Annotated in this window: 60 protein-coding genes (1 of these 60 running past the window's edge); 30 read left to right on the forward strand and 30 right to left on the reverse strand. The window is 70.9% G+C overall.

All coding sequences use genetic code 11. The features are described from left to right. Positions 1–284: IS5/IS1182 family transposase (locus H537_RS42165; RefSeq protein WP_043458508.1), on the reverse strand; the 284-nt coding region annotated here is incomplete at its 3' end. On the opposite strand from H537_RS42165, the gene H537_RS52535 reads away from it, so the two are divergent. Then, positions 283–543, forward strand: coding sequence for a hypothetical protein (locus H537_RS52535; protein ID WP_156901590.1), 261 nt, complete (start codon positions 283–285; stop codon positions 541–543). The two genes, H537_RS42165 and H537_RS52535, sit on opposite strands and share 2 nt — an antisense overlap. Positions 544–553: 10 nt before the next feature. On the opposite strand, the gene H537_RS0110045 is transcribed toward H537_RS52535, so the two are convergent. Further along, complete coding sequence (locus H537_RS0110045) at positions 554–1,432, reverse strand: DNA alkylation repair protein (RefSeq protein ID WP_028997812.1); 879 nt, start codon at positions 1,430–1,432, stop codon at positions 554–556. 88 nt (positions 1,433–1,520) lie between these two features. On the opposite strand from H537_RS0110045, the gene H537_RS0110050 reads away from it, so the two are divergent. Beyond that, positions 1,521–2,684 (forward strand): M20 family metallopeptidase, encoded by a 1,164-nt coding sequence (locus H537_RS0110050; RefSeq protein WP_169516983.1) that lies wholly within the window; start codon positions 1,521–1,523, stop codon positions 2,682–2,684. A 19-nt stretch (positions 2,685–2,703) separates the two neighbouring features. Here H537_RS0110050 and H537_RS0110055 read toward each other — a convergent pair whose 3' ends face one another. Both H537_RS0110055 and H537_RS0110060 read right to left on the reverse strand, forming a co-directional pair. Further along, complete coding sequence (locus H537_RS0110055) at positions 2,704–3,042, reverse strand: hypothetical protein (protein WP_028997814.1); 339 nt, start codon at positions 3,040–3,042, stop codon at positions 2,704–2,706. A 142-nt stretch (positions 3,043–3,184) separates the two neighbouring features. Then, positions 3,185–4,261: a choice-of-anchor A family protein gene (locus H537_RS0110060; protein WP_064735940.1), complete on the reverse strand. Its 1,077-nt coding sequence runs from the start codon at positions 4,259–4,261 to the stop codon at positions 3,185–3,187. A 287-nt stretch (positions 4,262–4,548) separates the two neighbouring features. Between H537_RS0110060 and H537_RS0110065 the strand changes: the two genes are divergently transcribed. After that, complete coding sequence (locus H537_RS0110065; protein ID WP_028997816.1) at positions 4,549–4,818, forward strand: hypothetical protein; 270 nt, start codon at positions 4,549–4,551, stop codon at positions 4,816–4,818. A 27-nt stretch (positions 4,819–4,845) separates the two neighbouring features. Here H537_RS0110065 and H537_RS0110070 read toward each other — a convergent pair whose 3' ends face one another. Both H537_RS0110070 and H537_RS42170 read right to left on the reverse strand, forming a co-directional pair. Next, positions 4,846–5,550 carry a response regulator gene (locus tag H537_RS0110070; RefSeq protein ID WP_043458509.1) on the reverse strand — a complete coding sequence of 235 codons (705 nt, stop codon included), beginning with the start codon at positions 5,548–5,550 and terminating at the stop codon, positions 4,846–4,848. Positions 5,551–5,558: 8 nt separating this feature from the next. Then, entirely contained in the window at positions 5,559–7,448 is a 1,890-nt protein-coding gene (locus H537_RS42170) for a type IV pili methyl-accepting chemotaxis transducer N-terminal domain-containing protein (protein ID WP_043458510.1), read from the reverse strand. 185 nt (positions 7,449–7,633) lie between these two features. Between H537_RS42170 and H537_RS42175 the strand changes: the two genes are divergently transcribed. Next, a complete protein-coding gene (locus tag H537_RS42175; protein ID WP_051242317.1) occupies positions 7,634–8,203 on the forward strand; it encodes a hypothetical protein in 570 nt (189 codons plus the stop codon). A 63-nt stretch (positions 8,204–8,266) separates the two neighbouring features. On the opposite strand, the gene H537_RS0110085 is transcribed toward H537_RS42175, so the two are convergent. Next, positions 8,267–9,967 (reverse strand): MFS transporter, encoded by a 1,701-nt coding sequence (locus H537_RS0110085; protein ID WP_028997818.1) that lies wholly within the window; start codon positions 9,965–9,967, stop codon positions 8,267–8,269. A 314-nt stretch (positions 9,968–10,281) separates the two neighbouring features. Between H537_RS0110085 and H537_RS0110090 the strand changes: the two genes are divergently transcribed. Continuing rightward, complete coding sequence (locus H537_RS0110090; RefSeq protein WP_028997819.1) at positions 10,282–10,590, forward strand: DUF485 domain-containing protein; 309 nt, start codon at positions 10,282–10,284, stop codon at positions 10,588–10,590. After that, entirely contained in the window at positions 10,587–12,317 is a 1,731-nt protein-coding gene (locus tag H537_RS0110095; protein WP_028997820.1) for a cation acetate symporter, read from the forward strand. The genes H537_RS0110090 and H537_RS0110095 overlap by 4 nt, the downstream gene beginning before the upstream one ends. An 87-nt stretch (positions 12,318–12,404) precedes the next feature. On the opposite strand, the gene H537_RS42180 is transcribed toward H537_RS0110095, so the two are convergent. From H537_RS42180 to H537_RS0110115, 4 genes are read right to left on the reverse strand one after another with little or no spacing between them, the layout of a single operon-like run. Continuing rightward, positions 12,405–12,806, reverse strand: coding sequence for a GtrA family protein (locus H537_RS42180; RefSeq protein ID WP_051242318.1), 402 nt, complete (start codon positions 12,804–12,806; stop codon positions 12,405–12,407). Further along, positions 12,799–13,512, reverse strand: coding sequence for a class I SAM-dependent methyltransferase (locus tag H537_RS0110105; RefSeq protein WP_028997821.1), 714 nt, complete (start codon positions 13,510–13,512; stop codon positions 12,799–12,801). Before H537_RS0110105 ends, H537_RS42180 begins: the two co-directional genes overlap by 8 nt. Positions 13,513–13,526: 14 nt before the next feature. Then, entirely contained in the window at positions 13,527–14,615 is a 1,089-nt protein-coding gene (locus H537_RS0110110) for a glycosyltransferase family 2 protein (RefSeq protein WP_084150573.1), read from the reverse strand. Positions 14,616–14,646: 31 nt separating this feature from the next. After that, the gene (locus H537_RS0110115; RefSeq protein ID WP_051242323.1) at positions 14,647–16,167 is read right to left on the reverse strand and encodes a hypothetical protein; all 1,521 of its coding nucleotides are present in this window, start codon (positions 16,165–16,167) and stop codon (positions 14,647–14,649) included. Between the two features lie 695 nt (positions 16,168–16,862). Between H537_RS0110115 and H537_RS0110120 the strand changes: the two genes are divergently transcribed. The 20 genes from H537_RS0110120 (at position 16,863) to H537_RS0110215 (ending at position 33,460) form a co-directional block, all read left to right on the forward strand. Continuing rightward, the gene (locus H537_RS0110120; RefSeq protein WP_156901591.1) at positions 16,863–18,530 is read left to right on the forward strand and encodes a sensor histidine kinase; all 1,668 of its coding nucleotides are present in this window, start codon (positions 16,863–16,865) and stop codon (positions 18,528–18,530) included. 5 nt (positions 18,531–18,535) lie between these two features. Next, complete coding sequence (locus tag H537_RS42185) at positions 18,536–19,270, forward strand: response regulator transcription factor (RefSeq protein ID WP_043458516.1); 735 nt, start codon at positions 18,536–18,538, stop codon at positions 19,268–19,270. Positions 19,271–19,457: 187 nt separating this feature from the next. Beyond that, positions 19,458–19,928: a response regulator gene (locus tag H537_RS49045; protein ID WP_084150574.1), complete on the forward strand. Its 471-nt coding sequence runs from the start codon at positions 19,458–19,460 to the stop codon at positions 19,926–19,928. A 223-nt stretch (positions 19,929–20,151) separates the two neighbouring features. Then, entirely contained in the window at positions 20,152–20,328 is a 177-nt protein-coding gene (locus H537_RS50825) for a Flp family type IVb pilin (RefSeq protein ID WP_084150575.1), read from the forward strand. Positions 20,329–20,442: 114 nt separating this feature from the next. Then, positions 20,443–20,619, forward strand: coding sequence for a Flp family type IVb pilin (locus H537_RS50315; protein ID WP_064735942.1), 177 nt, complete (start codon positions 20,443–20,445; stop codon positions 20,617–20,619). Positions 20,620–20,763: 144 nt separating this feature from the next. Next, a complete protein-coding gene (locus H537_RS50830; RefSeq protein ID WP_084150576.1) occupies positions 20,764–20,940 on the forward strand; it encodes a Flp family type IVb pilin in 177 nt (58 codons plus the stop codon). Between the two features lie 53 nt (positions 20,941–20,993). Continuing rightward, positions 20,994–21,554, forward strand: a complete 561-nt coding sequence (locus H537_RS0110150) for an A24 family peptidase (RefSeq protein ID WP_043458511.1) — start codon at positions 20,994–20,996, stop codon at positions 21,552–21,554. Between the two features lie 23 nt (positions 21,555–21,577). Then, entirely contained in the window at positions 21,578–22,879 is a 1,302-nt protein-coding gene (locus tag H537_RS0110155) for a DUF8689 domain-containing protein (protein WP_028997827.1), read from the forward strand. A gap of 44 nt (positions 22,880–22,923) precedes the next feature. Further along, on the forward strand, positions 22,924–23,799 hold the full coding sequence (gene cpaB / locus H537_RS0110160; RefSeq protein WP_211234987.1) for a Flp pilus assembly protein CpaB: 876 nt from the start codon (positions 22,924–22,926) through the stop codon (positions 23,797–23,799). A 20-nt stretch (positions 23,800–23,819) separates the two neighbouring features. Continuing rightward, on the forward strand, positions 23,820–25,577 hold the full coding sequence (locus H537_RS0110165; RefSeq protein WP_238446646.1) for a type II and III secretion system protein family protein: 1,758 nt from the start codon (positions 23,820–23,822) through the stop codon (positions 25,575–25,577). Positions 25,578–25,589: 12 nt separating this feature from the next. Next, positions 25,590–25,862, forward strand: coding sequence for a hypothetical protein (locus tag H537_RS42195; RefSeq protein WP_051242327.1), 273 nt, complete (start codon positions 25,590–25,592; stop codon positions 25,860–25,862). Positions 25,863–25,877: 15 nt separating this feature from the next. Next, entirely contained in the window at positions 25,878–26,423 is a 546-nt protein-coding gene (locus H537_RS0110175) for a pilus assembly protein TadG-related protein (RefSeq protein WP_028997830.1), read from the forward strand. Positions 26,424–26,434: 11 nt separating this feature from the next. Continuing rightward, the gene (locus H537_RS0110180; protein WP_028997831.1) at positions 26,435–26,929 is read left to right on the forward strand and encodes a TadE/TadG family type IV pilus assembly protein; all 495 of its coding nucleotides are present in this window, start codon (positions 26,435–26,437) and stop codon (positions 26,927–26,929) included. After that, positions 26,926–27,366: a TadE/TadG family type IV pilus assembly protein gene (locus tag H537_RS0110185; RefSeq protein ID WP_028997832.1), complete on the forward strand. Its 441-nt coding sequence runs from the start codon at positions 26,926–26,928 to the stop codon at positions 27,364–27,366. Before H537_RS0110180 ends, H537_RS0110185 begins: the two co-directional genes overlap by 4 nt. Before the next feature lie 22 nt (positions 27,367–27,388). Beyond that, positions 27,389–28,561 carry a CpaE/TadZ family protein gene (locus tag H537_RS42200; protein WP_051242331.1) on the forward strand — a complete coding sequence of 391 codons (1,173 nt, stop codon included), beginning with the start codon at positions 27,389–27,391 and terminating at the stop codon, positions 28,559–28,561. An 11-nt stretch (positions 28,562–28,572) separates the two neighbouring features. Next, positions 28,573–29,934: a TadA family conjugal transfer-associated ATPase gene (locus tag H537_RS0110195; protein ID WP_028997833.1), complete on the forward strand. Its 1,362-nt coding sequence runs from the start codon at positions 28,573–28,575 to the stop codon at positions 29,932–29,934. Between the two features lie 7 nt (positions 29,935–29,941). Beyond that, positions 29,942–30,916: a type II secretion system F family protein gene (locus H537_RS0110200; protein ID WP_028997834.1), complete on the forward strand. Its 975-nt coding sequence runs from the start codon at positions 29,942–29,944 to the stop codon at positions 30,914–30,916. 12 nt (positions 30,917–30,928) lie between these two features. After that, positions 30,929–31,879: a type II secretion system F family protein gene (locus H537_RS0110205; protein WP_028997835.1), complete on the forward strand. Its 951-nt coding sequence runs from the start codon at positions 30,929–30,931 to the stop codon at positions 31,877–31,879. A gap of 4 nt (positions 31,880–31,883) precedes the next feature. Further along, positions 31,884–33,014: a LytR C-terminal domain-containing protein gene (locus H537_RS0110210; RefSeq protein WP_028997836.1), complete on the forward strand. Its 1,131-nt coding sequence runs from the start codon at positions 31,884–31,886 to the stop codon at positions 33,012–33,014. A 59-nt stretch (positions 33,015–33,073) separates the two neighbouring features. Next, complete coding sequence (locus H537_RS0110215) at positions 33,074–33,460, forward strand: COG4315 family predicted lipoprotein (RefSeq protein WP_028997837.1); 387 nt, start codon at positions 33,074–33,076, stop codon at positions 33,458–33,460. Between the two features lie 62 nt (positions 33,461–33,522). On the opposite strand, the gene H537_RS42205 is transcribed toward H537_RS0110215, so the two are convergent. Beyond that, positions 33,523–34,818 carry an extracellular catalytic domain type 1 short-chain-length polyhydroxyalkanoate depolymerase gene (locus tag H537_RS42205; RefSeq protein WP_043458512.1) on the reverse strand — a complete coding sequence of 432 codons (1,296 nt, stop codon included), beginning with the start codon at positions 34,816–34,818 and terminating at the stop codon, positions 33,523–33,525. 77 nt (positions 34,819–34,895) lie between these two features. Continuing rightward, positions 34,896–35,078, reverse strand: a complete 183-nt coding sequence (locus H537_RS52540) for a hypothetical protein (RefSeq protein WP_156901592.1) — start codon at positions 35,076–35,078, stop codon at positions 34,896–34,898. A gap of 36 nt (positions 35,079–35,114) precedes the next feature. On the opposite strand from H537_RS52540, the gene ahpC reads away from it, so the two are divergent. Together ahpC and ahpF are read left to right on the forward strand one after the other, a co-directional pair. Next, entirely contained in the window at positions 35,115–35,678 is a 564-nt protein-coding gene (ahpC, locus tag H537_RS0110225) for an alkyl hydroperoxide reductase subunit C (RefSeq protein ID WP_028997838.1), read from the forward strand. 216 nt (positions 35,679–35,894) lie between these two features. After that, positions 35,895–37,466: an alkyl hydroperoxide reductase subunit F gene (gene ahpF / locus H537_RS0110230; RefSeq protein WP_028997839.1), complete on the forward strand. Its 1,572-nt coding sequence runs from the start codon at positions 35,895–35,897 to the stop codon at positions 37,464–37,466. A 70-nt stretch (positions 37,467–37,536) separates the two neighbouring features. Here the strand turns inward: ahpF and H537_RS0110235 are convergent, their stop codons facing one another. The 7 genes from H537_RS0110235 to H537_RS0110265 form a co-directional block, all read right to left on the reverse strand. Beyond that, complete coding sequence (locus H537_RS0110235) at positions 37,537–38,208, reverse strand: 3'-5' exonuclease (RefSeq protein ID WP_051242332.1); 672 nt, start codon at positions 38,206–38,208, stop codon at positions 37,537–37,539. Further along, positions 38,205–40,040 (reverse strand): DUF294 nucleotidyltransferase-like domain-containing protein, encoded by a 1,836-nt coding sequence (locus H537_RS0110240; protein WP_028997841.1) that lies wholly within the window; start codon positions 40,038–40,040, stop codon positions 38,205–38,207. Before H537_RS0110240 ends, H537_RS0110235 begins: the two co-directional genes overlap by 4 nt. A gap of 135 nt (positions 40,041–40,175) precedes the next feature. Further along, a complete protein-coding gene (locus H537_RS0110245; RefSeq protein ID WP_028997842.1) occupies positions 40,176–40,817 on the reverse strand; it encodes a 2-hydroxychromene-2-carboxylate isomerase in 642 nt (213 codons plus the stop codon). Then, positions 40,814–41,056: a DUF1289 domain-containing protein gene (locus H537_RS0110250; protein ID WP_028997843.1), complete on the reverse strand. Its 243-nt coding sequence runs from the start codon at positions 41,054–41,056 to the stop codon at positions 40,814–40,816. The genes H537_RS0110245 and H537_RS0110250 overlap by 4 nt, the downstream gene beginning before the upstream one ends. Beyond that, on the reverse strand, positions 41,053–41,547 hold the full coding sequence (locus H537_RS0110255) for a YbaK/EbsC family protein (RefSeq protein WP_028997844.1): 495 nt from the start codon (positions 41,545–41,547) through the stop codon (positions 41,053–41,055). Before H537_RS0110255 ends, H537_RS0110250 begins: the two co-directional genes overlap by 4 nt. Before the next feature lie 66 nt (positions 41,548–41,613). Beyond that, complete coding sequence (locus tag H537_RS0110260) at positions 41,614–42,015, reverse strand: rhodanese-like domain-containing protein (protein WP_028997845.1); 402 nt, start codon at positions 42,013–42,015, stop codon at positions 41,614–41,616. 30 nt (positions 42,016–42,045) lie between these two features. Then, positions 42,046–42,642, reverse strand: a complete 597-nt coding sequence (locus H537_RS0110265; protein WP_028997846.1) for a 2-hydroxychromene-2-carboxylate isomerase — start codon at positions 42,640–42,642, stop codon at positions 42,046–42,048. 101 nt (positions 42,643–42,743) lie between these two features. On the opposite strand from H537_RS0110265, the gene H537_RS0110270 reads away from it, so the two are divergent. Then, on the forward strand, positions 42,744–43,373 hold the full coding sequence (locus H537_RS0110270) for a hypothetical protein (protein ID WP_028997847.1): 630 nt from the start codon (positions 42,744–42,746) through the stop codon (positions 43,371–43,373). Positions 43,374–43,433: 60 nt separating this feature from the next. Here H537_RS0110270 and H537_RS0110275 read toward each other — a convergent pair whose 3' ends face one another. The 5 genes from H537_RS0110275 to H537_RS0110295 form a co-directional block, all read right to left on the reverse strand. Then, entirely contained in the window at positions 43,434–44,099 is a 666-nt protein-coding gene (locus tag H537_RS0110275) for an SDR family oxidoreductase (RefSeq protein ID WP_028997848.1), read from the reverse strand. Positions 44,100–44,225: 126 nt separating this feature from the next. Beyond that, on the reverse strand, positions 44,226–45,404 hold the full coding sequence (locus H537_RS0110280; protein WP_028997849.1) for an acetyl-CoA C-acyltransferase: 1,179 nt from the start codon (positions 45,402–45,404) through the stop codon (positions 44,226–44,228). 80 nt (positions 45,405–45,484) lie between these two features. Further along, positions 45,485–47,308: a bifunctional isocitrate dehydrogenase kinase/phosphatase gene (gene aceK, locus H537_RS0110285; protein WP_028997850.1), complete on the reverse strand. Its 1,824-nt coding sequence runs from the start codon at positions 47,306–47,308 to the stop codon at positions 45,485–45,487. A gap of 65 nt (positions 47,309–47,373) precedes the next feature. Continuing rightward, a complete protein-coding gene (gene can, locus H537_RS42210) occupies positions 47,374–48,210 on the reverse strand; it encodes a carbonate dehydratase (protein WP_084150578.1) in 837 nt (278 codons plus the stop codon). Positions 48,211–48,289: 79 nt separating this feature from the next. Then, on the reverse strand, positions 48,290–48,745 hold the full coding sequence (locus H537_RS0110295) for a PaaI family thioesterase (protein WP_028997851.1): 456 nt from the start codon (positions 48,743–48,745) through the stop codon (positions 48,290–48,292). A gap of 62 nt (positions 48,746–48,807) precedes the next feature. On the opposite strand from H537_RS0110295, the gene H537_RS0110300 reads away from it, so the two are divergent. Further along, the gene (locus H537_RS0110300; RefSeq protein ID WP_028997852.1) at positions 48,808–49,866 is read left to right on the forward strand and encodes an MBL fold metallo-hydrolase; all 1,059 of its coding nucleotides are present in this window, start codon (positions 48,808–48,810) and stop codon (positions 49,864–49,866) included. 246 nt (positions 49,867–50,112) lie between these two features. On the opposite strand, the gene H537_RS42215 is transcribed toward H537_RS0110300, so the two are convergent. The 5 genes in view from H537_RS42215 to glyQ are tightly spaced (at most 14 nt apart) and all read right to left on the reverse strand, a layout consistent with a single transcriptional unit that may run on beyond the window. Beyond that, on the reverse strand, positions 50,113–50,913 hold the full coding sequence (locus tag H537_RS42215; protein ID WP_156901593.1) for a M48 family metallopeptidase: 801 nt from the start codon (positions 50,911–50,913) through the stop codon (positions 50,113–50,115). Between the two features lie 13 nt (positions 50,914–50,926). Then, the gene (locus H537_RS0110310; RefSeq protein ID WP_043458513.1) at positions 50,927–51,709 is read right to left on the reverse strand and encodes a lysophospholipid acyltransferase family protein; all 783 of its coding nucleotides are present in this window, start codon (positions 51,707–51,709) and stop codon (positions 50,927–50,929) included. Further along, positions 51,709–52,311 (reverse strand): D-glycero-beta-D-manno-heptose 1,7-bisphosphate 7-phosphatase, encoded by a 603-nt coding sequence (gmhB, locus tag H537_RS0110315; protein ID WP_028997854.1) that lies wholly within the window; start codon positions 52,309–52,311, stop codon positions 51,709–51,711. The genes H537_RS0110310 and gmhB overlap by 1 nt, the downstream gene beginning before the upstream one ends. Then, positions 52,308–54,449, reverse strand: coding sequence for a glycine--tRNA ligase subunit beta (gene glyS, locus H537_RS0110320; RefSeq protein WP_028997855.1), 2,142 nt, complete (start codon positions 54,447–54,449; stop codon positions 52,308–52,310). The genes gmhB and glyS overlap by 4 nt, the downstream gene beginning before the upstream one ends. A 14-nt stretch (positions 54,450–54,463) precedes the next feature. Then, positions 54,464–54,503: the final stretch of a glycine--tRNA ligase subunit alpha gene (gene glyQ / locus H537_RS0110325; RefSeq protein ID WP_028997856.1), read on the reverse strand. Its footprint extends 890 nt past the window's final position; only the last 40 of its 930 coding nucleotides appear in the window; its start codon lies beyond the right edge, outside the window; it ends in the stop codon at positions 54,464–54,466.

The following is a 54,503-nucleotide window of genomic DNA, read 5'->3' on the forward strand; positions in this document are numbered from 1 at the left end:
CGCATCGATTGGCTGTCGTAGATGGCGTCTTCGACTGCCTCATCAGACAAACCAAACCACTGCTGCAGGCAGTACATGCGCAGCATCCGCACGATCCCTATCGGCTGCCGCCCTACACGACCGGTGCTCGGATACTTGGGCTCGATGAGCGCCTCCAGGCGCGCCCATGGCACCACCTGCTCCATCTCAGCCAGAAACTTCTCGCGGCGTGTCACACGCTTCTTCTGCGCGTACTCGTAGCTGGCGAAGCTCAATTGCTTGGGTGGTTTGGAGGGCTGCGTCATGGTGGTTCATCCATGCAAGATTCGAGCCGAATTGATCAGCGTCTCCATAGGTATTGCCGCAAATGTCATTTTTGTGGCGCCATTGGCAATGCTCGTCGCGGTTGCATCGCTCAACATCGGCGGCATAGCACCTCTGGCGGTCTTCCTGCTACCACCAACATTGATCACGATACTGAATATTTTCGTACTGATCAAAACCTTCAAAGCTTATCGAGCCATTGAACCCCAAGAAAATCAAATCTCAAACCCAAAAGCATAAAGACCAGTAATTAGGCCTTGCTTTGCCCCTTCCCCTTTGCTCCACCCCTCAACCGCAACGCATCCTGGTCCATCTTCTTCGCCGGATGCCGCAGCGCATGCCGGATCACCCAGCGCAAATCGTCATCCGCCTCCGCCAGCCAGCGCTCGCATATCTCGAACACCAGCGCCGGATGGTCCTTGGCGATGTCGCCCAAGTGGTTGGCCACGCTGCGGCGCACGTAAAGGCTGGGATCGTTCTTGAGCTTTTCCAGGATCGGCAGCACCGGCGCCGGGTCGGCCTGGAAGGCGGGAATGCGCACCGCCCAGGGCAGCCGGGGCCGCGTGCCTTCGGAACACAGGCGGCGCACGTGCGGGTCGGGGTCGTCGGTCCATGACAGCAGGCGCTGCAGCGTGCGCGCCGGCTCGTGGATCAAGAAGGGGCGGATGCAGAACTCCGCGCTGAAGCGCCGCGTCAATTCGTACTGCGCGCGCATCGAGGCCTCGAAAGGGTCGCGCCCGCCGTTGCCTTCCCGATTTAATCCATATTGCGCCACGAAGCTCACGTGGGGCAGGTAGAAAAACACCGCCAAGCCCATATCGGAGGTTTGATCCAGCGGCGGCGTCAGTGAATCCACCAGGATGCCGACGGCGGATTCATAGTCCATCGGCAGGCAGTGGCGCAGCGCCCGCGCCAGGTGCTTGCCGCGATCCAGGATGCCCAGTGGCTCCAGGCCGTCCATGGCCATGGTCTCGAAAGCCGCGGCATCGAAATCCGGAAAAGCCAGCCGCACGTTGTGCGCCAGGCATTCCACCGCCTCGGCACCGAGCAGGAATTTCAGCGGGGCGCCCTTCTGAATGGAGCGCGGGGCTATGGGCAGGCGCAATGGGTCAAACGAGACGGAGGCCATGAAACTCGATATTCAGACGAGATCATGAGATTATCCTCCACTCCTTCAGCGGCAAACCGGGATGGCAAGGCGCCCCGTCAAGAACAGCATGGTCGAATTTCTGAGGCAGCTCATTGCCATTCCCAGCCCAACCGGCAGCGACGATGCATCAGCCATCGTGCGCACCGTTGGTGACTGGCTGGCTGAAAACGGCGTGCACCATCAACGGCTGGGCTCCCGGGACAAACCCAAGGCGATCGTCGTCAATCCGCCGACCGGCCCAGGCGACGAGGTTTTGCTGCTCAACGCCTGCCTTGATACCGCCCCCGTCGGTGACCCGGCCCAGTGGCAATACCCGCCCTTCGGTGCTGTCGAGCACGAGGGTTGGCTTTACGGCCGAGGCAGCGCCGATTCCAAGGCGGCGGTGGCGATCCTTTCGGAAATTGCCAGGACCACTCCCCTCACCGCCCGCGAACCGCTCAACGGCCGCTTGCGTCGCGTCACGCTCGTCTTCGACGGCGACGAGCATTCCGGCCGCTTCGGCGGCATCAAGGCTTACACGGCGAAATTCGGGTTTCCGGCGTTCTGCGCCATTGGCTATCCCGGGCCCAGGCACATCGTGGTGGGCTCGCGTGGTTTCTACCGGACCGTCCTCACGCTGCGCGGCGCGCTGGGGCATTCGGGCAGCGGCAGCGTGCCGGCCGAATTGGCGATGGCAAAACTCCAGCGCCTGCTGGCCGGGCTGGAAAGGGTACCGGAGCAAGGCGCCCCGGCGGATGAATGCTTTGCGCTGCGTCCCCGGGCGTCCGTGACGTGGCTGCGCACCGGCGCCCGCACCTACGCTCTCACGCCCGCGAAGATCGAATGCGGACTCGACATCCGCCTCACGCCCGGTTTCGGCCGCGAAGCCGCCGGCCGTTTCCTGGATGCATTGCTGGCGGACATCGCCCGGGAAACCGGCGACGCTCACGCCAGCTCGCTCGGCCCGGTGAACTGCTGGCCAGCCTTCCGCACGCCCGCTGGCGCCCTGCTGCCCCGGCTGTTGCAGTCCTGCGCGCGGGAAACGCTGGGCCACGCGCCTGAATTCAGCATCTCGGGTCCCAGCAACATCGGCAATTACCTGGCGATGCATGGCACGCAGGTGGTCGCGGGCTTCGGCGTGGAATACCAGCGCCTCCACGGGCCGGACGAAGGCGTGAAGCTGGAGTCCATCCCGGGCGTTCATGCCGCCTATGCGCTGGCGGTGCGGCGCTTCCTGGACGGGTACGCCTGAAAAGGCCGCGCGGCCGGGCTCAGGACTTCAGGTAGCGCTCGATCGCCTGCACCGACTCCGGCGGAATCCGGGTGAAGCGCAGTTCCGTCAGGAAGCCTCCATGCCGGCCGTCGAACACGCTGGGCCGCGTGCGGGCATGGGCGATCACGGTATGGGAGCGCTCCCGGCCGGCCGGGATGGCTACGCGCACCAGGCAGTCCAGCCGCTCTGGCAGGTTCTCCGGCGCCACGATCTTGACGCTGTCCGCGCCGATGTCCACGGTGCGCACCGCCAGCAACCGGTGCTCGGGCAACATCACGTTGGCCGTGCAGGCGAAAAGCTTGCGAAGGTGCTGCTGATACTGCGAAAAACGGTCCATGCATCTCGCTCCCGCTGCCGTGGCAGGCCGGGGGCGCGGTCAATCCCTACAGCGGCCCATTCTGCGACCCGCCTGCAGGACGGCCCCTGATGCACGGCACGGGCCGTGACGGCCCTCCAGTGCTGCGTGCATCACCCGCGCCTCAGGCGCCGACGGCCGTGCCGACCGTGCGGCGCCGGCGCGACGAAAAGGCCAGCCAGCCCAGGGCCGGCAGCAGCAGGGCCAGGGTGCCCGGCTCCGGCACGTCATGCGAGGGCATGCCGATCGGTTCGTACGTGGAGCCGGTGTCGGGGCCGGTCGTGGGCGCCGGCGCGGGTTCCGCCTGCGGCAGCGCCACCTCGGCCGTGGTGAACAGGTGGTTGTTGTTGATCTGGATGTTCGAATTCCAGTTCTTCACCACCACGTTGCCGTTGATCTGGCCGTCCCAGCCGCCGCTGATCGTGGCGTTAGGCGCCAGGATGCTGCCGAACACGCCCACGCTCTTGAGCACCAGGTCGGTGGCATCGACGAAGTTGAACAGCACGTTGTAGTCGCGGAAGCCGTCCAGGCCCACGTTGCGAAAACCGGCCTGCTCGCCGTAGATGTTGAAGATCAGCGTCTGGCCCCGGCTCAGGTTGAGCAGCGAGATGCTGTTGCGCGACAGCAGGTCCGCACCATCGATCTCGAAGATCTGCGTGGCTGAGCTGCCGTCGCCAGTGAAGCTCACGCCGCCCCAGGGATTCATGTCCACCTTGCCGGAAGCCGCCACGCCGGCCAGGTCCTGCGACAGCGTGCCCAGTTGCTGCGCCGCGGCGGCGAAGGAGAACGGGGCCGCGCCACCGTTCTGCAGGGTGCCGCCGAAGCCCAGGTTCGACGTGCTGGCCGTGCCGCCCACGTAGGCATTGCCGTGGTCGATGGAGCCGCCGCTGAAGCTCAGGTTGCCGCCCACCACCAGCGACTGGCCCGCGTAGCCGGCCTGGTTGTGCAGGTTCACGCTGTAGCCCGTCAGCGTCGCGTTGCCCTGCACGGCCACGGCGCCTTCGGTGTCGCTGTACATGCTGGTGAAATTGCCCAGCGCAAAGACGTTGAAGTTGCCGGCCACGCCAAGGCTCACCGCCGCCGCCTGCGCCGAGGCGGGCACCGCCAGCACGCCCGCCACCGCCAGCGCCGCGGCGCATGCCGGCGCCTTGAGCCAACTGCCGAGGGTGGGAACGAAGCGCGACGTGGAGGTGAAGCTCATGCGGGAAAAGCTGGCGGGGGGGTGGAAAAGAGGCGCGATTGTTGAGGCAGCGCAATCTCACATCGTGGCGCGTTCGTGAACAGCGCTGTCCCACGGCAAAAACACGACATCCGCCAGGATCGAGAGGCCTGCCGCGTGCGCACTTCACGCCGCGGGGCGCGGCGCGCGTGCCGGGCCCGAGGAGTGCGGCGCCGGTGCGAAATCCTGCCTTGGCAGGCGCGGCACCCGTGCGCGACATAAGCGGCTTCGCTCCCTCCTCATGCCGCTCACGCCCACGGACGCCCGCCATGCCTGTCTACTGCGTCTCCTACGACCTGACCCAACTGGGCCGCAACTACGCCGGTCTGCACGACGAGCTCAAGCGCTCGGGCGCCTGGTGGCACCACCTGGGCACCACCTGGCTGGTGCACACCAGCGAGGCCGCGGAGCAGCTTTCCATGCGGCTGCGCCGCAGCCTCGACGACAACGATAGCCTGCTCGTCATCAAGGTCGGCCGCGACTACGCCGGCTGGCTGCCGCAGAAGGCGTGGGAGTGGATCGAGAAGCAGCTGCAGTAGCGCTTCGCCGGCCAAGCGCGATGCGGCTCAGCCCAGCCCGCGCTCGGCCGCGTACACCGCCGCCTGCACGCGCGAGCTCAGGTTGAGCTTGCGCAGGATGTGCTGCACGTGGATCTTCACCGTGGTCTCGGCGATGTCCAGCGCGCGGGCGATTTCCTTGTTGCTGGCGCCGCGCGCGATGTGGCGCAGGATCTCCCGCTCCCGCGGCGACAGCGTCACGATCGGGTCGGCCGGCTCCGCCGCGGCCGGGGCTGCCGGCGCGGGCGGCGCCGCGCTCAGCGACTGGAAAGCGGCCACCAACTTGGCCGTCATCTCCGGGCTTACCACCGAGTCACCGCGCATGCAGCGCACGATGGAGACCGCCAGCGCCTCGCTGTCGATGGTCTTGAGCAGGTAGCCCTGCGCGCCGTTGCGCAACGCCGCCGCCAGGTCGCGCTCGTCCTCGCTCACGGTGAGCATGAGCACGCGCGCCTTCGGCGCGGCTTCCTTCAGGCCGCGCAGCGCGTCCACGCCGTTGACGCCGGGCAGGTGGTTGTCCAGCAGCACCAGGTCCGGCTGCAGCGCCTGCGCATGGCGTTGCGCTTCGCCTGCGTCGCCCGCCTCGGCCACCACCGCGAAGCGCGCATCGGCCCCCAGCAGCGCGATCAGGCCGCGCCTGAACAGCGTGTGGTCGTCCACCACCAGCAGGCGGATCGGCGCGTCCGCGCCGGCGTTGTTTGGGTTCGTGCTCATCCCGCGAATCATGCCGCCGCCGAGGTGGCCGCCGTGGCCGTGGCCGAAGGCGGCAGCGTCAGCGTCACGCAGCTGCCCGCGCCGGGCACGGCGTCCACGCGCACCTGCGCGCCGATGCGCGCCGCGCGCTCGCGCATGATGCGCAGCCCCACGTGCGTCTCGGCCCGGTCGGCCTCGGGCTCGAAGCCCTGGCCGTCGTCGCGCACCTCGAAGCGCCAGCCCGCGCTGTCGGCCGCCACCTCCACCCACACCTGCGAAGCGTGCGCATGCTTGCGCACGTTGGACAGCGCCTCCTGCACCACGTGCAGCACCTGCACCTGCACGTCCGGGTCCAGCGGCAGGCCGTGGCCGTCGATCTCCAGGTGCGTCTTCAGCCCCGTCTGGTGCTCGAACTTCTGCAGCGTGGTGCGCAGCGCGGGCTCGATGTGCTCGGTGTTGGTACGGGTGCGGAAGTGCACCAGCAGCTCGCGCACGTCGCCCATGCACTCGTTCACGCCCGTGTCGAGCTCGCCCAGCGTGCGCTCCACGCCCGCCTCGTCGCCGCGGCCGCGCGACGCGCGCAGCAGCTGCACCTGGATCTTCAGGAAGGCCAGCGACTGCGCGATGGAGTCGTGCAGCTCGCGCGCGATGAAGCTGCGCTCCTCGGCCACCGCCGTCTCGCGCTCCAGCGCCGCGGCGCGCAGGCCCTCCATGGCGCCGGCCAAGTGGCTGGCCAGCGCGTCGAGCAGGCTGCGCTCCTCCGCGCCCAGCGCGACGTCCTCCCGGAAGAACAGGTCCACCTCGCCCAGCAGCCGCTGCTGCAGCCGCACCGGCACGCTCACCAGCGTCCTGAACCCTTCGCGCGCGCAGTGGCCCAGGGTGCGGTCGGCCGAGACGATGGGGATGACGCGCGTGCGCGCGTCCGCCGCCGACTGTCCGCACAGGCACTCGCCCGTGACCACGCAGTGCTCGCCCTCGCTCAGCGCCTTGGGCAGTCCCGCGCCGGCCAGCAGCAGGTAGCGCTGGTTGGCCTCGTCGGACCAGCGGATGGCCACCGCGTCGGCGTGCGCCAGGCGCCGCACCTTGGTGGCGAAGCCCTGCGCCATGCCGTCGAGGGTGTCGGCCCGCGCCAGCAGCGCGCTGACCTCGTACAGCGCCGCCAGCCGCCCGCGCTCCAGCTCCAGCGAGGCGGTCTTCTCGCGCACCTTGTCCTCCAGCGAGCGGTAGAGCGACTGCAGCGTCTGCGCCATGCGGTTGAAGCCCGCGGCCAGGCGGCCGAACTCGTCCATGCGCTGCACCTCCACGCGCGCGGCGAAGTCGGCCTGCTCCATGCTCTGCAGGCCGCGCTGCAGCCGCGCCAGCGGCTCCAGCACGAACAGGTAGCCGGTGTAGAGCAGTACCACCGCCGCGGCCAGCGCCAGGCCCAGCATGGCCAGCTGGTACAGGTGCAGGATGCTGGTGAAGCGCGCGAGCTGCTGCTCAATGGCGCCCACGAACACGTCCACCGAGCGCACGAAGCTCTCGGCATCGGCGCGCACCGCAGCGGCTTCGGGCAGCGGCCCCTGCGTCCAGCGCGCATGCAGCGCCTGCCACTGCTGCACCACGTCATGGAAGGCGGCCTTGGCCGCGTCGTTCCAGGGCACCAGCAGCGGACGCGACGGATCGCCCTGGGCCAGCAGGTCCAGGCTGTCCTGGAAGCGGTCGATCTGCGTCTGCACCTGCGCCGGCGGCACGTCGTGCAGCGAGGCCGCGAGGCGCCAGGTCTGCATGCGCATGCGCCCGGCCTCGTTGACGGCGGCGGCACCGCCTTCGAGCTGCCAGCTCACCCACAGCGTCAGCCCGATGGAGCCCAGGGCCAGCACCAGTACCGCGCTGCCGATGGCCAGGAGCTTGCGCGCGAGGGTCCAGGGAGTTTTCATGCGCGCACTCTAGGCGCGCAGGCACCGCGACGTCTGCCTTTTCGTCAAGAGACCCCGTACCCCGCGAACACGCGAGGCACGGCCCCCAATCTCGGGATGCCGGCCAGGGAACTCGCGCCTACGGTAGCCGCCCGGCCCGTGCCGCGGCCGCTGCACAAGCCGGACCCGAGCGAAAGGATCGATCCATGAAACACACGACCTTTTCCCTGTCCTGTACGGCGCTGCTGTGCGCCCTGGCTGCCGGCGCGGGGCCGGCGCTGGCCGCCGAGCCCGAGGGCGCGCCGGCCAACGACCGCGTCGCCCAGGGCTTTCGCATCGTGCCCAAGGGGGTGCACCTGAACATGGCCGGGCGCGACCGCAACCTCGTGGGGCTGGGCAGCTACCTCGTCAACGCCGCAGGGGCGTGCGTGGACTGCCACACCCACCCGACCTACCTGCCCGGCGGCGACCCCTTCCAGGGCCAGGACGAGCAGATCAACTTCCAGCAGTACCTCACCGGCGGACGCCAGTTCGGGCCCGTCATCGTCTCGGCCAACCTGCGCCCGGACGGGCGCGGCCGGCCCGCGGGGCTGACGCTGTGGCAGTTCATCAAGACCATGAACACCGGCCACAACCCCAACGACCCGCCGGGCGAGATCCTGCAGGTCATGCCCTGGCCGGTGTACGGCAAGCTGGTCCAGCAGGACCTGCGCGCCATCTACGAGTTCCTGAGCGCCCTGCCCTCGGCGCCGGACAACCCCAACCCGGGGCCGTGAGCCTGAAGGGCATGAAGCAGAAAGCGCGGCCCCGCCGCGCTTTTTTCATGGGGGCTGCGGCGCTCAGTCGGCCGCGTAGATGTCGCGGTCCTTGGTCTCGCGGATGAAGAGCATGCCGATCACGAAGGTGGCGCCCGCAACCACGATGGGGTACCACAGGCCGTTGTAGATGTTGCCCGTCTGCGCCACGATGGCGAAGGCCGTGGTGGGCAGCAGCCCGCCGAACCAGCCGTTGCCGATGTGGTAGGGCAGGCTCATCGATGTGTAGCGGATGCGCGTGGGGAACAGCTCCACCAGCGCCGCCGCGATGGGGCCGTAGACCATGGTGACGTAGATCACCAGCAGCGTCAGGATCCCCACCACCAGCGGCTTGTTGATGCGCTCGGGGTCGGCCTTGGCCGGGTAGCCCGCAGCGCGCACGGCGTCGGTGAGCTCCTTCTTGAAGGCCTCCACGCGCGCCTTGCTCGGGGCGTCGAAGGCATGGCCGCCGGGGGCCAGCGTGGCGGTGGGCGCGGCGATGGTCTTGTCGCCGACCTTCACCGTCGCGGCGGTGCCGGCGGGGCCCTTCTCCACCGCGTAGTTCACGGCGCCCTGCGCCAGCGTGCGCTTGGCCAGGTCGCAGTCGCTGCGGAAGTCCACCTCGCGCGCGATGGGGCTGCCCTGGAAGCTGCAGCGCGCGGGGTCCACCGTGACGGTGATGGGCACGGCGCTTTGCGCCTGCGCCAGCGCCGGGTTGGCGGCCACGGTGAGCGCCTTGAACAGCGGGAAGTAGGTCAGCGCCGCCACCAGGCAGCCGGCCATGATGATGGGCTTGCGCCCGATGCGGTCCGACAGCCAGCCGAAGAAGAGGAAGAAGGGGGTGCCCAGCAGCAGCGACACCGCGATCAGGATGTTGGCCGTCTGCGCGTCCACCCTGAGCGCCTGCGTGAGGAAGAACAGCGCGTAGAACTGGCCCGTGTACCACACCACCGCCTGGCCCGCCGTGAGGCCCACCAGCGCCAGGATCACGATCTTGAGGTTCTTCCAGCGCCCGAAGCTCTCCGACAGCGGCGCCTTGGAGCTGCGCCCCTCCTCCTTGATCTTCTTGAACGCGGGCGACTCGTTCATCGACAGCCGGATCCACACGCTCACGGCCAGCAGCACGATGGACAGCAGGAAGGGCACGCGCCAGCCCCAGTCGGCGAACACCTCCTCGCCCATGGCCGTGCGCGCGCCCAGGATCACCACCAGGCTCAGGAACAGCCCCAGCGTGGCGGTGGTCTGGATCCAGGAGGTGTAGGCGCCGCGCTTGCCGTGCGGCGCGTGCTCGGCCACGTAGGTGGCCGCGCCGCCGTACTCGCCGCCCAGCGCCAGGCCCTGCAGCAGCCGCAGCGCGATGAGCATCACCGGTGCGGCCACGCCCACGCTGGCGTAGCTGGGCAGCACGCCCACGATGAAGGTGGACAGGCCCATGAGCAGGATCGTCACCAGGAAGGTGTACTTGCGCCCGATCATGTCGCCCAGCCGCCCGAACACCAGCGCGCCGAAGGGCCGCACGATGAAGCCCGCGGCGAAGGCCAGCAGCGCGAAGATGAAAGCTGCGCCCGCATCCAGTCCGGAGAAGAACTGCTTGGCGATGATGGGTGCCAGCGCACCGTAGAGGTAGAAGTCGTACCACTCGAAGACGGTGCCCAGGCTGGAGGCGAAGATGACCCGGCGCTCCTCGCGGCTCATCGGCGCCATCGAGCGCGACGGGCTCAGCGCGCGCACGGAATTGGTGGCCATGATGCTTGTCTCCTTGTGGTCTCGTGGGCTCGCTGACGGGGTGAGCGCTCCCCCGCGATGGCTCTTGCGGCGCATGCTGGGCGCCCTTTCTGACGGCTTGCTGACCCATGCCTGACGCCTCGCTGACGCCTAAGGATCAACCCGCAGGGGGTGGCTTTTGTAAGAAGTTGGTCAGACGCGCTGCCGAAACTGGTCTCACGAGGTGCCGCGCTCGTTGCTGCTGGCATCCCTGACACCCTTGCACCGGAGACAAAGCAATGAGTGCATCCGCCGTGGGCCGCACGCCAGCCCAGCCGAGAACCGAGGAGACAAGCATGGTCGACCCCGTGGTCGCCCGCATCCAATCCAACCCGAAGTACCAGGAGCTGCGCAGCAAGCGCAGCAGCTTCGGCTGGATGCTAACCATCCTGATGATGGTCGTGTACTACGGCTACATCGCGCTGATCGCCTTCAACAAGCCCTTCCTGGCCACGCCGCTGGGCCAGGGCGTCACGACGCTGGGCATCCCGCTGGGCATGGGCGTGATCATCTTCACGATCGTCATCACCGGTATCTACGTGCGCCGCGCCAACAGCGAGTTCGACGCGCTGACGGCCCAGATCCTCAAGGAGGCCGCCAAGTGAGCGCCAAGCATCTCAAGACCCTGGCCGCGCTGGCGGCCCTGACCGGAGCCGGCGCCGCGCTGGCCGCCGGCGGCGACCTGGGCACGGCCGCCAAGCAGGCGACCAACTGGACCGCCATCGCCATGTTCGCCATCTTCGTGATGGCCACGCTGTGGATCACGAAGTGGGCCGCGGCCAAGACGCGCTCGGCCGCCGACTTCTACACCGCCGGCGGCGGCATCACCGGCTTCCAGAACGGCCTGGCCATCGCGGGCGACTACATGTCCGCCGCCTCGTTCCTGGGCATCTCCGCGGCCGTGATGGCCACCGGCTACGACGGCCTGATCTACTCGATCGGCTTCCTCGTGGGCTGGCCCGTCATCACCTTCCTGATGGCCGAGCGGCTGCGCAACCTGGGCAAGTTCACCTTCGCCGACGTCGCGGGCTACCGCTTCAAGCAGACCCCCATCCGCGCCTTCGCCGCCTCCGGCACGCTGGTGGTGGTGGCCTTCTACCTGATCGCGCAGATGGTCGGCGCCGGCCAGCTCATCAAGCTGCTGTTCGGCCTGGAGTACTGGATCGCCGTGGTGATCGTGGGCGCGCTGATGATGGTCTACGTGCTCTTCGGCGGCATGACGGCCACCACCTGGGTGCAGATCATCAAGGCGGTGCTGCTGCTCTCCGGCGTGAGCTTCATGGCCTTCATGGTGCTGGCGAAGTTCAACTTCAGCCCCGAGGCGCTGTTCGCCAAGGGCGTGGACGTGAAAACCGCCATCGCCATCGCCGCGGGCAAGACGCCTGAGGAAGCCAAGGCCACCGGCATCTCGCTCATGGGCCCGGGCGGCTTCATCAAGGACCCCATCTCCGCCATCAGCTTCGGCATGGCGCTGATGTTCGGCACCGCCGGCCTGCCCCACATCCTGATGCGCTTCTTCACCGTGCCTGACGCGAAGGAAGCTCGCAAGTCGGTGTTCTGGGCCACGACCTGGATCGGCTACTTCTACGTCCTGATCTTCATCATCGGCTTCGGCGCCATCACCCTGGTGCTGACCAACCCCGACCTGGCCGACACGGCCAAGGGCGTGATCAAGGGCGGCGCCGGCACGGCCAACATGGCCGCGGTGCTGGTGGCCAAGACGGTGGGCGGCGACGTGTTCTTCGGCTTCATCTCCGCCGTGGCCTTCGCCACCATCCTGGCGGTGGTTGCCGGCCTGACGCTGTCGGGTGCCTCGGCCGTGTCGCACGACCTCTACGCCACGGTGTTCAAGAAGGGCAAGGCCGACAGCGCCTCGGAACTGCGGGTCTCGCGCATCACCACCCTGGTGCTGGGCATCGTCGCCGTGGTGCTGGGCATCGCCTTCGAGAAGCAGAACATCGCCTTCATGGTGAGCCTGGCCTTCGCCATCGCCGCCTCGGCCAACTTCCCCGTGCTCTTCATGAGCGTGCTGTGGAAGGACTGCACCACCAAGGGCGCCGTGATCGGCGGCTTCCTGGGCCTGATCAGCTCGGTGGCCTTGACGGTGGTGTCGCCCTCGGTGTGGGAAGCCACGCTGGGCAACCCCAAGGGCTCGGCGCTGTTCCCCTACACCTCGCCGGCGCTGTTCTCCATGACCATCGGCTTCGTGGGCATCTGGCTGTTCTCGATCATGGACCGCAGCGCGCAAGCCGCCAAGGAACGCGCCGCCTTCCCGACGCAGCAAGTGCGCTCCGAGACGGGCCTCGGCGCCGCCGGTGCCTCGGGCCACTGATCGGCTCCACCCACACGCCGCGCCCAGCGCGGCGCCTCGAAAAGGCCGGGCTTGCCCGGCCTTTTTTCGTTGGAACGGGAGACAGCATCAGCCCGCGGCCGCGCGGAACACCGCATGCCGCTGCAGCAGGCAGGCACAGCCGGTGTACGCGGCCAGCGCCGCCGCCTGCGCCCACGGCGCCGGCACACCCGCCCACAGCGCGGACTGCAGCACGGCCGCGTTGAAGGCCCAGGCCAGCGCCACCGCCGCCAGGTACGCCGGCATGCCGCTGCGGTGCGGGCGGGCGCTGCCGAAGACCCAGCGGCGCTGCAGCCCATAGCCCGCCAGCAGCCCCAGCGCGTAGCCGCCGGCGTTGGCCACCAGCGGCGTGCAGCCCAGCGGGCCCTGCAGCAGCAGGATCAGCCCGCCGCCCAGCAGCGTGTTGAGCACGCCGGCGGCGGCGTAGCGCGCGAGCCACCGCGGCAGCCGCGCCGCGCGCCGATCAGGCACGCGCGTGCAGCGCGTACTGCGCCCCCAGCGGCAGCCAGCGCAGGCCCTGCTCCAGCGCGCGCAGCCCGCGCAGCGCGGCCGGGAAGAACACGCGGTAGTCCACGCGCAGCGCGCGCAGGCCCGCCGCGGCACAGCGCCGGCGCATCGTGGCCGCGCCCACGAGCACGGCGTTCTCGTCCAGCGGGCAGTTGCGTACCGCCCGCACCGTCAGCGGGTTGAGCGGGTTGTGCTCGTAGATCATCAGCGGCGCGCCGGGCTTGAGCACGCGGCGCAGCTCGCGCAGCGCCGCCGGGTGCTGCGCGGGCGGGATGTGGTGGAACACGCAGCAGGCGAAGGCGCCATCGACGCTGGCGTCGCGCAGCGGCAGCCGGCCGTCGCGGATCATCAGGTAGCGCGCCCGCGGGCCGTGCTCGCGCCACGAGGCCGCCAGGCTCGCGGCGGAGACGTCGGCGCACAGCAGCCGCGCGCGCGGGCGCAGTTCCAGGAAGGGCCGCACCGAGGCGCCCACGCCGCTGCCGAAGTCGAGATAGGTGCCGTCGGCGGGCGCGCCCAGCGCGTCGAGCTCGGCGGCGAAGTCGCGCATCTTGTAGGCCGCGAAATACTCCGGCGCCTCGCCGCTGAGCGCGATGTTGCGCGCGTGCAGCTCGCGGTAGTCCGCGGCGAAGCGGTCGAACTCGGCCTGCGCGGCGCGGTGTTCACAGGACATGGCGGCCTCCCGTTTCATGTTGATCTCTCAACGACGTAGCGCGGGCGTCCCTTGGTTTCGAGGTAGATCTTGGCGACGTACTCGCCGATCACGCCCAGGCTCAGCAGCTGCACGCCGCCGAGGAAGAACACCGGCAGCCCGATCGAGGCCCAGCCCGGCAGGGTGTGGCCGTCCACCAGCCGCGCCCACAGCACCCACAGCGCGCCCGCGAAGCTCGCACCCGACACCAGCAGCCCCAGCAGCGTGATGGCGCGCAGCGGCGCGGCGGAGAAGGACGTGACGCCCTGCCACGCCAGCGCCAGCATGCGCGCCAGCGGGTACTTGGAGCGGCCGGCGAAGCGCTCGTGCCTGTCGTAGTGCACGACGGCCTGGCGAAAGCCCAGCCGCGGCACGATGCCGCGCAGGAACAGGTTCGTCTCGCCGTAGGCCGACAGCGCCTGCACGCAGCGGCGCGACAGCAGCCGGTAGTCGGCGTGGTTGAACACCACGTCCACGCCCAGCGCACTCAACAGCCGGTAGTAGCCCTCGGCGCTGCAGCGCTTGAACCAGCCGTCGACGTCGCGGCTGCGGCGCACGCCGTAGACCACCTCGGCGCCGTCGCGGTACGCGGCCAGCATGGCGCGGATGGCCTGCGGGTCGTCCTGCAGGTCGGCGTCGATGCTCACCAGCACGTCGCCCGGGGCCTGCAGCAGCCCGGCCAGCAGCGCGTTCTGGTGGCCGCAGTTGCGCGAGAGCTTGATGCCGTGCATCGCGGCATCAGCCTGCGACAGCGCCTCGATCAGCGTCCAGGTGGCGTCGCTGGAGCCGTCGTCCACGAAGTACACGCCGCTGTCGGGTGCGATCTCGCCCTCGTGCCGGAGCTCTTCGAGCAGCAGCGCCAGCCGCCGCGCCGTCTCGGGCAGCACCTCCTGCTCGTTGAAGCAGGGCACGACGATGGACAGCCGCGTACCGCCGCCGCTGCGCGCGGCGCGCAGCACCTCGGCGGCGTACTTCGGCCAGTCCGGCTCGGCCTCCAGCCGCGCGATGGGCGGCACTTCGCCGCGCGCCTCGGCGGCATCCGCATCCGGCGCCTGCGGGGGCGCCACGCCTCGTGTGATGGCCATGCTCTCCTCCCCTGGCGCGTTGGCTGTGGGTTCAGGGCCGGCGCGCGCCGGCGCACACGTGCACCACCGCGTCGTCGTCGGCATACACGCGGCGCCAGCCCGGCAGCTCGTCCAGCAGCGCCACGGCCGGCGTGCCGGGCAGCAGCAGCGACCAGCCGAAGCCATGGCGTTCCAGGAACGCCAGGAAGCCGCGGCGGTCCTTCAGCTGCATGGCGTCGATCGTGTCCTGCAGGAAGCGGTCGCCGTACATGTCGGCGCGGCCGTCGATGTGCACCGGAATGCCGCGGTAGATCAGGTAGCCGCCGAAGCCGTAGTCGTTGAACACCGGCCCCTGCGCGCCCGCGGCCAGCGCCGCCTCCACCGCGCGCTGCGGCGTGATGGACGCCTCGGGCCGCGGCTCGCGCGCCGGCAGCACGCCCGCAACCAGCAGCGCCACGACGCACAGGCCCGCCACACGGGCGCCCCAGCGCGAGGGCTGCGCCAGCGCGCGGAACCAGCGGTCCAGCGCAGCGGCGTCGGACGCGCCCGAAGTCGCGGCCTTCAGGCCGCGCGCCAGCGGCACCGCCAGCAGCAGCGGCGACACCATGCCCAGCAGCGCGATGTTGCGCTGGTGCTTGAGCGCCAGGTACACCAGGCCCACCAGCAGCAGCAGGCGCACCCAGGGCAGGCGCACACACCCCGACAGGCCCAGGCCCAGCATCAGCAGCAACCAGACCAGGAAGGGCTGCAGCAGGTGGAAATTGGGCGACTGCCACTCGCCGATCGCCGCCAGCGCCACCTTCAGCGACATGACGTGCAGCGTGAACTCGACGGCTTCCACGCCGAAGGGCGTGAGCAGCGCGGCCAGCGCCGACAGCGCGACGAAAGCCGCCCAGCGCAGGGCCAGCTGCCGGCGCTGGCCCTGCGGCTGCGCCAGCACTGCGTCCAACGCCAGGGCCGCGCCCAGTGCCAGCCCGATCGTGAAGCTGCCATGCAGGTTGGCCCACAGCAGCATCACGCCCAGCAGCCACCAGGGCGGGCCGCGGCGCGCCTCGCCCGCGTTCACCAGCGTCGCCACCCACAGCATCAGCAGCGGCCAGGCCAACACGTGCGGCCGCGCCAGCACATGCGACAGCGACATCGCCGCCGCCAGCGCGACGAGGAGCAGCGCATGCACGGGCTCCATGCGCCGCATCAGGAAGCGCGTGAGCAGCGCCAGCGTCAGTGCCAGCGCCGTGGCGGTCAGGGTTACCAGGCCGGCCCAGCCCGCCGCGCCGTGCACCGCCTGCATCACGACCTCCGCCAGCCACTCGTGCGCCGTCCACGGCGCTCCGGGCATCGAATGCGAGAAGGGGTCGCTGTGCGGCACCGTGCCGTGCTCGGCGATCCAGCGGCCGGCGGCGATGTGCCAGTACGTGTCCCCGTCGCCCAGGATCTTGTTCACGGGCAACTGCACCAGCAAGCCGAAGAAGGTTGCGAGCACCACCAACAGCGGCCAGGACAGGCCCAGCGTTCGCGGCGCTGCGGGCGCCGGCAGCGCGGCAGGGGACGAGGGATGAGGCACGGATTCCATGGCGCAGGCGACGCGTTGACCGAGGTGCAGCCCACTCTAGAAGTGGGCCGGCAGGGCGTCGAGAGCGCTTGCGCGCCCGCCCGGACGCGGCCTCGGCCGCAGCCATGACAAAGCTCCCGGTCGACCCAGGACGCCCTGCGGGGCCCGCCGCGCAGGGCCAAGGCCTGGCCCGGCACGTCCAGCGGCGGGCTGCGCGACGCTGGCCACCCTCTTCTCTCCTCGCACCACGGCTTGGCGGGCCTGTGACCGCGCAAGTGCCACCTTGGTCAAGAGCCGGAAACGGAAAGGGGCCAGCGAGCGGCTTTTATGGCGAAACTCGTATGTCAACCCGTGTTCGCGGGGGGAGGATTTTCCTGGCCTTCAGGATGCAAATACTCCTCACTCAAAGCCCTTTGAACAACAGCTACGAGAGCGCACTCGATGCTTTCAGGCCTTTTTGCCGGCATGCGCCGGGGTTACATAACCTAAACACAACATAGTCAGAACATTTCCATGTAATTCTTTCCGTTACGTGACGTTCCAGCGGCAACAACGGCCATGTCGACCGGAATGGCGGTGTCTGGGGCACCACAAGGTTTTGCTGCGCTGCAATAGACAATCAATCGTGAGGTATGTCTCAATATGAATCCAGGGAGTGCCCTGGGTTACATATGGAGCGGAAGCCGCCCCAAACCCCAGGCGGAAAAGAGGGAGCCATGTCGAGCGCCGAGGCGGAGTTAGTGCCGTCGTCTGCAGTCACTGAAGCCCGCGAGCCATCGCCGCGCATGCCGCCGCGGTCTCGGCGCGCGCTGCTCCGCCACGTGGCGGGCACGCGTGCGCTGCTGGCGCTGAGCGCCGGGCTCACGCTGCTGCCGGCCGTACCCGATCTGCCCACGACGCTGCTGCTGCTGGCCTATGCGGCCGTCGCGGCGCTGCTGCTGGTGGTGGCGCTGCGCGACCGGCCGGCGGCACATTGGCGGCTGTGGCTGTGGCTGGATGCATTCGTGCTGCTGCTGGCGAGCCGGCTGCTGGCGCCGCCCATCGCGGCGCTCATGGTGCTGCCCGTGGTGGCGATGGCATTGCTGTCCGGGCTGCGCGCGGCCCTGGTACTGGCGCTGGCTGGAGCCGTCGGCCTGTGGCTGGTGGCGCAGGGCGAAGGCAGCCCGATGGCACTGGCAGTGCCGCTGCTGCTGCTGACCCTGGGGCCGGCCGTGGCGCTGCTGGCGCGGCCCGGCTCGGCGCTGCGCGAGCGCCAGCGCGTGGTGGCTGCCTTCACGGAGCAGGCCGATCCGCGCCACGGCCTGCGGCGCCAGGTGCAGGTGCTGCTGGACCTGCTGGGCACGCACTTCGGACTGGAACGGGCGCTGCTGGACCTGCCCGGCCCCGCGCCGCGCGTGTTCTGCTGGGAGCCCGCGGCGGCCGGCGTGCGCGTGCTGGAGGACGAGGCGCTGCAGCGCTGGCGCGCGCAGCGCGCGGTGCTGCCGGCCAACCAGGGCTGCGTGGTCAGCGCCGAGCCGCTGGTGTCGGTGCGCGCCTTCGACCTGGCCAGCGGCGCGCCCGGCGCGGCGCTGCACCCTGGCGCGTGCCGCGTGCTGCTGGAGGCCGGCGCGCAGGGCCTGTGGATGCCGCTGCACAGTTACGGACGCACCCAGGGGCAGCTGTGCCTGCTGCGCCGCGAGCCCGCCTTCACCGCCGCCGAGCTGCGCTGGGTGCACGCGCTCATGCGCGAGCTGCTGCCGCTGCTGGAGCGCGCTGACCTGCTGGAGCAGCTGCAGGACGAGACCACCGCGCGCGAGCGCGAGCGCATCGGGCGCGACCTGCACGACAGCGCGGTGCAGCCCTACCTGGGCCTCAAATATGGGCTGGAGGCGGTGGCGCGCATGGCCGGCGAGGACAACCCGGTGCGCCCGCAGCTCGTGCAGCTGGTGCAGATGACCAACGACGAGCTGCAGGCCCTGCGCGACATGGTCAGCGGGCTGCGCCGCGGGCAGGACCCGGGCGGCGCCAGCGCCGGCGCGCTGGCGGCGCTGCAGCGCCAGGCGCAGCGCTTCGAGTCGCTGTACGGGCTCAAGGTCGAGGTGCAGCTGCCCGAGGAGGCCCCGCCGGTGCGCGGCAGCCTGGCCAAGGCGCTGCTGCACCTGTTCAACGAGGCACTGACCAACGTGCGCCGCCACACGCAGGCCACCGCGGTGATGGTGCAGTTCGACGTGCAGCCGCAGCAGCTGTGCATGCGCGTGCGCAACAACCGCGCGGGGTCCGCACCGGCCCTGCCCTTCACGCCGCGCTCGCTCAGCGAGCGAGCCCAGGAGTTCGGCGGCCACGTGGCGGTCAACCAGCCGCCGGGCTGCACCGAGGTGGCGATCACGCTGCCATTGACAGGATGATCCGCATGACTGCTTCAGAAGCCACCCGCACGATCCGCGTCCTGCTCACCGACGACCATGCCCTGGTGCTGTGGGGCCTGCGCCAGCTCATCGACAGCGCGCAGCCGCGCATGGCCGTCATCGGCACCGCCACCAGCGCCCGCGAGCTGATGGAGCACCCCGCGCTGCGCGACACCGACCTGGTGCTGCTGGACCTGGGGCTGCCCGATGGCGACCCGGTGGAGTGCATCCGCCGGCTCACGGCCTCGGGCCTCAAGGTGCTGGTGCTCACGGGCAACCTCAACGTGGCGCAGCACATGGAGGCGGTCAAGGCCGGCGCGCGCGGCGTGGTGCTCAAGTCGCACTCCACCGAGCTGCTGCTGCGCGCCATCGACCGCGTGCATGCCGGCGAGGTGTGGGTGGAGCGTGCGCTCATGGCACAGCTGCTGGGCAGCATCACCGGCGGTGCCGGCACGGCCGGCGCGCCGGCAGCGGCGTCGGCGCCGCAGGACGAGAAGTCCCAGCGCATCGCCTCGCTCACGCCCAAGGAGCGCCAGGTGGTGCAGGCGCTGGTGCAACACCGCGGCGCCAAGAGCCTGGTGGTGGCCGAGACGCTGGCCATGAGCGAGCACACCCTGCGCAACCATCTCACCGTCATCTACAGCAAGCTCAACGTGCATGGCCGGCTGGAGCTCTACGCCTACGCGCTGGAGCACGGGCTGGCACCACAGGCCGCGCCCGCGGACATGAACCTCGGCTGAGCCCGCAGCCGGCCCTGCGCCAGAACACGGCCGGCATCGCTGCGTCCGCAGCGCTCCCGTCACGCCCGAACCATGACAAAGCTCCGTCCCATTTCGGGCGGCTTGCCCCTGTCTGCGGCGGCACTGAAGCCTTAGGGTGCGCAGAGAAGGCATGTCAGGGGGGCATGCCTGAGGACGGGAGCTTTCCATGCCCCTTCACAGCCCCGCCAGAGTCTTGGTGGTGGATGACCAGCCCAGCATCCGTACCGGCCTGAGGCTGCTGATCGATTCCGAACATCCGCGCCTGCACAGCGTCGGTGCGGCGGCCAACTGCGCCGAGGCATTGGCCCTGGTGCGCCGGCTGCAGCCGGACCTCGTGCTGCTGGACGTGGACCTGGACGGCGAGGACGGCCTGTCGCTCGTGCCGAGGCTGCAGCGCGAGTCCAGCTGCCGCGTGGTGGTGTTCACCAGCATGCTCAGCACGCCGGTGCGCCAGCGCGCGCTGCAGCTCGGCGTGCACGACTGCCTGGCCAAGACCACGCCGGCGCGCGAGCTGCTGGCCTGCCTGGTGGCGGCATGCCCACCAGACAGGGGAGTCGAAATGTCCTGCCCGCCCGGGAGAGAAAGCCCGGTCCATCCAGGCAAGTTCTCCGATGGCGGCGGGCCCGGCCTTGAATAGATTCGTTTCCATGGCAACGCGAAACACCCCTGCGCCGCAACGTCCGGCAGCCCCCTGCACCGGACCGGTGGCGGCAAGGGCAACGGCCTTGCAGGCCGGCTCGCGTGAGCCTACGCGTGGCGGCCGCCGTGCTTGCGCGGCAGCGGCCACGACAGCCTTCCAGCCCCCGCGGGCTGGAGATCAAGCCGGTGACGGCATGTCCTGCAACTGAAGAGGAAACACCATGGAACTGGTCCGCAGCATCGAGAACTTCGTCCGCGAGGAAGACGGCGTCACGGCCATCGAGTACGCGCTGATCGCCTCGCTCATCGCCCTCATCGCCATCACCGGCATGGGCCTCCTGGGCAACCAGCTGAACCTGATGTTCCAGCACATCAAGAACCAGCTCAAGATTTCCTGACGCCAGCGGGATGCCCACCAGGGCCCCGAAGCGCCGCAGGGGCACCTGCCCTGCGGCGCTTCGGGCCCTCGGGAAATGACGTTTCGAACAAGTACACAAGCTCAGGGAAACAACATGGAACTGGTTCGCAGCATCGAGGGCTTCCTTGGCGAGGAAGACGGCGTCACGGCCATCGAGTACGCCTTGATCGCCTCGCTCATCGCGCTCATCGCCATCACCGGGATGGGCCTCCTGGGCAACCAGCTGAACCTGATGTTCCAGCACATCAAGAACCAGCTGGCGATCTCCTGACGCGCCAACACCCTTTGAGCAGTCGAGGGCTTCGGCGATGTCTCCATCCACTCCCGTGGCGCACCGGACGGCACAGCGCCGTCCGCCGTGCCGCCGCAGCCAGGATCACCGCTCCGGCAGCGGAGCTTTCAGCAGGACAGCAACATGAAGCAGCTCATGCGCGTTGAGTCGTTCGCTCGTGAGGAAGACGGCGTGACGGTCGTCGAGTACGCCTTCATCGCCCTGCTGGTCGCGCTGGCCATCCTGGTCGGCATCACGGAGGTGGGACAGGAGCTCGCCACCATCTTCGACAAGTTCCACGGCTACTTCAGGACGTCCTGAACGAGGCCATCCCGTATTCCGATGAGCCCTCAACCTTCAGACCGAGTCGTGCCATGAGCCTGGAACTGCTGTCCTTGTGCATCGTATCGGGCCTGCTGCTGGCGGCCAGCATCAGCGACCTGCGCACCCGGCGCGTTCCCAACGCGCTGGTGCTGTACGGGGCGGTGCTGGGACTGGCCTTCAACGCGCTGGCGCCCGCGGACGTGGGCCTGCTGCCGGGCCGCGACCCGGGCGTGCTGGCGGCACTGCTGGGAGGGCTCACGGGCTTGGCGCTGTTCCTGCCCCTGTACGTGCTGCGCCTGATGGGCGCCGGCGACGTCAAGCTGCTGGCGATGGCGGGCATGTGGCTGGGCGCCCAGGGCGTGGCGCATGCCGCGCTGTGGAGCCTGGCCGCCGGCGGCGTGCTGGCGCTGACGGTGACGCTGGCGGGCCCCAGGGGCACGCTGCGCCAGGTGGGCATGAACGTGCTGCGCATGGGCCGCGCGACGCTGGTGCGCAGCTGCACGGCCGGGATGCTGGTGCAGGCCCCGGTACAGACCACCGGGCGGCTGCCCTATGCGGTGGCCATCGCCACCGGCACCGCCTTTGAAATGGTTCGGTTGTTGTCAGCTTGAAGGCACTCATGGAGGAGTCCCACATGCCTGTCGACGCGAAGTTCCCCCCCGCCGCTGCGCCCGTGGCCTTGCCCACGGCGCCCGTGACGGCCCAGGACACCGGGCTGCCCGCGCTGCTGCTGTGCGAGCTCGCGCTCAAGTCCATGCACCAGCACGGGCTCTGCAGGCTGTGCGACATCGCGGACCACCTGCGCCTGGCGCCGATGCTGGTGGAGTCGCTGATGGGCCAGCTGCGCCGCGAGTCGCTGGTGGAGGTGCGCCTGCGCGGCGCGCTGGACGGCGACGTGAGCTACCAGCTCACCCAGGCCGGCCGCGCGCGCGCCGCCGAGGCGCTGGCGCGCAACCTCTACAGCGGCGCCGCGCCGGTGCCGCTGCCGGCCTACGTGGAGCGGGTGCAGGCGCAAAGCGTCGCCGACATGAAGCTCACGCGCGAGCGCTTCGAGCAGGCCATGGCCTCGGTGGTGATGCAGCCGCAGGTGCGCGAGCAACTGGGCGCGGCCATGAACTCGCGCCGCGCCAAGCTGCTGTACGGCCCGCCCGGCGCGGGCAAGACCTTCCTGTGCGAGCGCATGGCCGCGCTGCTGCAGGGCGCGGTGGCCGTGCCCTACGCGGTGGAGGTGCACGGCGAGATCATCCACGTGTTCGATCCGCTGGTGCACCGGCCGCTGCCCCAGGGCGCGGCCGAGGCCCAGGGGCGCTTCGACCGGCGCTGGGTGCTGTGCGAGCGCCCCGTGGTGGTCACCGGCGGCGAGCTCACGCTGGAGATGCTGGACCTGGTGTTCGACGCGCGCGCGGGCTTCTACCACGCGCCGCCGCATTTCAAGGCCAACAACGGGCTGCTGCTGGTGGACGACCTGGGGCGCCAGCTCGTCACGCCGCGCCAGCTGCTCAACCGCTGGATCGTGCCCATGGAGCAGCAGCACGACCACCTGATGCTGCGCAACGGCATCAAGTTCCGCGTGCCCTTCGACACGCTGCTGTTCTTCTCGACCAACCTGCGCCCGGACGAGCTCGGCGACGAGGCCTTCCTGCGGCGCATCGGCTACAAGATCTTCGTCGGCCCGCTGCAGGCCGAGGACTACCGCCACGTGCTGCGCCAGAGCTGCGAGCACTTCGGCGTGCCCTACGACGACGCGGCCGTCGAGCGGCTGCTGCACGAGATGCACCAGCGCGAGGGCCGGCCCCTGCTGCCCTGCTACGCGCGCGACCTGGTGGGCCAGATCGCGGAATTCGCCACCTACAACGGGCTCAAGCCCGAGCTCAGCCCGCGGCTGATGAAGTGGGCCTGGCGCAACTACTTTGCCAATGAAGCGGCCTGGGCCTGAGCAGGGTCCCGTCCGCACGCACGACCGCACACAGGAGGCATGACATGGGCGGCAACAGGCGAGGACTCACGATGCTGGCGGTGGCGCTGCTGGCCGGGTTGATGGCGGCGGTGTTTGCCGCGCGCTGGCTCAACGCGCAGTCCGGCAGCACGGGGCGCATCGCCGTGGCGGCTGTGGACGTGGAGATCGGCGCCAAGATCGGCCCCGAGGCGGTGAAGATGGTGGACTGGCCGCGCGGCAACGAGCCCCCGGGCGCCTTCGACGACCCGGCCAAGGTGCAGGGACGCGTGGCGCGCACGGCGCTCACGCGCGGCGAGCCGGTGCTGGAGGCCAAGCTCGCGCCCGCGGGCACCAAGGGCGGGCTCTCGGCGGTGGTGGTCGAGGGCAAGCGCGCCATGACCGTGCGCGTCAACGACGTCATCGGCGTGGCCGGCTTCGCGCTGCCGGGCAACTACGTGGACATCATGGTCAACACGAGCAACCCCGGCAGCGAGGGCCGCGACGCGCAGGACAAGGCCATCAGCAAGATCGTGCTGGAGCGCATCCTGGTGCTGGCGGTGGCGCAGGAGGCCAACCGCGACGACACCAAGCCCAAGGTCGTCAACGCCGTGACGCTGGAGGTCACGCCCGAGGAGGCCGAGAAGCTGGACCTGGCGCGCAGCGTGGGCACCTTGTCGCTGGTGCTGCGCAACCAGGTCGATCCGCAGCCCAGCGGCACCGGCGGCGCCACCAAGGACTCGCTGCTGCAGGCCGTCTCCACCGCCGCCCCGGCGCCGGCCCCCGCGGCGCGCCCGCTACCTGTCCCCGCCGCGCGCCCGCGTGCGCCGGCCCCCGCGCCGGTCCAGGCCCAGGCTCCCGCCCCGGCCCGCCAGTGCGTGGAAGTCATCCGCGGCACCAGCCGCACCACGGAGTGCTTCTGATGTACATGCAGGACCGCCCCATGCGCATGCCCCGCCTTGCACGCCTGCCCGGCCCGGGCCGCAGTACCGTGCTGGCGGCGGCCCTGGCGGCTGCGCTGGCGGCGGACGCCCCCGCGGCACACGCCGCGCCGGCCGCTGCACCCCCTGCGGCGGCGCAGTGCACGCGCGTGGAGATCGCGCCGCCCGTGCACGTGAGCGCGGGCAAGTCCACCGTGATCCGGCCCGCCAGCCCGATCCGGCGCATCCTGCTGGGCAACGCCGAGGGCTCGCGCGCCGTGGCGCCGCGGCCGGCTGCGCCCGCGTCGGCGGCGGCCCCGGGCGCGGCCGCGGTGGGCGAGGAGCCGCAGCTGCGCCCGGGCGTGGCCGACATCGACGTGCTGCTGCTGGGCCCCACCGAGGTGTACGTGCTGGGCAAGGCGCTGGGCACGACCAACGTGGTGCTGCTGGAGCAGTCGGGGCGCTGCACGGCGGTGGACGTGATCGTGAGCATGGACACGGGCGCGCTGCAGGCGTTGCTGGCGCAACTGATGCCGCAGGAGAAGGAGGTGCGCGTGAGCGTGGCCTACGACTCCATCGTGCTGGCCGGCACCGTCAGCGACAGCGCCGCGCTGGCGCACGTGCTGGAGATCACCAACGCCTACGTGCGCGGCGCGGCCGTGGGCGGCGGCGGCAGCAGCGGCTCCAACGTGGCGGGCATCAACCCGCGCATCGTCAACATGCTCGCCGTGGGCGCGCCGCAGCAGGTGATGCTGGAGGTCAAGGTGGCGGAGGTGTCCAAGTCGCTGATGGACCAGTTCGGCATCGACTTCTCGCGTGCCTACGCCAGCGCCGATGGCTCGATGATCCGCTTCCTCTCGGGCATCTTCGGCGGCAGCAACGGCGCGATGGGCCAGCTCTCGGGCACCGGCGGCGCGGGCACGCCGTTGAGCTCGGTGGGCACGGTCATCGGCGGCAGCATTCCCGCGGCCATCGGCGTTGCCGGCAACGTGACGCAGGGCCTGTCCACGGTCAACGGCCAGGTCGTTCCCAACTACACGACCGGCTACGGCACCGTGCCGGCGCGCAACGTCACCAACCTCAGCATCAACGCGCAGAAGACCGACGGGCTGGTCAAGATCCTGGCCGAACCCACCGTGATGGCCATCAGCGGCCAGAAGGGCAACTTCCTGGCCGGCGGCAAGATCTTCATCCCGGTGGCGGTGGACAACGGCAGCAACGGCCGCACCATCACGCTGGAGGAGAAGGAGTTCGGCGTCTCGGTGAACTTCCTGCCCACGGTGCTGGGCGGCGGGCGCGTCAACCTGGAGGTGGCCACCGAGGTCTCGGAGCTCAACCGCGAGGGCGTGGGGCTCACGGTGCCGGGCACCAGCGGGCTGGCGGTGCTGCCGGCCTTCACCTCGCGCCGGGCCAAGACCACGGTGCAGCTGGCCGACGGCCAGAGCTTCGCCATCGGCGGGCTGATCAAGAACAACTTCACCACCAACCTGCGCGCCTTCCCCGTGCTGGGAGAGCTGCCGGTGATCGGGGCGCTGTTTCGCAGCACCTCGTTCCAGAACGACAAGTCGGAGCTGCTGTTCGTGATCACGCCGCGCCTGGTCAAGCCGCTGCCCGCGGGCTTTGCGCTGCCCACCGACAACGTCGCGCCGCCCAGCCGCGCGCAGCTGCACCTGATGGGGCGCATGGAAGGCACGCCACCGTCCGCCGAGGCAGCCGAAGCGGCCGAGGCACCCGCGCCCACGCCGGCCCCCGCGGGCGCCGGCGGCTTCCAGGTCAAGTAGGAGGAGAACGCCATGAAGACGATGTCCCTGTCCATGGCCGCGGCGCTGCTGGCGCTGGGCGGCTGCGCCGCCACCACCCCGCAGTGGGAGGCCCGCTTCGGCGACAGCGTGCGCCAAGCCCGGGCGCAGCAGCTGGTGGACCCGGCGGCCGCCGGCCATTCGCCGCGGCCCGAGGGCCTGGACGGCAAGGCCGCCGCGGCCAACATGCGCGACTACGCCGACTACTACGACTACGTGGAGCGCGGGCCCAAGTCGGAAGGGCGCAACCGCATCAACCCGCGCTGAAGCTGGAGCACGCGCATGCGCCGCCGCTGCCGCCGCACACCGCCGCGCCGCCACGCGCAGCAGGGCGTGGTGGTGGTCATGTTCGCGCTGTCGCTGGTGCTGCTCATGGGCTTCGCCGGGCTGGCGCTGGACGGCGCGCGGCTCTACGTCAACAAGACCGAGCTGCAGAACGCGGCTGACGCGTGCGCGCTGGCGGCGGCGCAGGAGCTGGCGTCCGGCGGGGCGAACTTCGTGCTCGCCCACGACGCCGGCATGCTCGCGGCCACGCGCAACTTCAGTGATTTCCAGCGCACGGCCGTGCCACAGCAGAGCGTGACGATCGAGTTCGCCGCCACGGCCACCAGCGCCGCCGTCTGGAGGCAGCTCGGCGCGGCACAGGCCACGGACCTGGTGGCGCGCTGCACGGTGGCGCCGTCAGCGCTGACACTGTGGTTCATGCCCGTGCTGGGCATTGCCGACGCCGCGGTGGGCGCGGTGGCCGCCGCCACGCGCGACATCTCGGGCAACAACTGCGCGCCGGGCCCCGGCCTGTGCGCAGACGTGGCCAGCTTGGTGCAATGAGGAGCCGCGCCGTGAATCCCCGTCCCGCCGCTCCGCGCCGCCCGGCACCGCGCCGTGGCCAGCAGGGCCTGGCCCTCGTGGAGCTGGCGCTGGTGCTCATGCCGCTGATGCTGCTGCTGGCCGCCACGGCCGACCTGGGGCGGGCCTTCTACACCTTCAACACCCTGGCGCAGGCCGCCCGCGGCGCGGCACGCTACCTGGCGCTGGTCGATGCGTCCGACGCGAACCGGCGCAACGAGGCGCGCAACCTGGTGCTGTACGGCAACACCGAGGGCAGCGGCTCGAAGCTGGTGGCGGACCTGGACCCGGACGACGTCGAGATCTGCGCGCCCAAGGTGGCGTCCTGCGCGGCCACCCATGCCGGCCAGCCCACCGCCGGCGTCGGCACGGTGGACCTGGTGTCGGTGCGCATCAGCGGCTACGCCTACACCTCGGTGTTCAGCGTGCTGCTGCCCGCCACGCTGGGCTTCAGCGACATCCGCGTGACGATGAGGGCCCGGCCATGAGGCGCCTCCCGGCACGGCGCCAGCGCGGCGCGATGGCGGTGGATTTCGCCCTGACCGTGTCCGTGCTGCTCATGGCGCTCATCGGCGCCATGGAGGTGGGACGGCTGCTGTGGACCTGGAACGCCGCCGCCGAGGCCACGCGGCTGGGCGCGCGGCTGGCGGCCGTGTGCACCCGCGACGACGCCGACATCAAGACGCGCATGCGCGAGCGGCTGCCCGCGCTGACCAACGACCAGATCGTGCTCGACTACATCAACCCCGGCGGCGTGGGCGCGTGCAACGACACCAACTGCCGCCTGGTGCACGTGGAGCTGCAGGGCTTCCGCCACGAGCTGCTGGTGCCGCTGCCCACGGCGCTGGGGAGCATCGAGATCCCGGCCAGCGTCACGCTGCCGCGCGAGGTCTTCAACAGCGCCAACCAGCCGGCGTGCTCTTGACCCCCTTTCCTCAGGACCCGCCATGAGAATCAAGCTCATCTCCCCCGACGCCCAGCGCGCCGAGCAGCTTGCCCGGCTGCTGGCCGAGGCCGACCCGAGCCTGGAAGTGCAGTGCGGCATCGCGCCGCCGCAGGCGCTGGCGCAGTCGCTGCAGGGCAGCCGGGCCGCGATGGTGCTGGTGGACGGCGTGGAGGCGCCGGCGCTGCCGGCCATCGCCCGCTTCACGGCCGAGCATCCGCAGGTCGAGACGCTGGTGCTCTCGGCCGACCAGTCGCCCGGCTTCCTGCTGCAGGCCATGCAGGCCGGCGTGCGCGAGGTGCTGCCCGGCAGCGCCGATGCCGCGGCGCTGCGCGCGGCGGTGCAGCGCGCGGCGCGCCGCCATGCCCCGCCGGTGCAGCGCAACGGCCAGGTGGCGGCCTTCATCGGCTGCCGCGGCGGCAACGGCACCAGCGTGCTGGCGGCCAACCTGGCCAGCCGCCTCGCGGCCAGCGGCACGCGGCGCGTGGCGCTGATCGACCTGGACCTGCACGGCGGCAACGCGCTGCTGCTGCTGAGCAGCCAGAACGCGGCCAGCGACGTGGCGGAGGTGGCGCGCAACGTGCAGCGGCTGGACGCGGAGCTGCTGCGCTCGGCCATGGTGCCGCTCACCGAGACGCTGCACGTGCTGCCCGCGCCCGAGGACATCGCACAAGCGCTGGAGGTCAAGGCCGAGCACGTGCAGGCCATCGTGCGCCAGGCGCGGCAGATGTTCGACGTGGTGGTGCTGGACCTGGGCGCGCGCATCGACGCGCTGAGCCTGCCCGCGCTGGACCAGGCCACGCAGGTGTTCCCGGTGCTGCAGCTGTACCTGCCGCAGCTGCGCGACGCGCGGCGCATGCGCGCCACGCTGCAGTCGCTGGAGGTGCCGCAGAGCAAGCTGTGCTGGATCGTCAACCGCTTCCACAAGCACAGCGAGCTGCCGCTGCAGTCGCTGACGCAGGTGCTGGGCGGCGACCCGGTGCACACCATCCCCAACCACCACGCCAGCGTGAGCGCGGCGGTGAACCAGGGCCAGCCGCTGGCGGCCAACAGTCCCGTGGCGCGCGCGCTCGACGAGCTGGCACCGCGGCTGGCGCCGCCCCAGGCCCAGCAGGCGCAGTCACCCGCCGCGCCGCGCCGCGAAGGCTGGTTCTCGCAGCTCTTCGCCCGGGCCTGAAGGAGAACGCCATGAACCTGCGCCAGCAACTCGTGACCCAGCCCGGCGGCGGCGATGGCGGCGCCGCCTCGTCCGCGCCCGAGGCCGCCGAGCGCGACCTGCACGCCTACCAGCGCATGAAGTCGCGGGTGCACCAGCGGCTGCTGGAGCGGCTGGACCTGCATGCGCTCGAAGGCATGGCCCCGGAGCGGCTGCGCCAGGAGCTGGGCGGGCTGGTGGAGCGGCTGCTGGGGGAGGAGAACCTGGTGCTCAACGCCGCCGAGCGCCGAACGCTCGTGCGCGACATCCAGGACGAGATGGTGGGCCTGGGGCCGCTGGAGCCGCTGCTGGCCGACGCCACCGTCTCCGACATCCTGATCAACGGCCCGCGCCAGGTGTGGGTGGAGCGCCGCGGCAAGCTCAACCTGACCGACGTGGTGTTCGCCGACGACGACCACCTGATGAAGATCGTGGACAAGATCGTCTCGCGCGTGGGACGGCGCGTGGACGAGTCCTGCCCCATGGCCGACGCGCGGCTGCCCGACGGCTCGCGCGTGAACGTCATCATCCCGCCGCTGGCGCTGGACGGGGCGCAGGTGTCGATCCGGCGCTTCGCGGTGGTGCCGCTGGGCATGAACGAGCTGGTCGAGAACCGCTCGCTCACGCCGGGCATGGGGCAGCTGCTGCAAGCGCTGGCGCGCGCGCGGATCAACCTGCTGGTGTCCGGCGGCACGGGCAGCGGCAAGACCACGCTGCTCAACATCCTCTCGGGCTACATCGACGAGGGCGAGCGCATCGTCACCATCGAGGACGCAGCCGAGCTGCAGCTGCGCCAGACGCACGTGGTGCGGCTGGAGACGCGCCCGCCCAACATCGAGGGCCGCGGCGAGATCACGCAGCGCGAGCTGCTGCGAAACGCGCTGCGCATGCGCCCGGACCGCATCATCCTGGGCGAGGTGCGCGGCGCCGAGGCGCTGGACATGCTGCAGGCGATGAACACGGGCCACGAGGGCTCGATGACCACCGTGCACGCCAACACGCCGCGCGACGCGCTGGCGCGGCTGGAGAACATGCTGGCCATGGGGGGCTTCAACGCGCCCACGCGCGTGGCGCGGGCGCAGATCGCCTCGGCCATCGGCGTGGTGGTGCAGACCAACCGCCTCAGCGACGGGCAGCGCAAGCTCACCAGCATCGCCGAGGTCACCGGCATGGAAGGCGAGATGATCACGATGCAGGAGATCTTCACCTTCAAGCAGACCGGCGTGCGCGAGGACGGCGGCGTCAAGGGCCACTTCCAGGCTTGCGGCGTGCGCCCGCGCTTCATGGAGCAGCTCAAGGCGCGCGGGCTGGCGCTGCCCGAGGGGCTGTTCGAGCCCGGCGTGCGCTGGGAGTGAGGCGGCCATGGACGCGAGCTACCTGCTCTTCGGCGTGCTGCTGTTCGTGGCCGTCGTGCTGGGCCTGGAAGGCCTGTACCAGCTGTGGAGCTCGCGCCACAGCGGCGAGGCCAAGCGCCTGGCGGCGCGGCTGCGCTACCTCGAAGGCACGCCGGCATCGGACCCCGAGGCGCAGGCGCGGCGCCAGGCCGAGCAGCGCTGGAAGTGGATCGAGACGGAGCTGCTGGCGCCGCTGTCGGTGGGCCAGCGGCTGCTGGGCTACGTGCGCAGCGCCGGCACCGGGCAAAGCGCAGGCGAGCTGCTGCTGCTGAGCGGGCTGCTGGCCGGCGCGGGGACGCTGGCGGCGCTGCTGCTGGGCGGGCCTGCGCCGGCGGTGGGCGGCGCGGGCGTGCTGGGCATGGCCGCGCCGTGGCTGTGGCTGTCGCAGCGGCGTGCGCAGCGCCTGCGCCGCCTGGAGCAGCAGCTGCCGCTGGCGCTGGACCTCATGGGGCGCGCGCTGCGCGCGGGCCACGCGCTGCCCACGGCGCTGCGGATGGTGGGCGAGGAGGCCTCGGACCCGATCGCGCGCGAGTTCCGCCAGCTCAGCGAGGAGCTCAACTTCGGCATGGGGCTGTCCGAGGCGCTGACGCGGCTGGCGCAGCGCGTGCCGCTGGAGGATGCGCGCTACTTCATCATCGCCGTGCTGATCCAGCGCGAGACCGGCGGCAACCTCGCGGAGCTGCTGGACAACATCGCGGCCATCGTGCGCGCGCGGCTCAAGCTGCTGGGGCAGGTGCGCACGCTCTCGGCCGAGGGGCGGATGTCGGCGTGGATCCTGGGCCTGCTGCCCTTCGTGATGGGCTTCCTGCTGAACATGCTCAACCCGAAGTTCATGCAGGTGCTGTGGACCGACCCGGCCGGCGTGCAGTTGGTGAGCGTGGCGCTGGGCGTCATGGCGCTGGGCGTGGCGTGGATGCGCAAGATCATCCGCATCCGGATCTGAGGGAGGGTGGACATGAGTACGGCGGAGCTGGGGATCCTGGGTCTGGTGTTCGTGGCCTCGGTGGCCCTGGTGCTGCTGCTGGGACAGCTCACCACCCGCGGCGCCACCAAGGAGCGCACGCGGCGCCTGGTGGCGGGCGACACGGGCGGGGACGCGGCGGCGCCCCGGCGGCGGCCCTGGGTCGAGCTGCTGGCGCGCGGCACGCAGCCGCTGGCGCGCTTCGCCGAGTCCGACACCGGCGCGCAGTCCTCGGCGCTGCGCCGGCGGCTGCTGCACGCGGGGCTGCGCCATTCGCAGGCGCTCACGGCCTACCTGGGCACCAAGACGCTGCTGGCGCTGGCGCTGCCGCTGCTGGTGTTCCTGGCGCAACTGTTGACGCCGCAGCCGCTGCAGGGCCAATCACTGCTGCTGGCGATGCTGCTGGCCGCGGCGCTGGGCTACTACCTGCCCAACGTGGTGCTGTCGCGGATGGTGGCCCTGCGCCAGCGCGAGATCTTCGAGAGCTTCCCCGACGCGCTGGACCTCATCACGGTGTGCGTGGAAGCCGGGCTGGGCGTGGAGGCGGCGCTGGGACGCGTGGCCGAGGACGTGCAGCACCGCAGCCGCGTGCTCAGCACCGAGCTGCAGCTCGTGGGGCTGGAGCTGCGCGCGGGCGCGCCGCGCGAGCACGCGCTGCACAACCTGGCGCTGCGCACCGGCGTGGAAGAGGTGGACAGCTTCGTGGCCATGCTCATCCAGGCCGAGCGCTTCGGCACCAGCATCGCGCAGGCGCTGCGCGTGCACGCGGACATGCTGCGCACGCGGCGGCGCCAGCGCGCGGAGGAGGAGGCGGCCAAGATCACGCTCAAGCTGCTGCTGCCGCTGATCTTCTGCATCTTCCCGGCGCTGCTGCTGGTGCTGCTGGGGCCGGCGGCGATCAGCATCCACCGCATACTGCTGCCGGCACTGAGCGCGGGAAACTGAACCCATGTTGAACACGCAACCTCTTGCGGCCCCTACCACCTGGTGCGCGGCGCTGCTGCTGGCGCTGGGCGGCTGCGCCACCCGCACCGAAAGCCTGCCCTGGCGCATCGAGCCGGTGCAGACGGTGACGCACGGGCTGGGGGGATCGGCCGAGGGCTACTACGTGGTGGGCCGCCAGATCGAGCTGGGCTCGCGCGACTGGCTGCGCGCCGCCGACGCCTACCGCCAGGCGCTCAAGCTCGACCCCGGCCACGTGGATGCGCGCAACGCGCTGGCCGTGGCGCTGGCGCGGCTGGGGCTGATGCCCGACGCGGAGGCGCAGCTGCGCATGGCGCTGCAGGCCGCGCCGCAGCGCGCCGACCTGCACAGCAACCTGGGCTACCTGCTGCTGCTCGCCGGGCGGTCCAAGGAAGCGCAAGAGGCACTGCACGCCGCGCTGGCGCTGAACCCGCGCGACGGCGTGGCGCAGGCCAATCTCGAACTCGCTCAGGGACGCGTTGCGGCGTCCACCGTGCCCGGCTCCGGGACGGTGGACGCCGCAGCGACTGCCAGGGAGGCAGCGGCGACGAAGTCGGCTGCGGTGGAGGTCCCGTCCGCCGCAGCACCAACACAGGAAGCCCCGGCCCCCGCGGCAGCGCTGCGGGTGCTCGACGGCGCCACGCTGGCGCCGCTGGCCACAGCGGCGCCCACGCCCGGCCTCGCGCCTGCGGCGCCTATGGCCGCCCCGGCCCTGGACGGCGCAGGCGCGGCCCGGCCGCCTGCCGTCACCACGACGAGCCCGCAGGAGGCGGCGGCGCCCTCCCCGTCCGCGCCGCCGGGCGCGTTCACGCTGGAGCTGAGCAACGGCATGGGCCGCCGCGGCGCGGCGGTGGCGCTGCGCCAGCAGTTCCAGCAGCAGGGCTTCAAGGTGCACTACACGAGCAACCAGCCGCCCTACCGGCAGCCCTACACCGTGGTGCTGTACCGGCCGGGCCAGGAGGCCGCCGCGCGGCAGGTCTCGCGCGCGCTGCCGCTGTCGGCACCGCTGCAGACCGACGCCGGCCAGCGTGCGGGCGTGCGCGTGCTCATCGGGCGCGACTGGCCGGCGGAGGCCGCCGGCGTGCGCGTGGCCGCGGCCGGCGGCACCACGGAATAAAGCGGCGGCGCCGCGCGTACACGGCCTGTCCCGTTCACCACAGGAGAGGACCGATGAGGATGAAGACCACGACCCTGGCCGCGCTCGCGCTGGCCGCCCTGCTGCAGGCCTGCGGCTCGATGGGCGGCGGCGGCACTGCCGCTCCGGCCAAGGCGGCCGACGGCGCGCTGGTGGGCCCCAGCGGCATGACGCTCTACACCTTCGACCGCGATCCGGCCGGCGGAGCCAAGAGCGCGTGCAACGGCCCCTGCGCCGCCAACTGGCCGCCGCTGATGGCCGCCGCCGATGCCCGCGACCAGGGCGACTGGAGCGTGATCACGCGCGACGACGGCGCCAAGCAGTGGGCCTACAAGGGCAAGCCGCTGTACTACTGGGCCAAGGACACCAAGCCCGGCGACCGCACCGGCGACGGCTTCAACCAGGTCTGGCACACCGCCAAGCCTTGAGCTGAAGGGCGGGTGCGCGGCCCGCCGGGGGTGGCGGGCCGCGCTTTTTTGCCGCCCGGCGCTCAGCTGCCGCAGCCCGCCGGCCGCGCCGTCTGCCAGCGCGCGGGCTGCACCTGGTACAGCCGCACGCTGGACCAGCTGTCCCAGGCGAAGCCGATGTCCTGGGCATCCGCGGTGGCCAGGGCGCGCAGGTTGAAGTAGCCGCCCGCCACCGCCCGCACCGCCGCGATGTGCGCCATGGGCGAGGCCGCGGTGCCGCTGCAGTCCACCTCGGAAGGCGGCGGCGGCGGGGGCGGCGGAGGCGGGGGCGTCGTTCCACCGTCGGCGCGCGCATGGCGGGCGAAGAAGCTCCACACGATGTCCGGATAGCTCGGCCCTTGGCGCAGCGACCAGTTGCCGTCCAGGCCCTGCTCGCCGCCGATCCAGTAGTGGCCGTGGTCGGTGTCGCCGGTGCTGGGCGTGACGGTGGGGCCGCTGTAGAAGATGGTTTCCACCAGCGAGCGGCTGCCCGGCTGGCCGTCCACCGTGTAGCGCGCATGGCGGCAACCGTAATCGCTGCCGAACACGGGGCTGCAGGCCTTTTCCTCGGCCAGCGCCTCGGCCGGGGTGTCGTGCGCTGCGTCGCCGTTGAGCTTCAGCTGCGCGTCGCGCAGGCGCTCGCCGGCCTGGGCCAGCACGGTGCAGTCGCCGCGGTTCTGCAACACCATCAGCGGGATGGCGTAGGGGCTGTCGCGCTCGGCGCGCATGTCGCTCACCAGCCGGTCCACGCTGTGGAAGGTGGCCGAGCCGGGGCAGCCGGAGAAGGAGACCGAGGCCGCGTCCTCGCCGTAGCCCAGGCCGGCGGCGCTGGCGGCGGCGGCCCAGTACTCGTTGTGCGCCACCGAGGCCACCACCGTCATCGCGCCGCCCGAGGACAGCCCGGTGATGAAGCGGCGCTGGGGATCGATGGTCCAGCGCTGCTCCACCGCCAGGCCGATCTGGCGCAGGTCCTCCACCTCGCCGCGGCCCTGATGGCGGTGCTGGTCCAGCCAGAAGCCCCAGCAGTTGGTGTTGCGCAGCCCGTCGTAGCGGGTGATGAAGGGCGTCACCAGCACGAAGCCGTAGCGGTCGGCCGCCGCGCGCAGGCCCCAGTCCTGCAGCACGCTCTGTTCGGTCTGCTGGCAGCCGTGCAGCGCCATGACCATGGGCGCCGGGCCCGCAAGGCCATCGGGCACGTACACCTGCACCCGGCGCAGCTGCGAGCCGGCGTAGCTTTGTGGACCGACATCGAAGCTGCTGGTGGTGCCCGCCAGGGCCGTGCCACCCGCCAGCGCCAGGACCACCGCGGCGAGCCGGTGCCTGCCTTTGATCTGTCGCATGCCTTGTCTCCTGTGCTTGTGGAAGCGTGAGGAGGGGCATCGTAGGCAGTGCCTGCTTACCCGGACAGTGGTCCAGGTCAGGCCGCTGCCTTGCCCCGGCTGCAAGCGCGCGGCGCGTGCGCTAACGTAGTCAGGATGTCCAGCCCGCGGTTGGGCATCGCCTCTCCCGCCACCGCGCTGCCGGTGCGGTAATAGGCAGAGTCAATCGACCTCATTTGATTAAATTTAACAATTGAGAAGTCGATGGCTATAGCATTCATCTCGTTCTCTTCAACAACCCACACAGGAAACAAGCCATGTCCCTGATCAACACCGAAGTGAAGCCCTTCAAGGCCACCGCCTTCCACAACGGCAAGTTCGTGCCGGTGACCAACGAGGATCTGAAGGGCAAGTGGTCGGTTCTGATCTTCATGCCCGCGGCCTTCACCTTCAATTGCCCGACGGAAGTCGAGGACGCGGCCGACAACTACGCCGAGTTCCAGAAGGCCGGCGCCGAGGTGTACATCGTCACGACCGACACCCACTTCTCGCACAAGGTGTGGCATGAGACCTCGCCGGCCGTGGGCAAGGCGAAGTTCCCGCTGGTGGGCGACCCGACGCACCAGCTGACCCGCGCCTTCGACATCCACATCGACGAGGAAGGCCTGGCGCTGCGCGGCACCTTCATCATCGACCCGCAAGGCGTGATCAAGACCCTGGAAGTGCACGACAACGCCATCGCCCGCGACGTCAAGGAAACGCTGCGCAAGCTCAAGGCCGCCCAGTTCGTGGCCTCGCACCCGGGCGAAGTCTGCCCCGCCAAGTGGCAGGAAGGCGCCCAGACGATCAAGCCCTCGCTGGACCTGGTCGGAAAAATCTAAGTCGGACAAGCGGGTGGCCTGCGGCCACCCTTTCCGACGGGCGCGGCGGCCGGGCCGCCGCGTTCCAGACCCGCGTGCCGCGCCCGCCGCGTCACGCTCCCTGCCCGGGCCCCCCGGAAAGCGCCCACCGGCCGTACACGGCGGACGCTTCCCATGCGGCCACGAGCACGCATACGAACCCCAAAGCCACCGTTTACCGACAAGAAGGACTTCGCCATGTTGGACGCCGACCTCAAGGCCCAGTTGAAGGGCTACCTGCAACGCCTCACGCAGCCCATCGAGCTCATCGCCTCGCTGGACGACTCCAAGGGCTCGCAGGACATGCTGGAGCTGCTGCGCGACGTGGCCGAGCAGTCGGAGCAGGTCTCGCTGGTGGAGAGCCGCGACGACGCCGAGCGCAAGCCCTCGTTCCTGATCCGCCGCGTGGGCACCGACGTCGGCGTGCGCTTCGCCGGGCTGCCGCTGGGCCACGAGTTCACCTCGTTGGTGCTGGCGCTGCTGCAGGTCGGCGGCTACCCGCCCAAGGTCGAGCGCGAGGTGATCGAGCAGATCGCGGGGCTGGAAGGCGACCTGCACTTCGAGACCTACATGTCGCTGTCCTGCCACAACTGCCCGGACGTGGTGCAGGCGCTGAACCTGATGGCCGCGCTCAACCCGCGCATCAAGCACACCGCCATCGACGGCGGGCTGTTCCAGAAGGAAGTGGAAGAGCGCCAGATCATGGCCGTGCCCATGGTCTTCCTCAACGGTCAGCTCTTCGGCCAGGGCCGCATGAGCGTCGAGGAGATCCTGTCCAAGGTGGACACCGGTGCCGCCGCGCGCGACGCCAAGAAGTTCAGCGCCAAGGCGCCCTATGACGTGCTGATCGTCGGCGGCGGCCCCGCCGGCGCGGCCGCGGCCGTGTACGCCGCGCGCAAGGGCATCCGCACCGGCATCGTGGCCGAGCGCTTCGGCGGCCAGACGCTGGACACCCTGGGCATCGAGAACTACATCTCCGTGCTCGAAACCCAGGGCCCGAAGTTCGCCCAGGCGCTGGAGGACCACGTCAAGGCCTACGACGTGGACATCATGACCACGCAGCGCGCCGAGGAGCTGATCCCGGCCGACGCCTCGGGCCTGGCGCAGGTGCGGCTGGCCAACGGCGGCGTGCTCAAGGCCCGCTCGGTGATCCTGTCCACCGGCGCGCGCTGGCGCAACGTGGGCGTGCCCGGCGAGCAGGAGTACCGCAACAAGGGCGTGGCCTACTGCCCGCACTGCGACGGCCCGCTGTTCAAGGGCAAGCGCGTCTCGGTGATCGGCGGCGGCAACTCCGGCGTGGAGGCGGCGATCGACCTCGCGGGCATCGTGGCGCACGTGACGCTGGTCGAGTTCGCCGACCAGCTCAAGGCCGACGCGGTGCTGGTGAGCAAGCTCAAGAGCCTGCCCAACGTGGACATCGTCACCAACGCCCAGACCACCGAGATCACCGGCGCCGAGGGCAAGGTCAACGGCCTGCGCTACAAGGACCGCGCCACCGGCCAGGAGCACCTCGTGCCGCTGGAAGGCGTGTTCGTGCAGATCGGCCTGGTGCCCAACACCGAGTGGCTCAAGGGCACGCTGGAGCTCAACCGCTTCGGCGAGATCGTGATCGACGCCAAGGGCCAGACCAACGTGCCGGGCGTGCTGGCCGCGGGCGACTGCACCACGGTGCCGTACAAGCAGATCGTCATCGCCGCGGGTGCCGGCGCGGCGGCCGCGCTCAGCGCCTTCGACCACCTCATCCGCACCCCGGCGCCGGTGGCGGCCTGATCACCGGCCTCCCGGCCCATCCGCGAAAAAGCCCGCTGCCGCGGGCTTTTTTCATCAGCGGGGTCGCGGCTCAGTCGTGCCCCAGCAGCCGCCGCAGCTTGGTGAAGGCCAGCGCCGCCATCACCGCATCGTTCATGGCGTCGTGGGCCTCGTACTGGGGCAGGCCCAGCTCGTCCAGCATGGTGGCGAAGCGCAGGTCCACGTTGCGGTTGCCGCGCTCGTGCGCGGGCAGCTGGCGGTTCTTCCACTCGTAGAACAGCGCCGAGACCTCGATCTTGCGCTGCGGCAGCCTCAGCCCAAGCATCGGCCAGACGACGCGGTTGAGCATGGCCACGTCGAACTCCAGGTAGTAGCCCACCAGCGGGCGGCTGCCGATGAAGCGCATGAGCTGCGCCATCGCCGCCTCCGGCGTGATGCCCTGCGCCACGTCCTGCTCGCGCAGCCGGTGCACCTTCACCGCCTCCGACGAGATGGCGCGCTTCTCGGGGCGCACCAGCAGCTCCAGCCGCTCGCTGGTGAGCACGCGGCTGCCCGCGATGCGCACCGCGCCGATGGAGATGATCTCGTCGCGCCGGCGGTCCAGCCCCGTCGTCTCGCAGTCCAGCGACACCCACTCGTCGGGCGGCGGCGGCTCGAACATGAAGCGGTAGTTGTCGTTGGCCAGGTGATAGAGCAGCCAGCCCTTCTTGAGCTTCTCCCAGGGCCCGGCCAGCGGCCCCAGGAGGTTGACGGTGGACTTCACTGCAGGGCGTCCAGGTGGTAGCGCAGCCGCAGCGTGGCCTTGAAGCGCTTGACCACGCCCAGCGTGTCCTTGAGCAGGTCGCGGTCCAGGCTGTTGAGCTGGTCGGGCTTGACGCCGCCGCTGACGTCGCGGCCGAGCTCCAGCTCCTGCAGCCCAGCCTTGAGCTTCAGGCCCATGAAGAAGTGCAGGCTCTGCACCACGTCGGAGCCGATCTCGGGCGCCATGTGGCCCGCGCTCACCAGCGCCTGCACGCGCTCGGCGGTGCCGCACTCGCGGATGCGCTTGTCCATGGCCAGGCTGCGCACGCCGTGCACCAGCGGGAAGATGCCGGCCTTCTTCAGGTCCAGCCGGTCGGGGTCGTTCTCGCCCAGCGTCAGCAGCCGGTTCCACCAGCCGGTGTGCTCGTCGAAGAGCGTGATGGCCGCGGCGAAGCGGGCCTTGAAGGCGTCGCTGTCGGCCGCCAGCGAGAACACCTCCTCGCGCAGCGGCTCCAGCAGCGCGGCGTCACCGCACACCGGGTGCGCGTCCAGGAAGATGGCCAGCGCCATGAGGCTCTCGGCGTTGGGCATGAGCATCCAGCGCCGCACGGTCTCGCGGAAGGCCGACTGCGGCTGCCGCCAGGCCGGGTTGTTGATCATGATCTTGCCCGGGCACGGCGGGTAGCCGAAGTCGATGAGCGCCTGCGTGAAGCGGTTGCAGATGGCCTCCAGGTCCGCCGGCGGCTCGTAGCCGTCGCGCAGCACCAGGCCGTTGTCCTGGTCGGTCTTGAGCAGCTGCTCGCCGCGGCCCTCGCTGCCCATGACGAACAGACAGCTGTTGGCGATGAGCTCCTTGGGCGCGATGAGCTGCCAGGTGCGCTCGAAGAGCTTGGCGTTGAGCTCGCTCACCAGGCGGGCGATCATGCCCACGCGCGTGCCGCCGCGGTGCAGGATGGCGATGAGCTTGGTGATCTGCCGCGAGGCCTCCGCCAGCCCGGCCAGGTCGCGCGACTGCGCGATCTGCAGGCCCACCAGGTAGGAGTGGTTGGAGAGGAAGCTGAACACCTCCAGCGCCTCCAGCACGCCGTGCACGCTGCCGTCGCCGTCCTGCACCACCACGCGGTGCACGTTGTGGCGCAGCATCAGCGCCAGCGCCTCGCCCACGGGGTCCGAGGGCTTCACGCACACCAGCGTGAAGGTCGCCAGCCGGCCCACCGGCAGCCGGTCCAGCGGCGTGCCGTCCAGGATCGCGCGCTGCAGCCCGGTGTTGGTGAAGATGCCCAGCCGCGGCGGGGCGGTGGACCCGTCCTGCACCAGCACGCTGGAGATCTTGTGCTCCTGGAACACGCGCGCCACTTCGACGATGGTGGTGGCCGCGTCCACCACCTGCGCCGCCCGAACGCCGGTCTCGGACACGCGGGCCATGGTCAGCGACTGCATCTCGTGCTGGCTGCGCCGCTGCGCCAGCGCCGAGAGCTTGTTGGAGAGGTCGGAGAACAGCAGCGCGCCGAAGGTGGCGTTGCGCGCGATGAGCTCGTTGACGGCCTTGCGCGCGAGCTGGTAGGCCAGCACCTCCTCCTGCGCCACGAAGCGGCTGGTGACGCGGCCGGCCACCAGGGCGCGGCCGTCGAAGGTGTCGTCGGGGCCGTAGGTCGTGATGACCTGGTGCTCCTCGTCGAACTGCTGCACGTGGCCCTTGATCAGCACGAACAGGTGGCCGGCCTCGATGCCGGGCTCCAGGATGGCCTCGCCGGCACGGAAGTAGGCGATGTCCACGCTGTTGCGCACGAGCTGGCGCTCCTCGGCGTCCAGGCAGTCGAAGGGAGAGGCGTCGAAGTTGAAGGCGCTGGGCATAGCCGGCCATTTTGTGCAGCGCCGCCTGACGCCAGCTTGATGCACGGCAGGCCGTCCCGCGCCCGGCCTTGACCTGGCTGAAGCCGCCCAGGCCCCGGGCGGCCGCCGCTGACCGAGCGGGAAAGCCGGACGTCCTCAGCGCCGCTGCACGCCGGGCAACGGCCGTGCCGCCTCCTGCCACGGCGCTTCGAACCAGGCGTCGCCCTGCAGCGCGGCCTTGAGCATCGGCAGCGCGTCCAGGCCCCAGAACACCTTGCCTTCCAGGACGATGCTGGGCACGCCGAAGAGGCCCAGCGCGAGGGCTTCATCGGTGTGCTCGCGCAGCCGCTGCCGCACTTCCTCGCCCTGCGGGTCCAGCGCCGGCTTCAGTGCGTGCGCCAGCGCCTGCAGCCGCGCCGGATCGTTGGCGTCGGCCCCGGCGCCGCGCCAGACGTGGTGGAACAGCGCCTCCACCACGCGGCGGTTGGGCAGGCCGTCCACCTCGCCGCAGGCCAGCGCCAGGCGCTGCAGCGCCAGCGGGTTGAAGGGATGCTGCGCCGGCAGCGCCAGCTCCACGCCGGCCTCGCGCGCCAGCCAGTGCACCTGGCGCATGGTCCAGTCGCGCTTGGGCCCGATCTCCGCGGGGCCGAGCTGGCCCCAGTGCTTGAGCAGCCCGGCGAACAGCAGCGGGCGGTAGCGCACGCGGTACGAGCAGCCCTCCAGCGCCTGCGGCAGCCGCTCGAAGGCCAGGTAGGCGTAGGGCGAGATGACGTCGAACCAGAAGTCCAGCGTCTTCATCGGCGGGGCTCCGGCACGGGCGCGGGGCCGTGCTGCGCCCGGAGCTGCTCCTGGCGCGGCGGCAGGCGCAGCCACACCGCACGCCGGGCCGCGTCGTCCAGCGTGGACCAGCCGGCGATCTCGTCGATGGTGCGGGCGCAACCGAGGCACCAGCCGGTGGCTTTGTCCATCTTGCACACGCCGGTGCAGGGCGAGCCCACGGGCGTGGTGGCGGCGGGCGGCGGGGACGGCGCCGTCATGGCTGCTGCACCACGTCGGCCACCGGCGCGCCGGTGAGGCCTTCCAGCTGCTGCGGGCTGAGCCGGAACACGCCGTTGGGATGGCCCGCGGCGGCCCAGATCTCGTCGAAGCGGAACAGGTCGCGGTCGATGAGCGTCAGCGGCGGGTTGAGGTGCGCCACCGGCGAGACGCCGCCGATGGAGAAGCCCGTCTGCGCCTTCACGAACTCGGCATCGGCCCGGCCCACCGGGCCCACCAGCGCCGCGACCTTCTTCTCGTCCACGCGCCGGTCGCCCGAGGTCACCACCAGCACCGCGCGCTCGACGGCGCGCAGCTTGAAGATGACGCTCTTGGCGATCTGTCCCACGCTCACGCCCAGCGCGTCGGCCGCTTCCTGCGCGGTGCGCGCGGCGGTGTCCAGGTAGCGCGGCACATGCGGGTGGCCCTGTGCCGCCAGGGCCTGCGCCACGCGTTGGAAACCTTCGGGGCGCTGCTGCAAGTCGTTGTCCATGTCCGTCCTCGTGCCGCTGCGGGTGGCGGCGCGCGCCGGACTATAGCCAGCGGCGCGCAGCCGCCTTCAGTGCCGGGATTGCAGCGGCGCCACCGGCCCGCCGCCCTCCTTCCAGGCCTTGAAGCCGCCGTCGATGTGGGCCACGTCGTCGAAGCCCATTTCCTGCAGCGTGCGCGTGGCCAGCGCCGAGCGCCAGCCCGCGGCGCAGAACAGCACCAGGCGCTTGCCCTGCGCGAACACCGGCTTGTGATAGGGGCTCTCCGGGTCGGCCCAGAACTCCAGCATGCCGCGCGGGGTGTTGTAGGCGCCGGGGATGGTGCCTTCGCGCTGCAGCTCGCGGATGTCGCGCAGGTCGATGAACTGCACGTCCTCGCGGGCGTGCAGCGCCAGCGCCTCGGCCAGCGTGCAGGTGTGCACCTGCGCCAGCGCCTCCTCGACCATCTGCTGGGCCGTCTTCTTCAGCTTCATGCGTCTCCTCCAGGGTTCGTCTCTCGGTTTCTAGAAGGGTGCTGACAGCCAGCGCTCGATCTGCGCGCGGCGGTCGTTGCCCCAGAACGGCTCGCCGTCCACGACGATCCAGGGCGCTCCGAAGATACCCGCGGCGATGGCGTCGTCGTTGACCTGCTTCAGATGCGCCTTCCACTGCGCGTCGGCGCACGCAGCCTGCGCCTGCGCCGGGTCGAGGCCGCAGCGCTCGGCCAGCGCCAGCAGCGCGGGCATCTCGTCGAGCTGCACGCCCTCGGCGAAGTACGCGGCCAGCCCCCGGCGCGCCCAGGCGGCGGCGCGCGACTCGTCCTGCGCGTGCAGCCACCAGAAGATGCGCGCCGCGTTCTGCGTGGCGATGGGAAAGCGCGGCGGCGGGCGGTAGGGCGCGCCCTCGAAGCGGGCCGAGCGCTCGAAGTCGCGGTGCATGTAGCCGCCCTTGATCGGGTAGGACACCGGCGGGCGCAGTTCCGCCGCGGCCAGCGTGGCGCCCAGCAGCATGGCGTGCCAGCGCACCCGGCGGCCGTGGCGCGCGGCCAGCGGCTCGATCCAGGTCGAGGCCAGGTACGAGTAGGGCGAGGAAAAGTCGAACCAGAAGTCGATGGTGCTCATGGCTTCATCCTTTCGGTGGTGTGCTTGTGCCGTATCGGCGCATTCCCTTGCGCCAGGAGAAAACAGCTGCGTTTCAATGCAGGCACGATGGATGCTGAATCATGAACATGCTGCTCGAACTCATCGTCCTGCTCGCTGCTTGCGGCGTGGCGCTGTGTTTCAAGCCATGGGCAGCGCTGCGCGCCACCGAGTTGCGCAGTCCCTGGCTGGCGGCGGTGGTGCTGCTGCCTTTCGTATGGTCGCTGCAGGGCGTGCTGCCGGGCGGGCCGCCGCTGCAGCTCTCCTGCGCGTCGCTGCTGGTGCTGATGCTGGGCTGGCCACTGGCCGTGCTCACCTGCGTGCCGGTGGCGATCTGCACCGCGTTCATCGACGGCAGCGGCACGGCCTCCGCGCTGCACCAGGCGGTGTGGAACGGCGTGCTGCCGGCCACGCTGGCGCTGGGCATCGGCCTGCTCACGCGGCGCTGGCTGCCGCAGCACCTGATGGTCTACATCCTGGCGCGCGGCTTCGGGGCCACGCTGCTGGCCATGGCGCTCGTGGGCGGGCTGTGGCTGCTGCGCCATCCGCTGCCCCCGGGCACCGACGTGGCCGCCGTGCTCACCGGGCGCTGGCTGATCGCCTGGAGCGACGCGGTGCTCAGCGGCATGCTGTGCGCCATCTTCGTGGCCTGGCGGCCGCAGTGGCTGCTGACCTACTCCGACCGGCGCTATTTGCCGGTGGCGCCGCGCTGAAGCGCCACGGCACCCACTGCTCACCTTGAAGGGCCGCCGCGAAGCGGCCCTTCGCGTTCCTCACCAAGGAATCGTCTGTCCTTGCGGATCGAGGAAGCTCCCGTTGCGCGCCGGCGTCAGCCCGGCCAGCACGCGGCGCTGCGCCGCCACGCTCTCCTCCACGGACAGCGAGGCCGACGGCCCGCCCATGTCCGTGCGCACCCAGCCCGGGTGCAGCGCCACGCAGGTGGCGCGGTCCCGCAGCGTCAGCGCCGCGTCCTTGAGCACCGAGTTCAGCGCCGCCTTGGAGGCGCGGTAGAGCCAGCCCGAAGGCGAGTTGCGCTCACCGATGGAGGCCATCACCGAGGAGATCACCGCCAGCTTGCCGCCTGGCGCCAGGCCTTCGGCCATCACCGGCAGCAGCCGCATCGCGCCCAGCACGTTGACGTGCATCACGGCGTCGAAGTCGGCCTGCGTGGGCGGCTCCAGGCCCGCGGTGTCGGGGCCGTAGACGCCGGCGCAGTAGACGGCCAGGTCCAGCCCCAGCCCGTCCAGCCGCCAGCTCAGGGACGAGGCGCTGGCCGCGTCCGCCACGTCCAGCGCCCACGCGGTGGCGCCCAGGGCTTCCGCCGCCTTCAGATGCTCCCCGCGCGCCGTGGCCCACACCTGCGCGCCCGCCTCGCGGTACTGGCGCACGAACTCCAGGCCGATGCCGCGCGAGGCGCCGATCACCAGGACTTTCTGCATCGCTCTCGTTCTCCTTGACGTTCTTCCCTCGCCTGCCTCCCGCGGGCCGCCCTCACCATGGTGAAGGTGCCTGCCGGGCCGCGGCTTGACCTGGATCCAGGCGGCAATCCGCGGCCCCGGCCGGCCCTACAGCACCTCCAGCGCCAGCGCCGTGGCCTCGCCGCCGCCGATGCACAGCGAGGCCACGCCGCGCCTGAGGCCGCGCCGGCGCAGCGCGCCCAGCAGCGTCACGACGATGCGCGCGCCGCTGGCACCGATCGGGTGCCCCAGCGCCACCGCGCCGCCATGCACGTTGACGATCTCGTGCGGCAGCTCCAGCGCCGACATCGCGGCCATGGTGACGGTGGCGAAGGCCTCGTTGACCTCCCACAGCTCCACCTGCTCCTTGCGCCAGCCGGCCCGCTTCAGCGCCTTCTCGATGGCGCCCGCCGGCGCGGTGGTGAACAGCTCCGGCGCCTGCGCGTGCACCGCGTGCGCCACGATGCGGGCGATGGGCGCCAGCCCGCGCTGCGCGGCGGTGGATTCACGCATCAGCACCAGCGCCGCGGCGCCGTCGGAAATGCTGGACGCAGTGGCGGCGGTGATGGTGCCGTCCTTCCTGAACGCCGGCTTCAGGCCGGCGATCTTGTCCAGCTTGGACTTGAAGGGCTGCTCGTCGCGCGCCACCAGCGTCTCGCCGCCCTTGCCGGACACGGCCACCGGCGCGATCTCCCAGTCGAAGCTGCCGTCCTCGTTGGCCTGCCGGGCGCGCTGGGTGGAGGCGATGGCGTAGGCCTCCATCGCCTCGCGCGTGAAGCCGAACTGCGTCACGCAGGTCTCGGCGAACACGCCCATGGCCTTGCCGCGCTCGTAGGCGTCCTCCAGGCCGTCCAGGGCCATGTGGTCGTACAGGGCCGCGGCGCCGTACTTCACGCCCTTGCGCGCGAACACCAGGTGCGGCGCGTTGGTCATGCTCTCCATGCCGCCGGCCACCAGGGTGTCGGCGCTGCCGGCCAGCAGCATGTCGTGCGCGAACATCATGGCGCGCATGCCCGAGCCGCACATCTTGGACAGCGTCACGGCGCCGGTAGCGTCGGGCAGCCCGGCGCGGCGCAGGGCCTGGCGGGCGGGCGCCTGGCCCTGGCCGGCCATGAGGCAGTTGCCCATCAGCACCTCGTCCACGGCCTCCCCGGGCAGCGCGGCGCGCTCGACGGCGGCGCGGATGGCCACGGCCCCCAGCTCCCAGGCCTGCAGCGAGGCGAAGTCGCCCAGCAGGCCGCCGATGGGCGTGCGGGCAGCGGAGACGATGACGACGGAATCGGCCATGGCGGGCTCCTCTCTTCTTCCGGTGGCGGATCAGGGCAACAGGATGGCACCGAGCGCCCTGCCCGTCCGAAGCGCCCGCTTCAGCCTTGCGGCTCGGCCGTGTCGTCCAGCCCGGCCGCGGCGGCCCGGGCCACGCGCTGGTGGACGAAGCGCTTGTGCGGGTCGTAGGGGAAGACGTCGTGCACGTGCCCGGCCAGGATGCGCTGCTTGTGCGCGTTCCAGAACTCGGCGTCGAGCAGGTCGGCGTGGTGCTTCATGAACACCTCGCGCACGCTGGCATTGCCCAGCAGGAAGGGCGCGAAGGTCTCGGGGAACACGTCCTTGGGACCCACGTGGTACCAGATCTCGCCCGACATCTCCTCCTCCTCGGTGCGCGGCGTGGGCACCTTGCGGAAGTTGCAGTCGGTCAGGTATTCGATCTCGTCGTAGTCGTAGAACACGACCTTGCCGTTGCGCGTGACGCCGAAGTTCTTCCACAGCATGTCGCCGGGGAAGATGTTGGCCGCCACCAGGTCCTTGATGGCGTTGCCGTACTCGACCACCGCGTGCTCGATCTGCTCGGGCGTGCCCTCCTGCAGGAAGATGTTCAGCGGGATCATCCGGCGCTCGATGTACACGTGCTTGAGGATCACCTCCAGCTGCCCGTCGCCGTCGCGGTCGGAAATCTCCACCAGGCTGGGGCAGTAGTGCAGCAGCTCCTCCACCAGCGCGTCCTCGAAGCGCGCGCGCGGGAAGGCCACGTTGCTGTACTCCAGCGTGTCGGCCATGCGCCCGACGCGGTCGTGCGTCTTCACCAGCTGGTACTTGCTCTGCACGAGCTCGCGCGTGGTCTCCTTCGGTGCCGCGAAGAAGTCCTTGATGCACTTGAAGACGAAGGGAAAGCTCGGCAGGTCGAACACCAGCATCACCATGCCCTTGATGCCCGGCGCGATGCGGAACTTGTCGGTCGAGTGGCGCTGGTGGTAGAGGAAGTCGCGGTAGAACAGGTTCTTGCCCTGCTTCTGCAGGCCCAGCGCGCTGTAGATCTCCGAGCGCGGCTTGCGCGGCATCAGGCTGCGCAAAAACTGCACGTAGGCCGCGGGGATCTCCATGTCCACCATGAAGTAGGCCCGCGCGAAGCTGAACAGCAGCAGCAGCTCCTCCTCGCCGAAGAGCACCGCGTCGATGGCCAGCGCCGCGCCCTCCTGGGCGTGCAGCACCGGCAGCGCGAAGGAGGTCTCGTGGAAGCCGTTGACGATCTTGCCCACGATGTAGCCGCCCTTGTTGCGGAAGAACATCGAGGACAGGACCTGGATCTGGAAGTTGGTGCGCCAGCGCGTGTCGCCGAGCTGGCGCCGGATCGCCTCCAGCACGTCGTCGATGTCGCGGTCCAGGTCCTCGAAGGGCAGGTTCAGCTGGAAGTTGTGGACGACGCGCAGCAGCGTCTCGCGCAGCGTGGCCGGCGTCGGGTAGTAGGCGCGGTAGGTGGGCGCGGCGGCGGGCTCGTCGTTCTCGATGTACTCGGTCGAGACCGCCGGGCGCACGAAGATGAAGTCGTTGTGGAAGTAGCTGCGGTGCAGGATCTGCGTCGTGACCGAGTTGAAGAAGGTCTCGGCCAGCTCGGGCTGGTGGTGGTTGGTCAGCAGCCCGATGTAGTGCAGCTTCACCTGCTGCCAGGTGTCCATGGGCAGCTTGGAGGCCTGGAACTCGGTCTGCAGCCGCTCCGCGGCCTCCTCCACCCGCTTGGCGTAGAACTCGATGCGCTCGCGCTGCGCGCGCTGCTGGCCCAGCCAGTCCGCGGCCTCGAAGCGCTGCTTGGCCGCGGCGCTGGTCTCGCGGAACAGCCGGTAGTGGCGGTTGAACCCCTCCAGCAGCGCCCCGGCGATGGCGTAGGCGCGGCTGTCGTCCAGCAGGCGCGGGAACAGCTGGGGGTTCTTCAGCATCGAGGCCTCCGGTCCTGGCGTTGTCGTGCGTGCGCGGCCCTTGGCGCTCAGGCCGCGGGCGGCGCCTCCACCGGCGCGGCCTCGCGCCCGCGGCGGCGACCGCGCCCGGATTCAGCCTCGGCGCCGGCTTCAGCCCCGGGCTCCGCCTCGGCCAGCGGCGCCGGTGCGGGCGTGGGCGCCGGCGGCGCGGGTGCCTCGGTGGGCGCGGAGGCCTGCGCCGCCTGCAGCGCCGCCATGCGCCGGTACAGCGCCTGCAGCGCCTGCTCGTAGGCCGGCGCCACGTCGTCGGGACCGCCGACGTTCATGCACAGGTCCTGCAGCAGCCCGTTGTGCAGGCCGTACACCCAGCCGTGCACCACCACGCTCTGGCCGCGCAGCCAGGCGTCCTTGACCACCGTGGTCTGGCACACGTTGAGCGCCTGCTCCAGCACGTTGAGCTCGCACAGCGCGTCGATGCGCATCTCCACCGGGAGGCTGAACAGCCACTCGCGGTGCTTGTCGCGCACGTCCTGCACGTGGCGCAGCCAGTTGTCCACCAGGCCCACGCGCAGGTCGTTGAGCGCGGCCTTGACGCCGCCGCAGTTGGAGTGGCCCACCACGATGACGTGCTGCACCCGCAGCGCGTCCACCGCGAACTGCAGCACCGACAGGCAGTTCAGGTCCGAATGCGCCACCACGTTGGCCACGTTGCGGTGCACGAACAGCTCGCCCGGCAGCAGCCCGACCAGCTCGTTGGCCGGCACGCGCGAGTCGGCGCAGCCGATCCACAGGTACTGCGGCGTCTGCTGCTTGAGCAGCCGCGAGAAGAAGCCGGGCTCGCGCGCTTCGGTCTCGTCGGCCCACTGGCGGTTGCGCTCGAAGAGATCCTTGAGTTCGTTGGTCATGGCAGAGGGAGACGTTGCTGAGGAAACGGGGTGGCGCGCGGCCGCGCGGCGCGCCGGCGAGGGGGTGGCGCGGCAGGCTTCAGCCGCGCACGTCGGGGCGGCCCTGCACCGTCATCATGGTGGCGGTCATTGTGGCGACGAGCCTCTCGGGGCCACCGGGCTCGTGCTGCAGCGCGCGGCCCTCGACCACGCTGATGGTGCGCCCGGCCTTGAGCACGCGGCCCTCGCAGCGCAGCCACGGGCCCTGCGCGGGCGCCAGCAGGTTGACCTTGAATTCCACCGACAGCACCGAGGCGTCGGCGGGCATGAGGGAAAAGGCGGCGTAGCCGCAGGCCGAGTCCAGCGCCGCGGTGAGCATGCCCGCGTGCATGAAGCCGTGCTGCTGCGCCAGCTCGGCCTTGTGGCGCAGCACGATCACCACGTGGCCCGGCGACACCGCCTCCAGCGTGGCACCCAGGGTGTGCATGGCACCCTGGCGCGCGAAGTTGTCGCGTACGCGCTGGGCATAGCCGGCGTCTGCGGGAACGAAGCTCATCAATCCTCCAGGTACTCGGCGCGGATCCCCGGATTTTAGGGGGGCTGACTACACTGCCCCGGATGAGCACGCCGCAGGACCAAGCCCTCCACTACCCGCTGGGCGACCAGCTGCCCGCCCCCGGCCAGACGCTGGACCTGGCGCCCGGCGTGCGCTGGGTGCGCATGGGGCTGCCCTTCGCGCTGGACCACGTCAACCTCTGGCTGCTGCGCGACCGCATCGACGGCGTAGACGGCTGGACCGCGGTGGACACCGGCATCGCCAGCGACGCCACGCGCGCGGCCTGGGAGCAGATCTTCCGCGAGGGCCTGGACGGCCTGCCGCTGCTGCGCCTGGTCGTCACGCACATGCACCCTGACCACATCGGGCTGGCGCAGTGGCTCACCGCGCGCTGGAACTGCCGGCTCTGGATCAGCGCCACCGACTACCACGCGGCCTGCACCGGCAGCCGCACCACCACCGGCCATGGCGGCGCCGCGGCGGCGGCGTTCTTCGGCAGCCACGGCCTGTCCGACCCCGAGGCGCTGGACAAGGTGAGCCGGCGCGGCGGCTACTACGCCAGCATGGTGCCGGAGGTGCCCACGCAGTTCGCCCGGCTGCTAGACGGCCAGCGCCTGCGCATCGGCGAGCACGACTGGCACTGCATCGCCGGCTACGGCCACGCGCCCGAGCACATCAGCCTGCACTGCCCGTCGCTGGGCGTGCTGATCTCGGGCGACATGCTGCTGCCGCGCATCTCCACCAACGTCAGCGTGCTGGACCAGGAGCCCGAGGCCAACCCGCTGCCGCTGTACCTGGCCTCGCTGGAGCGCCTGGCGGTGCTGCCGGCCGAGACGCTGGTGCTGCCCTCGCACGGGAAACCCTTCGTCGGCATCGGGCCGCGCGTGGCGCAGCTGCGCGAGCACCATGACAAGCGGCTGCAGGAGGTGCTGCAGGCCTGCGCCGCGCAGCCGCTGCATGCCGCGGGGCTGCTGCCGGTGCTGTTCCGCCGGCCGCTGGACCTGCACCAGACCACCTTCGCCATGGGCGAGGCCAGCGCGCACCTGCACGCGCTGTGGCAGGACGGCCGGCTGCAGCGCCTGGCAGGCCCGGACGGCGTCTGGCGCTTCACCCCGGCCTGAGCACGCGCCACCCAAAAAGAAGGGCCTGCCACTTTCGTGGACAGGCCCAGTGGTGCACCGCCCTCGCCGTCGGACGCGGCCTCCTCCCGCGGTGCACGCCGTCATGGACAGCGTGGTGACAGTTTGCGACACACCCCGTATTCCGACTCCACCGAAGGCGGGGGATCGTCGTGATGAATGCACGCCAATGCGCTAGCGCTCAGTAACAGGCATAAGGCGGCTTTTTGGCGCCACCCGAGAACTTGCTCAGTCCAGCGCCGGCAGCACCGACGCGCGCAGCACGGCACGGCGGCTCGCGAAGTCCGGCAGCACGGCGCGCACATGGGCCCAGAAGGCGGCGCTGTGGTTCATCTCGCGCAGGTGCGCCAGCTCGTGCACCACCACGTAGTCGATGAGCGCGGGCGCCAGATGCACCAGGCGCCAGTTCAGGCGGATCACGCCGGCGGCGCTGGCGCTGCCCCAGCGCGTGCGGGCCGCCGACAGCGCCAGCCGCGCCGGCCGCACGCCCATCAGCGGCGCATGCAGCGCGCAGCGTTCCCTGAACACCTCCAGCGCCCGCGCCTGCAGCCAGCCGCGCAGCGCGGCCGCCCATTGCGCCGATGTCGCCGCCTCGGCCAGCGGCACGTGCAGCAGCGCGTCCGCAGCGTCAAGGCGCCAGGCGGCGGCGCCGGCCTGCAACCGCAGCGGCGCGCCCAGGAAGGGCAGCAGCGCCTGCGCGCCCCAGGCCGGCGGTTGCGCCTCGCGGCGGCGCTCCTGCTGCACCTGCTGCGCGGCGAGGTGGCGCAGGATCCACGCCGCCTTGGCCTGCAGCGCCTGCTCCACCTGCGCCAGCGTGGCTGCGCGCGGCGCGGCCACGCGCAGCCCCTGCGCATCCACCACCAGCCCGATGCTGCGCCGGCTGCTGCGGCGCAGGGCGTAGTGCGCCACCTCGCCGCCGGGCAGCCGCAGCGCGTAGCGCGCCTCGGGATGGCGCCAGGGCGAGCAAGCCGGCGCGGCGGCCCCTTCGGGCACCGCCACGTCCGGCGGGGACGACGCGCCGCGGCTCAAGATCGGGAAAAGGTCAGGAGCGGACGGCGGCAGCGGGCTGCGTGGCGTCGGGCGTGTAGGCCTCGGGGTCCAGGCGGCGCATCTCGGACTCGATCCAGCCCTCGGCCTCGCGCGTGAGCGCGTCCGGGCTGCGGCCCTGCACAGGGATGGGCGCACCGATGGAGATGTCGATCACGCCCGGGCGCAGCAGCCAGCTCTTGCGCGGCCAGCAGCGCGCGGAGGTCACGGCGATAGGCACCAGCGGCACGCCCGCGGTCAGCGCCAGCCGCGCGGCGCCGCTCTGGTAGCGCGCGTGCGAGCCGCGCGGCGTGCGCGTGCCCTCGGGGAACATGATCACCCAGGTGCCGTGCGACATGAACTTGCGGCCCTGCGTGGCGACCTTGTTCCAGGCCTCGGTGCGCTTGCTGCGGTCGATGTGGATCATGTCCAGCCGCCACATGGCCCAGCCGAAGAACGGGATGTAGAGCAGCTCGCGCTTGAACACGTAGGCCAGCGGGTGCGGCATCAGCGCCGGGAAGGCGAAGGTCTCCCAGGTGGACTGGTGCTTGGCCGCCAGCACCACCGCCTCGTTCTTGCCCTTGGGCAGGTGCTCCATGCCGTGGATGCGCCAGCGCACGCCGCAGATCCAGCGCGCGCCCAGGATGGCCGTGCGCAGCCAGCCCGCGCACACCCAGTACAGCGGGTCGCCGCGCATGAAGATGGACAGGAACACCGCCGTCAGCGCCCAGGGAATGACGGTGGCAGTGAGGAACAGCAGGTACAGCGCCGAGCGCAGCACGGACAGCAGGCGGCCCATCAGCGGCTCCCCTCGGCGTCCACGCGCACCTCGGGCTGCTCACGCTGCAGCAGGTAGTCGACGAAGGCGTTGAAGTCCTCGTGCACCTGCAGCCCCGGCACCTGCGCGGCGAGCTGCTGCAGCTGCGCCTCGTCCAGCGCCGCGCCGCGGCCGCTGCGCACCAGGTGCGGCTGGCAGCCCGCGGCGCGCGCGGCGAGCATGTCGCGCGCGGTGTCGCCCACCAGCGGCACCTGGGTCAGGTCCGCGCCGTAGCGGCGGCCGATGTCCAGCATCAGCCCCGGCAGCGGCTTGCGGCAGTCGCAGTGGTCCTCGGGCGTGTGCGGACACAGGAACACCGCGTCGATGCGCCCGCCCTGCTGCTGCAGCACTTTCATCATGTGCGCGTGCACCGCGTTGAGCGAGGCCATGTCGATCATCCCGCGCCCGATGCCGGCCTGGTTGGTGGCGATCACCACGTGCCAGCCGGCATGGTTGAGCCGCGCCACGGCCTCCAGCGCGTGGGGCACCGGCGTCCACTCCGAGGGCTCCTTGACGTGGTCCTCGCGGTACTGGTTGAGGATGCCGTCACGCCCCAGGATGACGAGCTTGGGGATGGGGTTCATTGCGCCAGTCGCGACAGGTCGGCCACGCGGTTCATCGCCGCGTGCAGCGAGGACAGCAGTGCCAGCCGGTTCGCGCGCAGCGCCGCGTCCTCGGCGTTGACCATGACGCCATCGAAGAAGGCATCCACCGGCGCCTTGAGCGCCGCCAGCGCCTGCAGCGAAGCTTGGTAGTCGCCGGCCGCGAAGGCGCTGTCGGCCTGGGGCGCCACGGCCTGCAGCGCCTCGTACAGCGCGCCTTCGGCGCTCTCGCGCAGCAGCGCGGTGTCCACCGCCGTGCCCACGCCGCCCTCGCTCTTCTTGAGGATGTTGCCCACGCGCTTGTTGGCCGCGGCCAGCGACGCGGCCTCGGCCAGCGCCGAGAACGCGCGCACGGCGGCCAGCCGCTTGGGCACCTGGCCCAGGCGCTCGGGGCGCAGCGCCAGCACCGCGTCCACTTCCTGCGCGCTGTAGCCCTGCTCACGCAGGCTCACCGCCAGGCGGTCGAACATGAAGTCCAGCAGCGCGGCGCTGGGGTCGGTGATGAGATCGCCGAAGGCCGGCACGGCCTGCGCCAGCAGCTCGGGCAGCGACAGCGGCAGGTTCTTCTCGGTCAGCAGCCGGATCACGCCCAGCGCGTGGCGGCGCAGCGCGAAGGGGTCCTTGTCGCCGGTGGGCAGCTGGCCGATGCCGAACAGGCCCACCAGCGTCTCCAGCTTGTCGGCCAGCGCCAGCACGGTGCCGGTGTGGTTGCGCGGCAGCACGTCGCCGGCGAAGCGCGGCTTGTAGTGGTCCTCGATGGCGATGGCCACGCCGTCGCGCAGGCCCTCGTGGCGCGCGTAGTAGCCGCCCATGATCCCCTGCAGCTCCGGGAACTCGCCCACCATGTCGGTCAGCAGGTCGGTCTTGGCCAGCAGCGAGGCTTCCTTGACCTTGCTGTCGAGCACCTCGAACTCGTCCTTGGCCTCGACCGTGTACGGCACGGTGGCCAGGCGCAGCTGGTTGACGATGGCGTGCGCGATGACCTGCACGCGCTCGGCGCGCTGGCCCTGCGTGCCCAGCTTGCCGTGGTAGACCACCTTGGCCAGGCCCGGCACGCGCGAGGCCAGCGTCTTCTTGCGGTCCTGGTCGAAGAAGAACTTGGCGTCGGCCAGGCGCGGGCGCACCACGCGCTCGTTGCCGCCGACCACCGCGCTGGCGTCCTCGGGGCTGATGTTGCTCACCACCAGGAAGCGGTTGGTGAGCTTGCCGGCCGCGTCCAGCAGCGGGAAGTACTTCTGGTTGGCCTTCATCGTGAGGATGAGGCACTCCTGCGGCACTTCGAGAAACTCCTTCTCGAACTGGCAGGTCAGCACGTTGGGGCGCTCCACCAGCGCCGTGACCTCGTCGAGCAGCGCGGCGTCCTCGATGGGCTGCAGGCCCTCGCGGGCGGCGGCTTCCCGGAGCTGGCGCGTGATCTCGGCGCGGCGGGCCTCGAAGCCGGCGATCACGGCGCCGTCCTGCTGCATCTGCTGCGCGTAGCTGTCGGCGTCCCGGATCACCACCGGGTCCACCGCGGCCTCGAAGCGGTGGCCGTGCGTGGCGCGCCCGGCCTGCAGGCCCAGCGTCTGCACCGGCACCACGTCGGCGCCGTGCAGCGCCACCAGCGCGTGCGCCGGGCGCACGAAGTTCACGCTGCTCCAGCCGTCGGCGAGCTGGTAGCTCATGACCTTGGGAATGGGCAGCTTGGTCAGCGTCTCTTCCAGGGCCTTCTGCAGGCCGTCGGCCAGCGCAGCGCCGCGCAGCGTGCTCTGCAGGAACAGCGCCTCGGCCTTGCCGTCGGGGCGGCGCTGCAGCTGCGGCAGCACCGAGGTGTCGGCGCCCAGCGCGGAGAGCTTCTTCAGCAGCGCTGGCGTGGGCTGGCCCTCGGCGTTCAGCGCCACGGCCACCGGCATCAGCTTCACCAGCTGCTCGCGATCGGCGGCCTGGGCCGCGACGGCCGTGATGTGCGCGGCCAGGCGGCGCGGCGAGGCGTAGGGCGTGGCCACGGCGTCGGCGCCGGCCAGGCCGGCGGCCTGCAGGCCCTTGAGCAGGCCCTGGGTGAAAGCCTCGCCCAGGCTCTTGAGCGCCTTGGGCGGCAGTTCCTCGACGAACAGTTCGACGAGCAGGTTCTTGTGGGTCATGTCGGAAGCCGCCATCACGCCGCCTTCTTCTTCAGTTCGAGTTGTGCCGTGACC

Source organism: Azohydromonas australica DSM 1124 (assembly GCF_000430725.1).
Taxonomy (GTDB): Bacteria; Pseudomonadota; Gammaproteobacteria; order Burkholderiales; family Burkholderiaceae_C; genus Azohydromonas; species Azohydromonas australica.

Coding starts and splice junctions, on each gene's coding strand:
- H537_RS0110090 (WP_028997819.1), top strand. CDS start 10,282: ATGGTCGACCCCGTGGTCGCCCGCATCCAATCCAACCCGAAGTACCAG.
- H537_RS0110185 (WP_028997832.1), top strand. CDS start 26,926: ATGAGGCGCCTCCCGGCACGGCGCCAGCGCGGCGCGATGGCGGTGGAT.
- H537_RS0110280 (WP_028997849.1), bottom strand. CDS start 45,404: ATGGCCGATTCCGTCGTCATCGTCTCCGCTGCCCGCACGCCCATCGGC.
- H537_RS0110270 (WP_028997847.1), top strand. CDS start 42,744: ATGAACATGCTGCTCGAACTCATCGTCCTGCTCGCTGCTTGCGGCGTG.
- H537_RS0110085 (WP_028997818.1), bottom strand. CDS start 9,967: ATGGCCACCAATTCCGTGCGCGCGCTGAGCCCGTCGCGCTCGATGGCG.
- H537_RS42175 (WP_051242317.1), top strand. CDS start 7,634: ATGAAACACACGACCTTTTCCCTGTCCTGTACGGCGCTGCTGTGCGCC.
- H537_RS0110300 (WP_028997852.1), top strand. CDS start 48,808: ATGAGCACGCCGCAGGACCAAGCCCTCCACTACCCGCTGGGCGACCAG.
- H537_RS42195 (WP_051242327.1), top strand. CDS start 25,590: ATGAAGACGATGTCCCTGTCCATGGCCGCGGCGCTGCTGGCGCTGGGC.
- H537_RS50830 (WP_084150576.1), top strand. CDS start 20,764: ATGAAGCAGCTCATGCGCGTTGAGTCGTTCGCTCGTGAGGAAGACGGC.
- H537_RS0110110 (WP_084150573.1), bottom strand. CDS start 14,615: ATGGCCATCACACGAGGCGTGGCGCCCCCGCAGGCGCCGGATGCGGAT.
- H537_RS0110295 (WP_028997851.1), bottom strand. CDS start 48,745: ATGAGCTTCGTTCCCGCAGACGCCGGCTATGCCCAGCGCGTACGCGAC.
- H537_RS0110175 (WP_028997830.1), top strand. CDS start 25,878: ATGCGCCGCCGCTGCCGCCGCACACCGCCGCGCCGCCACGCGCAGCAG.
- H537_RS0110275 (WP_028997848.1), bottom strand. CDS start 44,099: ATGCAGAAAGTCCTGGTGATCGGCGCCTCGCGCGGCATCGGCCTGGAG.
- H537_RS0110165 (WP_238446646.1), top strand. CDS start 23,820: ATGCGCATGCCCCGCCTTGCACGCCTGCCCGGCCCGGGCCGCAGTACC.
- H537_RS0110255 (WP_028997844.1), bottom strand. CDS start 41,547: ATGGACAACGACTTGCAGCAGCGCCCCGAAGGTTTCCAACGCGTGGCG.
- H537_RS0110205 (WP_028997835.1), top strand. CDS start 30,929: ATGAGTACGGCGGAGCTGGGGATCCTGGGTCTGGTGTTCGTGGCCTCG.
- H537_RS0110120 (WP_156901591.1), top strand. CDS start 16,863: ATGTCGAGCGCCGAGGCGGAGTTAGTGCCGTCGTCTGCAGTCACTGAA.
- H537_RS0110065 (WP_028997816.1), top strand. CDS start 4,549: ATGCCTGTCTACTGCGTCTCCTACGACCTGACCCAACTGGGCCGCAAC.
- ahpC (WP_028997838.1), top strand. CDS start 35,115: ATGTCCCTGATCAACACCGAAGTGAAGCCCTTCAAGGCCACCGCCTTC.
- H537_RS0110115 (WP_051242323.1), bottom strand. CDS start 16,167: ATGGAATCCGTGCCTCATCCCTCGTCCCCTGCCGCGCTGCCGGCGCCC.
- H537_RS0110265 (WP_028997846.1), bottom strand. CDS start 42,642: ATGAGCACCATCGACTTCTGGTTCGACTTTTCCTCGCCCTACTCGTAC.
- cpaB (WP_211234987.1), top strand. CDS start 22,924: ATGGGCGGCAACAGGCGAGGACTCACGATGCTGGCGGTGGCGCTGCTG.
- H537_RS0110055 (WP_028997814.1), bottom strand. CDS start 3,042: ATGGACCGTTTTTCGCAGTATCAGCAGCACCTTCGCAAGCTTTTCGCC.
- H537_RS0110200 (WP_028997834.1), top strand. CDS start 29,942: ATGGACGCGAGCTACCTGCTCTTCGGCGTGCTGCTGTTCGTGGCCGTC.
- H537_RS0110105 (WP_028997821.1), bottom strand. CDS start 13,512: ATGTCCTGTGAACACCGCGCCGCGCAGGCCGAGTTCGACCGCTTCGCC.
- H537_RS42170 (WP_043458510.1), bottom strand. CDS start 7,448: ATGAAAACTCCCTGGACCCTCGCGCGCAAGCTCCTGGCCATCGGCAGC.
- H537_RS0110155 (WP_028997827.1), top strand. CDS start 21,578: ATGCCTGTCGACGCGAAGTTCCCCCCCGCCGCTGCGCCCGTGGCCTTG.
- H537_RS42200 (WP_051242331.1), top strand. CDS start 27,389: ATGAGAATCAAGCTCATCTCCCCCGACGCCCAGCGCGCCGAGCAGCTT.
- H537_RS42205 (WP_043458512.1), bottom strand. CDS start 34,818: ATGCGACAGATCAAAGGCAGGCACCGGCTCGCCGCGGTGGTCCTGGCG.
- H537_RS0110195 (WP_028997833.1), top strand. CDS start 28,573: ATGAACCTGCGCCAGCAACTCGTGACCCAGCCCGGCGGCGGCGATGGC.
- H537_RS52540 (WP_156901592.1), bottom strand. CDS start 35,078: ATGAATGCTATAGCCATCGACTTCTCAATTGTTAAATTTAATCAAATG.
- H537_RS0110245 (WP_028997842.1), bottom strand. CDS start 40,817: ATGAAGACGCTGGACTTCTGGTTCGACGTCATCTCGCCCTACGCCTAC.
- H537_RS50315 (WP_064735942.1), top strand. CDS start 20,443: ATGGAACTGGTTCGCAGCATCGAGGGCTTCCTTGGCGAGGAAGACGGC.
- H537_RS50825 (WP_084150575.1), top strand. CDS start 20,152: ATGGAACTGGTCCGCAGCATCGAGAACTTCGTCCGCGAGGAAGACGGC.
- H537_RS0110070 (WP_043458509.1), bottom strand. CDS start 5,550: ATGAGCACGAACCCAAACAACGCCGGCGCGGACGCGCCGATCCGCCTG.
- H537_RS52535 (WP_156901590.1), top strand. CDS start 283: ATGGTGGTTCATCCATGCAAGATTCGAGCCGAATTGATCAGCGTCTCC.
- H537_RS0110150 (WP_043458511.1), top strand. CDS start 20,994: ATGAGCCTGGAACTGCTGTCCTTGTGCATCGTATCGGGCCTGCTGCTG.
- H537_RS0110240 (WP_028997841.1), bottom strand. CDS start 40,040: ATGCCCAGCGCCTTCAACTTCGACGCCTCTCCCTTCGACTGCCTGGAC.
- H537_RS0110310 (WP_043458513.1), bottom strand. CDS start 51,709: ATGGGCCGCCTGCTGTCCGTGCTGCGCTCGGCGCTGTACCTGCTGTTC.
- H537_RS0110250 (WP_028997843.1), bottom strand. CDS start 41,056: ATGACGGCGCCGTCCCCGCCGCCCGCCGCCACCACGCCCGTGGGCTCG.
- H537_RS0110050 (WP_169516983.1), top strand. CDS start 1,521: ATGGTCGAATTTCTGAGGCAGCTCATTGCCATTCCCAGCCCAACCGGC.
- H537_RS0110210 (WP_028997836.1), top strand. CDS start 31,884: ATGTTGAACACGCAACCTCTTGCGGCCCCTACCACCTGGTGCGCGGCG.
- glyS (WP_028997855.1), bottom strand. CDS start 54,449: ATGACCCACAAGAACCTGCTCGTCGAACTGTTCGTCGAGGAACTGCCG.
- can (WP_084150578.1), bottom strand. CDS start 48,210: ATGACCAACGAACTCAAGGATCTCTTCGAGCGCAACCGCCAGTGGGCC.
- H537_RS0110215 (WP_028997837.1), top strand. CDS start 33,074: ATGAAGACCACGACCCTGGCCGCGCTCGCGCTGGCCGCCCTGCTGCAG.
- gmhB (WP_028997854.1), bottom strand. CDS start 52,311: ATGAACCCCATCCCCAAGCTCGTCATCCTGGGGCGTGACGGCATCCTC.
- H537_RS0110045 (WP_028997812.1), bottom strand. CDS start 1,432: ATGGCCTCCGTCTCGTTTGACCCATTGCGCCTGCCCATAGCCCCGCGC.
- ahpF (WP_028997839.1), top strand. CDS start 35,895: ATGTTGGACGCCGACCTCAAGGCCCAGTTGAAGGGCTACCTGCAACGC.
- H537_RS42185 (WP_043458516.1), top strand. CDS start 18,536: ATGACTGCTTCAGAAGCCACCCGCACGATCCGCGTCCTGCTCACCGAC.
- H537_RS0110260 (WP_028997845.1), bottom strand. CDS start 42,015: ATGAAGCTGAAGAAGACGGCCCAGCAGATGGTCGAGGAGGCGCTGGCG.
- H537_RS0110060 (WP_064735940.1), bottom strand. CDS start 4,261: ATGAGCTTCACCTCCACGTCGCGCTTCGTTCCCACCCTCGGCAGTTGG.
- H537_RS49045 (WP_084150574.1), top strand. CDS start 19,458: ATGCCCCTTCACAGCCCCGCCAGAGTCTTGGTGGTGGATGACCAGCCC.